The 56,596-nt window shown below is 74.1% G+C and carries 55 protein-coding genes and 1 pseudogene (2 of these 56 cut by a window edge); 25 read left to right on the forward strand and 31 right to left on the reverse strand.

Features of this window, described 5'->3' with window-relative positions:
• From J2S42_RS37745 to J2S42_RS37765, 5 genes are all read right to left on the reverse strand, one after another.
• On the reverse strand, positions 1–750 hold the 5' portion of the coding sequence (locus tag J2S42_RS37745) for a MerR family transcriptional regulator (protein WP_307247203.1). It extends 3 nt beyond the left edge of the window; 750 of the gene's 753 nt are visible here — the first part of the coding sequence; it begins with the start codon at positions 748–750; the stop codon falls past the left edge of the window.
• Positions 747–1,982 (reverse strand): MFS transporter, encoded by a 1,236-nt coding sequence (locus J2S42_RS37750; RefSeq protein WP_307247205.1) that lies wholly within the window; start codon positions 1,980–1,982, stop codon positions 747–749. Before J2S42_RS37750 ends, J2S42_RS37745 begins: the two co-directional genes overlap by 4 nt.
• A gap of 58 nt (positions 1,983–2,040) precedes the next feature.
• Positions 2,041–2,526: an SRPBCC family protein gene (locus J2S42_RS37755; RefSeq protein WP_307247207.1), complete on the reverse strand. Its 486-nt coding sequence runs from the start codon at positions 2,524–2,526 to the stop codon at positions 2,041–2,043.
• Positions 2,527–2,529: 3 nt separating this feature from the next.
• Positions 2,530–2,871 (reverse strand): ArsR/SmtB family transcription factor, encoded by a 342-nt coding sequence (locus tag J2S42_RS37760; protein WP_307247209.1) that lies wholly within the window; start codon positions 2,869–2,871, stop codon positions 2,530–2,532.
• Between the two features lie 577 nt (positions 2,872–3,448).
• On the reverse strand, positions 3,449–4,117 hold the full coding sequence (locus tag J2S42_RS37765) for a copper homeostasis protein CutC (protein ID WP_307247211.1): 669 nt from the start codon (positions 4,115–4,117) through the stop codon (positions 3,449–3,451).
• Between the two features lie 94 nt (positions 4,118–4,211).
• Here J2S42_RS37765 and J2S42_RS37770 point away from each other — a divergent pair, with 94 nt between their 5' ends.
• Both J2S42_RS37770 and J2S42_RS37775 read left to right on the forward strand, forming a co-directional pair.
• Complete coding sequence (locus J2S42_RS37770) at positions 4,212–5,312, forward strand: serine hydrolase domain-containing protein (protein ID WP_307247213.1); 1,101 nt, start codon at positions 4,212–4,214, stop codon at positions 5,310–5,312.
• A 74-nt stretch (positions 5,313–5,386) separates the two neighbouring features.
• Positions 5,387–5,998 carry a DUF4232 domain-containing protein gene (locus J2S42_RS37775; RefSeq protein WP_307247214.1) on the forward strand — a complete coding sequence of 204 codons (612 nt, stop codon included), beginning with the start codon at positions 5,387–5,389 and terminating at the stop codon, positions 5,996–5,998.
• A 6-nt stretch (positions 5,999–6,004) separates the two neighbouring features.
• Here the strand turns inward: J2S42_RS37775 and J2S42_RS42200 are convergent, their stop codons facing one another.
• On the reverse strand, positions 6,005–6,250 hold the full coding sequence (locus J2S42_RS42200; RefSeq protein ID WP_307247216.1) for a hypothetical protein: 246 nt from the start codon (positions 6,248–6,250) through the stop codon (positions 6,005–6,007).
• Between the two features lie 9 nt (positions 6,251–6,259).
• Between J2S42_RS42200 and J2S42_RS42205 the strand changes: the two genes are divergently transcribed.
• From J2S42_RS42205 to J2S42_RS37800, 4 genes are all read left to right on the forward strand, one after another.
• On the forward strand, positions 6,260–6,505 hold the full coding sequence (locus tag J2S42_RS42205; RefSeq protein WP_307247218.1) for a hypothetical protein: 246 nt from the start codon (positions 6,260–6,262) through the stop codon (positions 6,503–6,505).
• A 395-nt stretch (positions 6,506–6,900) separates the two neighbouring features.
• Positions 6,901–8,214: a hypothetical protein gene (locus J2S42_RS37790; protein ID WP_307247219.1), complete on the forward strand. Its 1,314-nt coding sequence runs from the start codon at positions 6,901–6,903 to the stop codon at positions 8,212–8,214.
• 93 nt (positions 8,215–8,307) lie between these two features.
• A complete protein-coding gene (murD, locus tag J2S42_RS37795) occupies positions 8,308–9,669 on the forward strand; it encodes a UDP-N-acetylmuramoyl-L-alanine--D-glutamate ligase (protein ID WP_307249257.1) in 1,362 nt (453 codons plus the stop codon).
• Between the two features lie 108 nt (positions 9,670–9,777).
• Entirely contained in the window at positions 9,778–10,128 is a 351-nt protein-coding gene (locus J2S42_RS37800) for a hypothetical protein (RefSeq protein ID WP_307247222.1), read from the forward strand.
• A 104-nt stretch (positions 10,129–10,232) separates the two neighbouring features.
• Here the strand turns inward: J2S42_RS37800 and J2S42_RS37805 are convergent, their stop codons facing one another.
• Both J2S42_RS37805 and ybiA read right to left on the reverse strand, forming a co-directional pair.
• Positions 10,233–11,228 (reverse strand): hypothetical protein, encoded by a 996-nt coding sequence (locus J2S42_RS37805; protein WP_307247224.1) that lies wholly within the window; start codon positions 11,226–11,228, stop codon positions 10,233–10,235.
• A gap of 35 nt (positions 11,229–11,263) precedes the next feature.
• Positions 11,264–11,836, reverse strand: coding sequence for a riboflavin biosynthesis intermediates N-glycosidase (gene ybiA / locus J2S42_RS37810; RefSeq protein ID WP_307247226.1), 573 nt, complete (start codon positions 11,834–11,836; stop codon positions 11,264–11,266).
• 143 nt (positions 11,837–11,979) lie between these two features.
• Between ybiA and J2S42_RS37815 the strand changes: the two genes are divergently transcribed.
• On the forward strand, positions 11,980–12,783 hold the full coding sequence (locus tag J2S42_RS37815) for a hypothetical protein (RefSeq protein ID WP_307247227.1): 804 nt from the start codon (positions 11,980–11,982) through the stop codon (positions 12,781–12,783).
• 63 nt (positions 12,784–12,846) lie between these two features.
• On the opposite strand, the gene J2S42_RS37820 is transcribed toward J2S42_RS37815, so the two are convergent.
• The 3 genes from J2S42_RS37820 to fdxA form a co-directional block, all read right to left on the reverse strand.
• Complete coding sequence (locus tag J2S42_RS37820) at positions 12,847–13,608, reverse strand: SDR family oxidoreductase (RefSeq protein WP_307247229.1); 762 nt, start codon at positions 13,606–13,608, stop codon at positions 12,847–12,849.
• 170 nt (positions 13,609–13,778) lie between these two features.
• Complete coding sequence (locus tag J2S42_RS37825) at positions 13,779–14,183, reverse strand: hypothetical protein (RefSeq protein WP_307247231.1); 405 nt, start codon at positions 14,181–14,183, stop codon at positions 13,779–13,781.
• Complete coding sequence (fdxA, locus tag J2S42_RS37830; protein WP_307247233.1) at positions 14,180–14,521, reverse strand: ferredoxin; 342 nt, start codon at positions 14,519–14,521, stop codon at positions 14,180–14,182. Before fdxA ends, J2S42_RS37825 begins: the two co-directional genes overlap by 4 nt.
• A gap of 63 nt (positions 14,522–14,584) precedes the next feature.
• Here fdxA and J2S42_RS37835 point away from each other — a divergent pair, with 63 nt between their 5' ends.
• From J2S42_RS37835 to J2S42_RS37850, 4 genes are all read left to right on the forward strand, one after another.
• On the forward strand, positions 14,585–15,226 hold the full coding sequence (locus J2S42_RS37835; protein WP_307247235.1) for a helix-turn-helix transcriptional regulator: 642 nt from the start codon (positions 14,585–14,587) through the stop codon (positions 15,224–15,226).
• 178 nt (positions 15,227–15,404) lie between these two features.
• On the forward strand, positions 15,405–16,832 hold the full coding sequence (locus J2S42_RS37840; RefSeq protein WP_307247237.1) for a hypothetical protein: 1,428 nt from the start codon (positions 15,405–15,407) through the stop codon (positions 16,830–16,832).
• Complete coding sequence (locus tag J2S42_RS37845) at positions 16,829–17,551, forward strand: hypothetical protein (protein ID WP_307247239.1); 723 nt, start codon at positions 16,829–16,831, stop codon at positions 17,549–17,551. The genes J2S42_RS37840 and J2S42_RS37845 overlap by 4 nt, the downstream gene beginning before the upstream one ends.
• Positions 17,551–22,374, forward strand: coding sequence for a hypothetical protein (locus J2S42_RS37850; protein WP_307247240.1), 4,824 nt, complete (start codon positions 17,551–17,553; stop codon positions 22,372–22,374). The genes J2S42_RS37845 and J2S42_RS37850 overlap by 1 nt, the downstream gene beginning before the upstream one ends.
• Before the next feature lie 26 nt (positions 22,375–22,400).
• On the opposite strand, the gene J2S42_RS37855 is transcribed toward J2S42_RS37850, so the two are convergent.
• Entirely contained in the window at positions 22,401–22,526 is a 126-nt protein-coding gene (locus J2S42_RS37855; protein ID WP_307247242.1) for a hypothetical protein, read from the reverse strand.
• A gap of 29 nt (positions 22,527–22,555) precedes the next feature.
• Here J2S42_RS37855 and J2S42_RS37860 point away from each other — a divergent pair, with 29 nt between their 5' ends.
• From J2S42_RS37860 to J2S42_RS37870, 3 genes are all read left to right on the forward strand, one after another.
• Complete coding sequence (locus J2S42_RS37860) at positions 22,556–23,344, forward strand: alpha/beta fold hydrolase (protein WP_307247244.1); 789 nt, start codon at positions 22,556–22,558, stop codon at positions 23,342–23,344.
• A gap of 2 nt (positions 23,345–23,346) precedes the next feature.
• Positions 23,347–23,847, forward strand: coding sequence for an NUDIX hydrolase (locus J2S42_RS37865; protein ID WP_307247246.1), 501 nt, complete (start codon positions 23,347–23,349; stop codon positions 23,845–23,847).
• 78 nt (positions 23,848–23,925) lie between these two features.
• Positions 23,926–25,065 (forward strand): RCC1 domain-containing protein, encoded by a 1,140-nt coding sequence (locus J2S42_RS37870; protein WP_370879343.1) that lies wholly within the window; start codon positions 23,926–23,928, stop codon positions 25,063–25,065.
• Positions 25,066–25,425: 360 nt separating this feature from the next.
• Here the strand turns inward: J2S42_RS37870 and J2S42_RS37875 are convergent, their stop codons facing one another.
• Positions 25,426–25,911, reverse strand: coding sequence for a GNAT family N-acetyltransferase (locus tag J2S42_RS37875; RefSeq protein WP_307247248.1), 486 nt, complete (start codon positions 25,909–25,911; stop codon positions 25,426–25,428).
• 17 nt (positions 25,912–25,928) lie between these two features.
• On the opposite strand from J2S42_RS37875, the gene J2S42_RS37880 reads away from it, so the two are divergent.
• Positions 25,929–26,399 (forward strand): hypothetical protein, encoded by a 471-nt coding sequence (locus J2S42_RS37880; protein ID WP_307247250.1) that lies wholly within the window; start codon positions 25,929–25,931, stop codon positions 26,397–26,399.
• Between the two features lie 67 nt (positions 26,400–26,466).
• On the opposite strand, the gene J2S42_RS37885 is transcribed toward J2S42_RS37880, so the two are convergent.
• From J2S42_RS37885 to J2S42_RS37930, 10 genes are all read right to left on the reverse strand, one after another.
• Positions 26,467–26,607 (reverse strand): hypothetical protein, encoded by a 141-nt coding sequence (locus J2S42_RS37885; protein WP_307247252.1) that lies wholly within the window; start codon positions 26,605–26,607, stop codon positions 26,467–26,469.
• Between the two features lie 87 nt (positions 26,608–26,694).
• A complete protein-coding gene (locus J2S42_RS37890) occupies positions 26,695–27,906 on the reverse strand; it encodes an ABC transporter permease (RefSeq protein WP_307247254.1) in 1,212 nt (403 codons plus the stop codon).
• Positions 27,899–28,573, reverse strand: coding sequence for an ABC transporter ATP-binding protein (locus J2S42_RS37895; RefSeq protein WP_307247256.1), 675 nt, complete (start codon positions 28,571–28,573; stop codon positions 27,899–27,901). The genes J2S42_RS37890 and J2S42_RS37895 overlap by 8 nt, the downstream gene beginning before the upstream one ends.
• Positions 28,570–29,940 carry a peptidoglycan-binding domain-containing protein gene (locus J2S42_RS37900; protein WP_307247258.1) on the reverse strand — a complete coding sequence of 457 codons (1,371 nt, stop codon included), beginning with the start codon at positions 29,938–29,940 and terminating at the stop codon, positions 28,570–28,572. The genes J2S42_RS37895 and J2S42_RS37900 overlap by 4 nt, the downstream gene beginning before the upstream one ends.
• Positions 29,937–30,092 (reverse strand): hypothetical protein, encoded by a 156-nt coding sequence (locus tag J2S42_RS37905; protein WP_307247260.1) that lies wholly within the window; start codon positions 30,090–30,092, stop codon positions 29,937–29,939. Before J2S42_RS37905 ends, J2S42_RS37900 begins: the two co-directional genes overlap by 4 nt.
• Positions 30,089–30,967, reverse strand: a complete 879-nt coding sequence (locus J2S42_RS37910; protein ID WP_307247262.1) for a hypothetical protein — start codon at positions 30,965–30,967, stop codon at positions 30,089–30,091. Before J2S42_RS37910 ends, J2S42_RS37905 begins: the two co-directional genes overlap by 4 nt.
• Positions 30,968–31,036: 69 nt before the next feature.
• Positions 31,037–31,465, reverse strand: coding sequence for a hypothetical protein (locus J2S42_RS37915; RefSeq protein ID WP_307247264.1), 429 nt, complete (start codon positions 31,463–31,465; stop codon positions 31,037–31,039).
• A gap of 391 nt (positions 31,466–31,856) precedes the next feature.
• Complete coding sequence (locus J2S42_RS37920) at positions 31,857–32,615, reverse strand: hypothetical protein (protein WP_307247266.1); 759 nt, start codon at positions 32,613–32,615, stop codon at positions 31,857–31,859.
• Between the two features lie 169 nt (positions 32,616–32,784).
• Complete coding sequence (gene glpK, locus J2S42_RS37925) at positions 32,785–34,290, reverse strand: glycerol kinase GlpK (RefSeq protein ID WP_307247268.1); 1,506 nt, start codon at positions 34,288–34,290, stop codon at positions 32,785–32,787.
• Positions 34,287–35,039 carry an IclR family transcriptional regulator gene (locus J2S42_RS37930; protein WP_307247270.1) on the reverse strand — a complete coding sequence of 251 codons (753 nt, stop codon included), beginning with the start codon at positions 35,037–35,039 and terminating at the stop codon, positions 34,287–34,289. The genes glpK (J2S42_RS37925) and J2S42_RS37930 overlap by 4 nt, the downstream gene beginning before the upstream one ends.
• Before the next feature lie 128 nt (positions 35,040–35,167).
• Between J2S42_RS37930 and J2S42_RS37935 the strand changes: the two genes are divergently transcribed.
• From J2S42_RS37935 to J2S42_RS37970, 8 genes are all read left to right on the forward strand, one after another.
• On the forward strand, positions 35,168–35,995 hold the full coding sequence (locus tag J2S42_RS37935) for an MIP/aquaporin family protein (RefSeq protein WP_307247272.1): 828 nt from the start codon (positions 35,168–35,170) through the stop codon (positions 35,993–35,995).
• Positions 35,996–36,049: 54 nt separating this feature from the next.
• On the forward strand, positions 36,050–37,567 hold the full coding sequence (glpK, locus tag J2S42_RS37940; protein WP_307247275.1) for a glycerol kinase GlpK: 1,518 nt from the start codon (positions 36,050–36,052) through the stop codon (positions 37,565–37,567).
• A 136-nt stretch (positions 37,568–37,703) separates the two neighbouring features.
• Positions 37,704–39,395, forward strand: coding sequence for a glycerol-3-phosphate dehydrogenase/oxidase (locus J2S42_RS37945; RefSeq protein ID WP_307247277.1), 1,692 nt, complete (start codon positions 37,704–37,706; stop codon positions 39,393–39,395).
• Positions 39,396–39,481: 86 nt separating this feature from the next.
• Entirely contained in the window at positions 39,482–39,874 is a 393-nt protein-coding gene (locus tag J2S42_RS37950) for a spore germination protein GerW family protein (protein ID WP_307247279.1), read from the forward strand.
• A 268-nt stretch (positions 39,875–40,142) separates the two neighbouring features.
• Positions 40,143–42,773 (forward strand): hypothetical protein, encoded by a 2,631-nt coding sequence (locus J2S42_RS37955; RefSeq protein WP_307247282.1) that lies wholly within the window; start codon positions 40,143–40,145, stop codon positions 42,771–42,773.
• A 122-nt stretch (positions 42,774–42,895) separates the two neighbouring features.
• Positions 42,896–43,414: a PadR family transcriptional regulator gene (locus J2S42_RS37960; RefSeq protein ID WP_307247284.1), complete on the forward strand. Its 519-nt coding sequence runs from the start codon at positions 42,896–42,898 to the stop codon at positions 43,412–43,414.
• A complete protein-coding gene (locus J2S42_RS37965; RefSeq protein WP_307247286.1) occupies positions 43,393–44,103 on the forward strand; it encodes an ABC transporter ATP-binding protein in 711 nt (236 codons plus the stop codon). Before J2S42_RS37960 ends, J2S42_RS37965 begins: the two co-directional genes overlap by 22 nt.
• 1 nt (position 44,104) lies before the next feature.
• On the forward strand, positions 44,105–45,898 hold the full coding sequence (locus tag J2S42_RS37970; RefSeq protein ID WP_307247288.1) for an FtsX-like permease family protein: 1,794 nt from the start codon (positions 44,105–44,107) through the stop codon (positions 45,896–45,898).
• 152 nt (positions 45,899–46,050) lie between these two features.
• Here the strand turns inward: J2S42_RS37970 and J2S42_RS37975 are convergent, their stop codons facing one another.
• From J2S42_RS37975 to J2S42_RS37990, 4 genes are read right to left on the reverse strand one after another with little or no spacing between them, the layout of a single operon-like run.
• Entirely contained in the window at positions 46,051–47,640 is a 1,590-nt protein-coding gene (locus J2S42_RS37975; protein WP_370879344.1) for a flotillin family protein, read from the reverse strand.
• 10 nt (positions 47,641–47,650) lie between these two features.
• A complete protein-coding gene (locus J2S42_RS37980; protein WP_307247290.1) occupies positions 47,651–48,169 on the reverse strand; it encodes an NfeD C-terminal domain-containing protein in 519 nt (172 codons plus the stop codon).
• A gap of 60 nt (positions 48,170–48,229) precedes the next feature.
• The gene (locus J2S42_RS37985) at positions 48,230–48,955 is read right to left on the reverse strand and encodes an enoyl-CoA hydratase/isomerase family protein (RefSeq protein ID WP_307247292.1); all 726 of its coding nucleotides are present in this window, start codon (positions 48,953–48,955) and stop codon (positions 48,230–48,232) included.
• Positions 48,956–48,958: 3 nt separating this feature from the next.
• Entirely contained in the window at positions 48,959–49,582 is a 624-nt protein-coding gene (locus tag J2S42_RS37990) for an L-threonylcarbamoyladenylate synthase (protein ID WP_307247293.1), read from the reverse strand.
• 230 nt (positions 49,583–49,812) lie between these two features.
• On the opposite strand from J2S42_RS37990, the gene J2S42_RS37995 reads away from it, so the two are divergent.
• Together J2S42_RS37995 and J2S42_RS38000 are read left to right on the forward strand one after the other, a co-directional pair.
• On the forward strand, positions 49,813–53,103 hold the full coding sequence (locus J2S42_RS37995; RefSeq protein WP_307247296.1) for a hypothetical protein: 3,291 nt from the start codon (positions 49,813–49,815) through the stop codon (positions 53,101–53,103).
• A gap of 21 nt (positions 53,104–53,124) precedes the next feature.
• Positions 53,125–53,391 (forward strand): annotated as a pseudogene (locus J2S42_RS38000) (FAD-dependent oxidoreductase); the annotation flags it as partial.
• A 23-nt stretch (positions 53,392–53,414) separates the two neighbouring features.
• Here J2S42_RS38000 and J2S42_RS38005 read toward each other — a convergent pair.
• The 4 genes from J2S42_RS38005 to J2S42_RS38020 form a co-directional block, all read right to left on the reverse strand.
• Entirely contained in the window at positions 53,415–54,464 is a 1,050-nt protein-coding gene (locus J2S42_RS38005) for a spore photoproduct lyase family protein (protein ID WP_307247298.1), read from the reverse strand.
• Complete coding sequence (locus tag J2S42_RS38010) at positions 54,464–54,877, reverse strand: DUF4259 domain-containing protein (protein WP_307247300.1); 414 nt, start codon at positions 54,875–54,877, stop codon at positions 54,464–54,466. Before J2S42_RS38010 ends, J2S42_RS38005 begins: the two co-directional genes overlap by 1 nt.
• Positions 54,878–54,922: 45 nt before the next feature.
• Complete coding sequence (locus J2S42_RS38015) at positions 54,923–56,023, reverse strand: AAA family ATPase (protein WP_307247302.1); 1,101 nt, start codon at positions 56,021–56,023, stop codon at positions 54,923–54,925.
• A 109-nt stretch (positions 56,024–56,132) separates the two neighbouring features.
• On the reverse strand, positions 56,133–56,596 hold the 3' portion of the coding sequence (locus tag J2S42_RS38020; RefSeq protein WP_307247304.1) for a MarR family winged helix-turn-helix transcriptional regulator. The gene runs 16 nt beyond the window's last position; the window shows 464 of its 480 coding nt (coding positions 17–480); its start codon lies off the right edge, out of view; its stop codon occupies positions 56,133–56,135.

The raw sequence follows: 56,596 nt of genomic DNA on the forward strand, positions 1-56,596 counted from the left end.
TCCAGCGGTACGGTGACCGTCCGGGAAGTCCGCCACCATCCGGTCCAGGAACGCCCGTTGCGCGTCGTTGAACGCGGTGGACTGGTAGTCCGCGAACAGCGAGGCCAGCTGCGGCGCGTCGATCGACGGATAGCCGTCCGCGAAGACCCGCGCGAACATCCGCCGGTACGCGGCCAGCAAGGCGTCCCGCTCGTGCTCCGGCGTCCCCGCGTCGAGCGCCGCGAACCGGGCGGTCAGCGCGTGCAGCTCGGCGAGCAGCTCCGGCCGGTGCAGCGAGGCGTAGAGCGCGCGCAGCTCCCGCCGGCCGTCCTCGTCCAGCAGGTGGTGCAGCAGGATCGACAGGTCCCGGTCCTGCGCGAGCAGCGCCGATGGCAGACCGGTCGGGCCGTACGCGCCGAGCAGCCCGGCCAGCTCCGGCGGCGTGTCCGGGGCGGCGCCGGCCGCGCGCAGCCGGGCGATCACCTCGCGGCGGGCGGTGAGCCGGTCGATCTGCGCGGCCAGCTCCGCGTCCAGCTGCTCCAGCACGGAGTCCGCGTGCGTGGCGGACTCCAGCAGCGCCGGGATCTCGTCGAGCGGCACGCCGATCTCGGTCAGCCGGCGGACGCGCAGCAGCAGGATCAGGTCGCCGACCGCGTACTCCCGGTAGCCGTTCGCCCGCCGGTGCGGCTCGGGCAGCACGCCGACCTGGTGGTAGTGCCGCAGCGTGCGCACGCTGACCCCGGCCAGCCGCGCGATCTCGCCGCTGTTCATCCGACCAGCTCCTCCGGCCGCTCCTGGTCGCGGGTCGCCGGCCGCGCGGGGGCCAGCGTGCGCAGCGACGGTGCCCACAGAGCGTAGGCCGCGGTGACCGCCCACGCGGCGGCCAGCGCGATCGCGGCGGTCCGCGCGCCGGACCACTCGGTCAGGATCGCGGCCGCGCCCATGCCGAGCGCCGGGGCGAGCGTCATGATCGCATTCTGCGTACCCATGATGCGGCCGCGCATGCCGTCCGGGATGCGCTCCACCATGAGCACGCCGAGCAGGCTGCCGAACAGCCCGTTGCCGAACCCGACCACGCCGGCCGCGGCCAGCACCAGCCACGGCGACGCCAGCGACGCCATCCCGCCGAACCCGGCGACCGTGACCAGCGTGCCGGCCACGAACCAGGCCCGGCGCGGCCCTCGGCCACCCGCGGCCGCGTAGCCGCCACCGCCGGCGAGCAGGCCGAGCGCGAGCGCGCTGAGCACGAACCCGAGCAGCTCCGGTCGGCCGGCGAGGGTGAAGTAGACCGGCAGCACGAGCGCCTGGAACGCGCTCAGCGCCAGCACCAGCACCGTGCCCAGCACGGTCGTCACCACCAGGAACGGCGACCGGATCAGCGCGCGCCAGCCGTCCCGCAGCCGGACCTCCGTGGCCGGCCCGGTGGCGGCGAGCGCACCGGCCTCACCGGGGATCAGCAGCGTGACCAACGCCGCCGCGCCGGACAGTGCCGCGGTGATCCAGAGGACGTCCGTACCGTCGAAGGCGGTGACCAGCACGCCCGCCGCGCCCGGGCCGATCAGCGTCACCACCGCGCCGGCCGCCTCGCGCAGCCCGAGCAGCCGCTCCGCGCCCAGCCCGCCGGTGCGCACGATCCCCGGCAGCATCGCCTCCCGCGCGGTCAGGCCCGGCACGTCCCCGAACGACCCGATCACCGCGGACAGCACGAACCAGCCCAGCGACAGGCCCACCGCGGAGTCCAGCAGCGGCAGCGCCGCGATCGACGCGGCCGACACCAGGTCGGTCAGCACCGACGCGGTCCGCCGGTTGATCCGGTCGATCACCACGCCCATCAGCAGCCCGGCGACCGCGGCCGGCAGCGCGGACGCGATCGCCACCGCGCCGGTGGCCAGCACGCTGCCGGTGGTCTGCAGCACGATCAGCGGCAACGCGACCCCGGCGACGGAGTTGCCGAGCAACGACAGCACGTATGAGGCGAGGTACGCCCCGGAGGCCCGATTCACCCCACCATGGCAAACCATGACGTCGCGTCGGGGTCAACCCGCATCCGGGGCTCCGCCGTCAGGCGGCGATCAGGTCGTCGATCTGGTTCAGCGACGAGGTGGCGCCCTCCACCACGCCCATGTCCAGCACCTGCTGCAACGCCTCGGCGGACGCGTAGGTGCTGACGTACGTCGCCCGGGTGCCGCCGTCGTGCGCGGTGAAGGTGTAGACGTTCGCGGAGAGCGGGAGGTCCGGCACCGGGTTGAAGTCCAGGTCGGCGAAGCCGTCCTGGAAGGCGAAGGACCGCGGCTCGTCCACCTCGCCGACCAGCCAGTACCCGGCGTGCTTGTCGCCCTCCGGGCCGGTCATGTAATAGGTCACGCGGCCGCCGGGGGTCAGGTCGTGGTCGACCACCGTCGCCGGGTAGGACGCCGGTCCCCAGATCTTCTCCAGCTGACGAGGGTCCGCGTACACCTGCCAGATCCGCTCGACGGGCGCCGCGAAGTCCGCGGTGATGGTCAGCGTCAGGGCGTCCAGGTCGTGCTTGACGTCGGTCACAGGCATCGTTCAGTCCTTCTGTTCGGGATCGGATGCGATCAACGCGTCGATACGGCCGATGCGGCCACGCCACACTTGCTCCAGCTCGGCCAGCATGGAGGCCACCGACCGCACCGCGGCCACGTCGCCACTGGCCAGCTGCTCGCGACCATTGCGTCGCTTGGTCAGCAGGCCCGCCTTCTCCAGCACGGCGACGTGCTTCTGCACCGCGGCGAAACTCATGTCGTACGCGACCGCGAGCGCGGAGACGGAGTGCTCCCCGGCCAGCACCCGGCGAAGTATGTCCCGCCGCGTGCGGTCAGCGAGCGCGTGGAACATGGCGTCCACCCGGCGCGCGTCCTCTTCGGCCATGAACACAACGTACAACCAATCGGTTGTACGTTGCAAGGCGCTGGTTCCATTCCGTGGACGGATTTCTCTCGGATCGGCATGCGGTGGCCATCGAGTCCCGGCCGTGACGCCGGAGGTGTGGCACTACCTGGCACTGCGGATGGCGGCCCGGCCCGGGGACGCCGGCCCGGCCGGCCGGGGTTCGCGCACCTGGCGAGCCCGCGCGGCGCGGTCGGCGGGACGGTCTCGGCGGTGGCCGGTGCGGACGGGCCTGTGGAGCGGCGAGTCCGTGACCGGGGAGACCGACGACTCGGATCCCGGGCCGGTCGCCGGTGGCGCGGTCTCGCTGCGGCCCTACGACGACTCGCCGGTTCACGTCGAGGGACACGTGCTGTCGGCACCGGGCCCGGTCGGCGTGGCGGGCGGACCGCCGACCGGGCCGTACCCGAAACCGCGCTGCCGGTCCTGCGACCGTCCGATGTGGCACCGACGGTCGACGGCCGGCGCAGCCTCTACCTGTGCGCGACCGTCACCACCCGCACCGCGACGAACCGGAACTGACCGGTGCGGTCGCGCGGCAAGCGGTGCCGGCGCTGGTTCAGCTGAGTGCGGTCCGCCAGGAGGTGACCAGGGCCGGGTCGACGGGGAGGTCCCAGCGGCCCTCGGGGCGGACGGCACCGCCGGTGTGGAAGGCGGTGAGGCCGGCGGCGCGCAGGGCGGGCAGGTGCGGGGGGCGGAGGCCGCCGCCGGCCAGGATGGGGAGGCCGGCGGCGGACTCGGTGGTGAGGACGGGGAGGCCGTCGGCGACGCCGGAGGGGCAGCCGGCGGTGAGGACGCAGTCGAGGCCGGGCAGGTCGCGCAGCGCGGCCCAGGCGGCGGTGCGGTCGGCGGCGTGGTCGATGGCGCGGTGGAACGTCCACGGGGCGCCGTCCAGGACGTCCAGCAGCTCGTGCACGGCGGGCAGGTCGACGTCGCCGGTGGGAGTGAGGAAGCCGAGCACGAACTCGGTCGCGCCGGCCTCGCGGGCCGCCTTGGCGGTGCCGCGCAGCGCGGCCAGGTCGCGCGGGGCGAAGCCGTCCCGGTCGCGGAGCATCACCCGGACCGGGAGGTCGACGGCCGCGCGGACCGCCTCGACCGTGGCCGGGTCCGGCGTCAGGCCGGCCGCGTCCATGTCGCTGACCAGCTCGATCCGGTCGGCGCCGCCGTCGGCGGCGCGGCGGGCGTCGGCGGGGCCGAGCGCGATGACTTCCAGCAGCGGGCGCGACATAGGCGGCATGGTCCCATATGCGTCGCATGTTCCCCGGCGAATCGCCGCTGTGATCTCGCGTACGTCGATGTTCCTCGCCATATTCTGACTCACCATGACGGACATCGAGGGTACGGTCGCGCCCGGCTACGAGCGGGTGGCCGAGGCGTTCGCGGCGACCATGGCGCGGGAGGCGGGTGCGTCGGTCGCGGTCTTCCGGCACGGTGTGCAGGTCGTCGATCTATGGGGCGGTACCGCGGGCGCCGGCCGGCCCTGGCGGCGGGACACGCTGCAGGTCGTCTTCTCCGCCACGAAGGCGGTTCCGGCCACGGTCGCGCTGGTGCTGGCCGAGCGGGGCGTGCTCGACCTGGACGCGCCGGTCGCGACGTACTGGCCGGAGTTCGCGCGGCACGGCAAGGACGGCATCCCGGTTCGCTGGCTGCTCACCCATCAGGCCGCGGTGCCCGCGCTGCCCCGCATGCCGCTGGCCGACATCTACGCCTGGCACCCGGTGATCGCGCGGCTGGAGGACGCCGTGCCGGAGTGGGAGCCGGGCACCGCGATCGGCTACCACGCGCTGACGTTCGGCTGGCTGATCGGTGAGGTGGTCCGGCGCGCGGACGGCCGTACCCCCGGGGTGTTCTTCCGGGAGGAGATCGCGGCGCCGCTGCATCTCGACCTGCACGTCGGGCTGCCGGAGTCCGAGCTGGACCGGGTCGCGGACCTGATCACGCCGCCGGGGGAGCGGGCCGCGCTCGCCGCGATGGACCCGGCCGCGCTGCAGACCCGCACACTGGTGATCAGCGAGGAGCCGCTGGACCTGTCCGTGCCGGCCGCGCTGACCTGCGAGATCCCCGCCGTGAACGGGGTCTGCACGGCCGGTGGGCTGGCCGGGTTGTACGCCGCGCTGATCGGTGCGCGCATCCTCGCGCCGCAGACGCTGGCGACGGCCACGACGGTGGCCGCGGCCGGGCCGGATGTGATCATGGGCGTGCCGAGCCGGAGCGGACTCGGCTTCGGTCTGCCGTCGCCCGACCTGCCGTGGTACTCACCGTCCGCGTTCGGCTGGCCGGGGCACGGCGGCGCGATCGGGTACGCCGACCCGCAGACCGGCGTCGCGTTCGGATACGTGCCGAACCGCCTGCACGCCGACTATGCGGAACCGGACACTCGCGCGGCGAACCTGATCCGGGCGGTGAACGCGTCGATCAGGTAAAACCCGCGCGAAACCGGCATAGTCCCGCGCCGCGCCGGGAACGACCCCGGTCAGTCGACGAGAGGGGTCCTGACATGAGGCGTCCTGACAGGAGGCGTCCGTTCCGGGTCGTCGCGGCGGCCGCGTTGCTGTGCACCGTCGCGGCCTGCGGCGGCGATCCCGGCGAGGAGACCGAGGCCGCGAGCGGGGCCGCGTCCGGCACCGCGACGCGGAGCGCGGCGCCCGCGCCGGCGGGGTCCGCGGCCGGTGGCGAGGCGTGCACCGGCGAGGACGTCACGGCGGCGGCGACCGTGCAGGACGCCGGCGTGGCGCTGCTGGCGATCACGAACGCGTCCGACCGGCCGTGCACGCTCGACGGCTGGCCCACGCTCGGCCTGCGGGCCGCGGACGACAGCGCGCTGAAGGTGCCGGTCGAGGAGGTGCAGCAGCCGGGACCGGCCACGCCCACGGCGCTGGACCCGGGCGAGACCGCGTTCGCCGGGTTCAAGTGGACGATCTGCGACCTGGGCGCGGCCGGCTGCGCGGTGGCGACCACGCTCACCGTCATGCCGCCCGGCGGCGGCACGCCGGTCAACGCCACCCTCACCGGCGTCGAGGGCGGCGACCAGGCGGTCGAGCGGCTGCCGGTCAGCGGCCTCCGGGTGGGCACGATCCAGCCGTCCACGCAGGGCGTCGTCGCCTGGTGAGAACGCTCAGCGGAGCCGGGCGGTGAGCACCACCGGGCCGTCCGGCGACGGCTGATCGTTCTCGGACTGCAGCGTCACCACGAACTCCGGGGAGGCGGCCGGTTCGACCGCGCTCCACAGGAAGACCGGGATACCGGTCCGCCGCTCGTGGAACGACCCCGGCGGCACCACCGTGCCGTCCGGGCCGCGCAGCCAGGCCGTGTAGTAGCTGCCCGCCGCGGCCGCCGGCAGCCCGTCCGGCTCCAGCACCACGCCGGTCCGGTGCCGGTCGGCACCAGCCGTACCGTGCCGGCCGCGCCGTTCGCCCCGGTCGCGGCGAACTCGGTGCCGCCCTCCAGGAACGGGTTCGGCGGCGTCAGCACCCGGTCCACGACCGGCACTCCCGCGGTCAGCGCCGCGGTGGCGGCCAGGGCCGCCAGCGGCAGCGCCCACCGGCGCCGGGAACCGTCCGGCCTCTCCGCGGGTACGGCGGGCGCGGATCCGGCACGCGGCGGCACCGGCCAGTAGCCGGTGGTGCCCGCGACCGGTGGTTCCGGGGGCGCGGCCGGGCAGTCCGCGAGCTCCGCGTCGTCCGGCCCGCCGCCGAACCGCCGACCGGGCAGCTCCCGGTCCCTGCCCGGGCCGGGAGCGTGGTCGCGTGGTTACTCCGCGTCGGTCACATCGGCCACCATGCGGGCCGGCGGCGACCCCGGGCATGCGCGCACATCCATCGACCGGGTGACGTCGTGCCTGATCGATGGCCCTTTACCCGTACCCCAGAATGGGAAGAACCGGTTCTTGATTTTCACCGTATTGGGTGTGGCGCCGGGCTGCACGGGGAGCCCGGGGCGGTGAAGGCGATACGGAGGCGGCGGACCATGGCGGGGTGGAGTCGAGGACGGCCGGGAGCCGTCTTCCGGATCGTGACGGTGGGCGTGGCGGTGCTGGCCGGGGCCGCGACGGCACTGGCCGGCACCCGTCTGCTGTTCGCGGACGAGCGCACGACCGCAGCGAACTCCGTGGACGTCCCGGAGATCGTGCTGACCGGCGCGGCCGCCGCGATCGCGTCCAACCGGCTCGTACCGGCCGGGCCGCAGTCGCTGTTCGACAACCGGGACGGCGAGCCGCTCGCGCCCGGCGACGAGGTCAACGTGTCGCTGCTGGACGTGGCCGAGGGCAGCACCGCGGTGGTGCTCGCGGTCTCCGCGCTGGACGCGGCCGGCGCCGGCGCGGTCACGGTCACGTCGTCCGAGGGGACGATCCCGGCGCTGCGGCTGGCCGGCGCGGGCGGGCAGACCAGCACCACGCTGATCGTGCCGGTGGCCGGCGACGGCGCGCTGCGGGTCCGCGACGAGGCCGGTGGGCGGCTGGTGGTCCAGCTGGTCGGCACGCTGACGCCGTCGTCGTCCGCGGCCGCGGGCCGGGTCGTGCCGGTCCCGTCCCGGGAGATCTTCCGCCTGGTCAAGGAGCCGGAGGGAGACGAGAAGGAACTCGACCTGGACCGCGTGCCGGAGCTGGCCGGGCAGTCGATCTCCGCGGTGATGTTGCAGGTCGCGGCGGACGTCGGCACCGACGGCGGGTTCGTGCGCGTGGGTGACGCGGACCGGCAGGAGCTGTTCTGGTCCGCGACCAGGGGCGCGGACCGTACCCGCGGCGGTTTGATGCTGGTCCCGGTCGACGGCGACAAGATCACGATCCACTACGAGGCGGGTACGGAGCTCCGGGCCGATCTGGTCGGCTACGTGACCGGCGAGCGGGCGCCGACGTCCGCGGAGGGCCTGCTGGTCATGGTCCCGCTGCCGGGGGAGCCGTCCCCGGTGCCGAGCCTGCCGCCGTCCGCGCTGGTCCCGTCGCCGTCCGGTGCGGCCGGTGGCCCGGGTGAGGTGGTCCCGACGCCGGTGGCCGGCCTGCCGTCGGCGCCCCCCGGCAAGGCCGACATCGGCGCGGGCCGGTCGCGAACCGTGACCGTGGTGCCGGCGGCCGGGCTGGCCGGAGTGCCGCTGGACCGGATCGGCGGCGCGTTCCTGCGGGTCACCGCGAAGGGCGACGGCACCGGCGACGTGGCGGTGCGCGGCGGCGGCACCGACACCGGCAACCCGACGATGCTGGCCGCCCAGGGCATCTCGCGCAGCATCCTGACATTGGTCGCGGTCTCCGACGGCACCGTCACCGCCCGCACCGAGGCCGGCGCCGAACTCACGCTCACGCCCGAGGTCCTGCTCCTCACCGCGGACTGAACGCCCGGCCTGGCCGGGCGGGACGTTCGGGCCATGGCCTATGTTGCTGGTACCGCCGCCGGTGGGGTGGTGGCTGCGACGCTGGGGAGAGACGTGGAGCTGCGGGAGCTGGCCGGACGCCGGGTGGCGGTCTGGGGTACGGGCCGTGAGGGCATCGCGGCGGTCGAGGCGATCGCACCGGCCGGGCCGCAGCGGCTGATCACCGTGCAGGACACCGCGAACTTCCTGGCCACGAACTGGGCCGGCGCGCTCGCGGACGCGGCACCGCTGTTCACCGGTGAGGACGCGCACCGCGAGCTGGCCGGCATCGACGTGATCGTGCGGTCGCCCGGCATCCCGGACGTACACCCGTGGATCGTCGGGCACCGTGCCCGGGGCGGCGTGGTGACCAGCGGGACCGCGCTGTGGATGTCCGCGCACCGGCAGCGAACCGTCGGCGTGACCGGCAGCAAGGGCAAGAGCACCACGTCCAGCCTGGTCCACGCGCTGCTGGCCGGTGCGGGCCGGCCGAACGAGCTGGGCGGCAACATCGGCATCGCGGCGCTGGCCATGCCACCGGCGGAGCTGTACGTGATGGAGCTCAGCGCGTACCAGTGCGCGGATCTCGATGATTCTCCGCGGGTCGCGGTGGTGACCTCGCTCTTCCCGGAGCACCTCGACTGGTTCGGCGGCGAGGAGGCGTACTTCCGGGGCAAGCTCAACATTGCGATGCACGGCGCGGAGGCCGTGGTCTACAACGGGCACGACCCGCGGCTGGCCGCGGAGTTCGCGCGCCGCGCCGGGCTGCCGCTGGTCGCGGCCGGGCTGCCGGACGGCTTCCACGTCGCGCCCGGGCCGGACGGCACCCGCTGGTTCTTCCGCGCTGACCGGGCGCTGTTCCCGCGCGCCGACCTGGGCCTGCTCGGCCGGCACAACGAGGGAAACCTGTGCGTGGCGCTGGCCGCGATCGAGGCGATCGGCGTCGACTGCGTGGCGTCCCGGGACGCGCTGGCCACGGCGCTGCGCGGCTTCGCGGGACTGGAGCACCGGCTGCAGCCGATCGCGGACCCGTCCGGGCTGACGTTCGTCGACGACTCGCTCTCCACCATCCCGCAGTCCACGATCCACGCGATCGAGAACTTCGCGGACCGGCCGCTGTCCGTGATCGTGGGCGGCGACGACCGCGGTGTGGACTACTCGCCGCTGCGCGACTACCTGCGGGAGAACAAGATCAATGCGACGCTGATCGGCATCCCGGACAGCGGCCCGATGATCCTCTCGCTGGTCGCGGACCTGCCCGGCATCACGGCCGTCCCCGCCGCCGACATGCACGAGGCGGTACGGATCGGCCGGGAGCGGACCGCGGCCGGCGGTGTGGTGCTGATGTCCCCGGCCGCGGCCAGCTACGGGCGGTACGACAACTACGCGCACCGCTCCCGGGTCTTCCGCGAGGCGATCGAGGCGACGCGGCCGTAGCGCACACGATCGTGTACGCGGGGTGAATGAGGTCCCGCTCACGATTCGATCTCCGCGGAACGGGCACTGAAGTGGTCAGAGCAGACAACTCACGTGGAGGTTAACGCGATGACCAGCAGCCTTGTCCACGACACTCCCGGCACCACGAACGGGACGGGCGACACGAGCCGCGTCAGTCAGGCCGTCGCCGCCACCCCCGAGGCGGCCCGCAAGACCGGCGCCGCGATCCGCCGCAACCCGAAGCCGGTCGCGGCCGTCGTGATCGTGCTGGCCGGCGCGGCCGCGGCCGTGATCCGCATGCGGGCGATGCGCAAGCCGCAGACGCGCACCCAGCGCATGCGCGCGGCCGTGACCACGCTGCCGTCCCGGATGCGCCGCACGCCGACGATGACCAGCCGGATGGCGGGCAAGCTCGGCCGCGGCAAGCCGTCGATGACGCAGCGACTCGGCCTGCGGTAGTCGTTGCGCGTATTGCGGCACCCGGCCCTGGCAGGCCGGGTGCCGTGCGCTTTCCGGCCGCCGCTGTGGAGGCCGTGCGGTGACGTCCGGCGGGCCGGGGATCCTCAGGCGCGCGTGGACATGCCGGGCGGGGTGACCGGGTCGAGCAGCCGCTCCGCGCCGGTGACCAGGCGCCGCATGGAGAGGATCGCGGAGCGGATCTCCTGTAGGTAACGGTCGGTCGCGGTCGCGGTCGGTGGCTGCGGCGGCACGGCCCGCGCCGGGTCGAAGCCGACGGTCTCGATCTCACAGCGGTACGGCAGGCCGAGCGTGCGGATCGCGTCGCAGTGCTGGAACGGCACGTAGATCGGGGACGTGACCACCAGGATCCGGTCACCGGGACGCACGGCGAAGCGGCGGGCCCAGAACTCGTACGTGTCCGGCGTGTGTGCCCGGCGTTTCTCCGGCTCACTCGACGGCGCGGCGAGGACGTGCACGGCCGGCGGTGCCGCCGGGAAGGTGCGGACCGCCCAGGAGTCGTGGCCGACCGGGCCGTCCGCGCACTCGACCACCGGATCCGCCGTACGGCCGAAGCTCGCCCGGACCGCCACCTCCATCGCGTCGACCTCGTGCACCGCACCGGCCAGGCCCGGCTCGGCGCGCTCGGCCGCGGACAGCGGCCGGAAGCTGCCGAGCGCGGCCACCTGAGGGGCGTGCACGCCGGAGCGCAGCAGGCCGGCCGTGTGCGCGACCCGCTGCAGGCAGGCCCGCCCGAGGCCGCCGAGGACGAGCACGTGGTCGTACCGCCGGTGGCGCGGCGGGCGGCCGTCGGCCAGGCCCAGCGCGGTGGCCGCGTCCCGTACCGTGGTGGTGGTCCCGGGGGTGAAGTCCGGCGGCCGGACCTGGTCACGCTCGACCCCGCCGGCCCGCCGGAAGTCCCAGTGCGCCGCGGAGAAGTCGTCGAGCCAGCCGAGCAGCCGCTCCACCCCGGCCGTCGGCAGCGCACCGCCGAACGCGGCGACCAGATCCCGCATCGGCGGCGCCGTCACCCACGACCGCACCTGGTCAGCGATCAGCTCCGGTTCCCCGGACGGTAACGGCACGGTCGCGTAACGGGCCACGGTCCTCCTTCGTCGGCAGACCCCGACGACCCTAATCAACGGGTACGACGACCGGCGCCTCGGACACGGCGATCTTCCGCCGCGGACATCCGTTCCGCGTCCGTGCCGTGCGGTATCCGTCTCCGGATGTCGTCGTCGGCGGTGCGTAGCTGGGTGCGGGTGCGCATCAGGATCCGGCCGAGCCGGTTCTTGCCGGTGCCGGTTCGGCCCCGTCCCCAGTAGTGGTCGGTGCCGGTGTCCTCGACGATCTCGGCGTCGCCGGTGTCGAGCAGGACGGCGCGGATGCCGGGGTGGGCGGTGAACTTGGCCGTGACGGCGCGGCGCATCACGTCGTCCTTGACCCGGTCCCAGTCGCGGCGCAGCGGGCGGGAGCGGTCGCGGCCGAGTTCGGCGGCGCGCAACGGGGTGGCCGCCCGGCGGATCAGGTCGGCGTGGCGGGTGCCGGCGTACTTCTGGGCCTGGAAGTAGTGCTCGGACGTCGGCCATCGGTGACCGTCGAGGTCGAAGCCGTGCGGGGAGAAGTTGGAGAAGCAGCCGTACGGCACGTCGTCGGCGCCGTAGAAGTAGATCGTCACCGTGGCCTCGCGGGTATGGGGGGCGATCCACACGGTGGCACACACGGACGAAGCGGCAACCGATTTTGCCCGGGTGCCCGCCCTGCCGATCGCCGAGGTTTGACAGCCGGGGTCACGATGCCGGGACGCTCGCCCGCGGGCCGTGGTCATCGTCGGTGACGAACGAGGAGTTGGTGGTGTTCCGGTTCAGGAAGAAGGATGCGGACGACCGCACGCGGATCGATCGCGCACTCCGCCGGCCGCGGGAGCCGGACTACGTGCGGGCCGCACTGAAATGGCGGCTCCTCGACGATCCGTGGCGGTCGTGGCTGCGGCGCTCGGACGCCGGGGTGGACCTGTTCAACCGGTGGCACGAAGCCGGCGAGCACGTCGCGCTGCTCGGCGAGGCCGCCTATCGGGAACAGCTCGTGCGAACGCTGTCCCGCGCGGTCCCGCGGGACTGTGCCGCGGCCCGGTTCGGCTGCACCCGGCGAATGGACCGGGCCTGCCGGAATCCGGAGATCTGCGCGCAGGACCCGCTTCCCGGCACCGGTGCGGCGGTCCATCGGGAAGGTCCGGTGCCCGGCGGATGTGACCACTATGTCGGCTGGTGGGGCGACTCGTACGGGTTGCGGGTCGCGTTCAGCGCCGGTGACCGGCATCGCGCGGTGCAGTGGGACCGGAAACTCTGGATCGACGGTGCCCCGATCGCGGCGGAGCAGAGCCTGGACGAGTACGGGGCCTGGCTCGACGAGCGGTTCTTCGTGATCCTGGCGGAGGGGCCGGACGATCATCCGGACCAGGCGTACATCTGGGATTCACCGGTCTCGGCCATCCGGTCGCTGGTCGTGCACGACGCCGACCGGGCGGCGACGCTGGTTCTCGTGCCCACGGCCGGGGAGCGGTGGACGAACCCGACGGTGGTGCGGGACGGGGACGTGCTGCTGGTCCACCCGGACCGGGACGGCGGCGCCGCGGACCGTACCCTGCCGGTCTACTGATCGTGCCGGTACCCGTGCGGGCGCTTCCGGGGTGGCCGCGGACACCCCGGAAGCACCGGTGGTTCAGCCCAGGCGGGTGGGCACGACCGTGATGTCGGCCAGGTTGACCCGGGCCGGTACCGCCACCGAGTAGGCGATCGCGTCCGCAACGTCCTCCGCCGTGATCGTCTCCAGCGCGGCCCGCATGTCGTCCAGGCCGGTCCGGGTGGCCTCGTGCGCCATGTCGGCACCCAGTTCGGTGACCGCGAACGCGGGCGCGACGTTCCGTACCCGGACGCCGCGGGGGCCGAGCGCGGCGCGCAGGTTGCGGGTCAGCTGGGCGACCGCGGCCTTCGTCGCGCCGTACACGGGATAGTCCGCGAAGATCACGTCCGCGGCGATCGACCCGACGTTGACCAGATCCGCGCGCCGGCCGTCACCGGCCGCGGCCAGCAGGTCGTCGGCGAAGACCCGGCCCGTCGTGATCAGTCCACGCAGGTTCACGTCGATCATGCGATCCCACTCGGTCGAGTCCGCCTCCTCGAACGGCGCGCCGAGCATGATCCCGGCATTCGCCACCACCAGGTCGGGGCGGCCGAGCCCGGCGCGGATCGTGTCGGCCGCGGCCGCCATCGCGTCCCGGTCGGAGACGTCCACCGGCACGGCCAGCGCGCGGACCCCGCTGGTCTCGCCCAGCTCACCCGCCAGCTTCTCCAGCCGCTCGGCGCGCCGCCCGATCAGGGCGACGTCCGCACCGCCCTCCGCCAGGCGCTGGGCGAGAGCCGCGCCGATCCCCGCGCTGGCCCCGGTGATGACCGCAATCCGTCCCGTCAGCATCTCACTCATGTCACCGAATCTATGAAGGCTTCCGGCCGCCAGGGAGGCTGCGCTGCACCCACCCACCGAGGGCCGCACGAACGTGACGTGGCCACACCGGAAGCGGGCACATGGGTGGTGATCGGCGTTTTCGTCAGGTAAGCATTTCGTCAGGTAAGCATTCGTCAGGTAAGCATTCGTCAGGGAAGCAGCAGTGTGCCGGCGGTGATCAGGGTGGGGACTTTGAGGATCTCCAGGGCTATGTAGATCAGGTGGGCGCGTGAGCGGGGGGCGGGCTCGCCGGCCAGGACGCGGTCGGAGCGGCGGGTCAGCGTGGGGCGGACGGCGCTGATCTGGACGGTCAGGATCACAACAGCGCCGGCGAGCGCGGTCAGGGCGGCCGGGGTGGTGCCGGTGATCACGGCGGTGAGCAGCGCGGCGGTGGCGAGGGTGACCTCGGCGATGTTGAGGGCGCGGAAGACGAGGCGGCCGATGCCGAGGCCGATCGGGAGGGTGACGCCGGGGGCACGGAATTTGAGGGGCGCCTCGATGAACGAGATCGCGATGACCATGCCGAGCCAGACGAAGACGGCGGCGGCGCTCATGAGCGGGGCGGCAGCGCGGCCACGAACGGCGTGTCGGACGGGACCGGGCCGATCTTGGCGGCGCCGCCGGGGGAACCGATCGGGGTGTCGCGGCCGGGGAGCGTGTCGGTGAAGAACGCGGCGTTCTCGGTGGCGTAGGCGGTCATCGAGCCGGGCAGGTCGTCCTCGTAGAAGATCGCCTCGGTGGGGCAGACCGGCTCGCAGGCGCCGCAGTCCACGCACTCGTCGGGCTGGATGTAGAGCGTGCGGCCGCCCTCGTAGATGCAGTCCACCGGGCACTCCTCGACGCACGCCTTGTCCATGACGTCGACGCACGGTTCCGCGATCACGTAAGCCATGCGGCCGAGTTTATACAAAAGTCGCTTGTGAAAAATCCGCCGGGCCCGTGTGAGAATGACGCCATGAGTGAGCCCGCGGTGCGGCGCCGGGAGGTGCTGGAGCTGCTGCGTGCGACGGCCGGGCCGGTCAGCATCGGTACGGTCGCGGAACGGCTCGGCGTCCATCCGAACACGGCGCGGTTCCACCTGGAGACGCTGGTGCGGGCCGGGCATGCGGACCGGGTCAGCGGCGTGCCGGCCGGCCCGGGGCGGCCGCCGCTGCTGTTCACGGCGCGACGGCAGATGGACCGGGGCGGGCCGCGCAACTACCGGGTGCTCGCGGAGCTGCTGGCGGACGATCTCGCGCGGGCCGATGATCCGATCGCGGCGGCGCAGGACGCGGGGCGCCGGTGGGGCAGCCGGGTGGCGGACGACGTGCGGGTGGCGGACGGGACCGAACCGGCGATCGTCTGGCTGCACGACATGCTGGACGACCTCGGGTTCGCGCCGGAGGAGCCGTCGGTGGCCGGGCGGGGCGGCGAGATCGGGCTGCGGCACTGCCCGTTCCTGGAGCTGGTCGACACGCACGGCGGCATGATCTGCGCGCTGCACGAAGGGCTGCTGGAGAGCGCGATGGACGGGCTGACCGCGCCGGTCGCGGTGGACGGGCTGACGCCGTTCGCCACGCCGGACCGCTGCCTGGTCACGCTGCGCCTGGAGGACTGACCGAGACCCACTACGCGGGGTGACCGCCGCAGAAGGCTGTCGGACCCCTCGGCTAACCTTGTCCACCGGCGCGGAAGGTGACGGGGGTGAAAGGTGACGGGGGTGAGCGGTGTCGGTGCAGGTCGAGACGGGTGCGGGGGATCCCGGGGCGCTGCGGTCGCCGTCGGCGGAGGCGTCGATGCGGGCTCGGTGGCGGGCGCTGGTGCTCACCGATCCGGTGGCCCGGCTGGTGCGCAACGCAGCCTTCGCGAACGTCGACGACCGGCGCTTCGACCTGCGGCAGCTGGCGCTCGCGGCGGTGGACATCGCGGTCGCGTCGATGGGGTTCGCCCGCCAGATCACGCTGGGTGAGCTGCTCGACTCGATCGCGGAGCTGGCCGTGCGGATGGCGCCCGGCGCCCCGCGGGACGCCTGCGCCGAGGCGGCCCGTTGGGTGATCAAGGGTCTGCTGAACGATGCGGAGGGGCAGCGCGCGTTCGTCTACGCGTTCACCGACGACGACGGGCGGCGCGAGGAGTTCGCGTTCAAGCTGCTCCAGCTGCAGGACAGCCCGGACGGCGCGATCGTGCAGGCGTCGCCGCAGGCCGTCATGCTCTATCTCAGCGGCCTCGACCTGGACGTGGACGACGCGGAGGCCGCGTTCTCCGTGGTGCTGCAACGGCAGCTGCGCGACCGGCGGTTCGAGGCGGCCGGGCGGACGGCGGCCCAGGCCGAGCGCGTGTCGGTGGCGATGGCCGCGTCGTTGACGGAGCTGATGGAGGCGACCCGGCGGGACGTGCGCGCCGTCGACTGGGCGGTCGACGTGCCGCGCCGGCTGGAGCGTGCCCGCGAGCACGTCGAGTCGCGGGTGGCCGAGGACGCCGAGGTGCTCAACCACGTCGCCGCCGGGATCGACACCGAGACCGACGCGGCCGTCCGGCAGGCGTCCGGCGAGCTGGTCGAGACGCTGCGCCGGATCCGGCAGGTGCACCTCGACCTGGCGTCCCGCGTGGGTACGGCGCACACCGTCTTCATCCAGGCGCAGCTGAGCCAGGTGTTCGCGCGTCCGGTGCACCTGCGGCTGCTGGACCCGGAGAAGGAGCTGTTCCACCCCGTGCTGCGGCTGCCGGACCGGGACGCGCTGCCGGTGATCGAGGCGTTCGGCGACCGGGTGCTGGGCCTGCGCGTGCCGCGGCTGCTGCACCTGGACAGCCTGGTGGACACGCTGCTGGCGCCGCCGCGCGCGCCGGAGCCGGACGACTTCGACCCGGAGCGGCCGGGTGAGACCGCCGGGGTGGACCTCCAGTCGTACCCTCCGATGGTCATCGAGGCGGCGTCCCGGGTGCTGCGCGCGGCCAGCGACGCACCGCGGCCGCTGTCGTCGCTGCTGTCCGACGTGGACCTGGCCGAGGGCGACGCGCAGGATGCGATAGAGTTGATCTTGCTGTCCGCTTTGTGGGCGTATGCGCCGGACGGCGTCTCCGAGGAGCCGGAGGACGACGACGGCCTGGCCGCGCTGGTCGCGTCGCTGGCCGTGGAGCGCGGCGACGACGTGCTCGACACGCCGGTGGCCTGGGGCGACGACCTGCTGGTCCGGTTCCTGCGGGAAGAGGAGGAGTCGCGGTGACGGTGCCGCTGGAGGACGTGCGCGCGGCCGCGGAGCTGGTCGCGTTCGGGCTGCGGGCGGGCGCCCGGCCCACCGACGCGAACCCGTACGGCGTGCTGCTGGAACGGTTCCGCAGCAACACCGGCTTCCGGGACACGGTCGAGGCGGTCGCGGGCGGGCTCGGCCTGACCGTGCTCGGCGCGCCCAGCCGCGGCGGCATCGTGCTCACCACCCAGCCGAACAGCGTCTTCGCGGTCCGGATGAGCGACCTGCGCAGCACCGCGATGAACCCGGACGACAAGCTCGTGGCCGGCCTGATCGTGCTGGGCATCGCGGCGTACGCGTTCCCCCGCCAGCTCGACCTGGACAGCACGGACGTCAAGATCGTGGAGGTGGCCGCGCTGGACGCGTTCGTCCGGGACGCGATCGAGGCGGTGTCCGCGCTGCCCGGCGAGGAGGACACGGTCGACGGGCAGGCGCGGATCGCGGCGAACGTCTACGCGCGGATGCCGTCGTTCAAGCCGAAGGACCGGCAGCCCGGCCCGGCGCGCGGCTGCACCCAGTTCGCGATCGCGGAGGTGCTCGGCTGGCTGGTCGAGCGCGGCGCCGCGCGCGTGATGCCGCAGATGGGCCCCGCGTCGTACCAGCTCACCGACCGCTTCCGGCTCCTGGTCGCGGACGTGGCCGGCGGCGAGGCCCTGGCCGCGCTGCGCGCCCACCGGCAGCGGGTCGTGGCCTGATGGCGGCCCCCGCGCGGCTGTGGCAGATGCGCCGCATCTTCCTGGACCGGATCGGCTCGCCCGCGGCCCGGTTCCGCGACGTCACGCTCGAACTGACCGGCCGGGACGGCACCCCGCTGGACACGATCCTGTGGATGCGCAACGGCGGCGGCAAGTCCACGCTGATCGCGCTGGTCTGCGCGCTGGTCCGGCCGGACCGGCGGGACTTCCTGGCCACCGCCACCACCGGCCGGCATCTTGAGGACTGCATCCTCGGCGCGGACACCGCGCACGTGGTGGTCGAGTGGGTCGACCCGGCCGGCCGCCGCCTGATCACCGGCGCGGTCTACGAGTGGGCCGACCGGGTGCAGCCCGCCGACCCGAACGCGGCGCACGACCGGCTGCGCCAGTGCTGGTACGCGTTCAGCCCGCTCGAGTCGGCGACGCAGATCGAGACGCTGCCGTTCACCCGGGCGGACGGCCGGCCGACGGACTTCAAGGAGTTCGTCAAGGCGCTCGAGGCGCTGCCGCTCGACCTGGACCCGGTGGTGGTCACCAAGCAGGAGCGGTGGGCCGGTGCGCTGACCGACCGCGGCCTCGACCCCGGCCTGTTCACCGCGATCCTGAAGATCAACGCGACCGAGGGCGGCATCGAGCACCACTTCAAGTTCAAGACCGCGGACGAGTTCGTGCAGTACCTGCTCTCGCTGGTCACCGACCCCGGCTCGGCCGGCAAGATCTCCGAGATCCTGCGCACGACGCGCGACCGCCTGGCCCGTCAGCCCCGGCTGCGCGCCGAGGTCGACTTCTGCGACGAGGCGACCGGGCTGCTGGAGCGACTGGCCACCGCGCGCGACGAGGTGGCCGGTGCGGACCGCACGGTCGCGCTGCGCAAGGACGCCGCGGCCGGCCTGGCCGCCTCGCTGCGCGCGGCCGCGGAGGTCGCCCGCGCCCGGGCCGAGGCGGAGTCGTCCTCGGTGTCCGGGCACCGATCCGACGAGCGGGCCGCGCTGGACCGCGTCGCCGCGCTGGACGCGGAGATCCGCGAGTACGTGTGGTGGGCCGCGCACCTGCGGCACGCGGAGGCGGCCGGCGCGCATCAGGAAGCCCTGGAGGAGGTACGCCGGTCCGCGCTGGAACACGCGGCCTGGCAGATAGTGCCGCTGCTGGCCGAGCACCTGACCGCGAGCCGCCGGCTGGCCAGCGCGGTGCAGCGCCAGGAGGAGGCGGAGGCGGGCGCGGAACCGGCCCGCGCCGCCCGCGCGGAGGCGGCGGCGCTGCTGGTGGCGGTGCTCCGCGCGGTGGCGGGCACGCTGGACACCGAGGCGGCCGGGCACGCGGCGACGGCGGCGGAGTCGTCCGCCGCGCACGCGTCCGCGCGTGCGGCCGCGGGCGAGTTGCAGGCCCGGATCGGCGGCCTGGACGCGCGGCGGCGCACGATCGACGAGCAGATCGCGGCGTTCACCACGGCGATCGAGACGGCGATCGCGGACGGCCACCTGGACTCGATCCTCGACGAGGTCGTGGGGAGCGCGGCGGCGGTGCCGCGCCGTGCGACCGGCGGCACGTCGTCCGGCGTGGACGCGGACGCGGCCGCGACCGGAGAGATCCGCGCGAACGGCCACGGTGGCCAGTCCGGCCCCGCGGACCACGCCGGCCCGGCCGGCGCTGAAGGCGGGGCTGGTTCCGGTGGCGCCGCCGGATCTGGCGGCGGGGCTGGTTCCGGTGGCACGGCTGGCTCCGGAGGCGCCGGCTCGGGCGTCGCCGATTTCGATGGTGCCGCCGGTTCCGGTGGTGCCGCGGGCTTCCGTGGTGCGGCGGCCGGCGGCCGCGGCGTGGAGGGTGGCGGCGCGGGAGCTGCGGACGGGCCGGCCGTGCCGGGGCAGCGCAGCGGCGGCAGCGCGGCGTGGCGAGCCGGGGCGGTGCGGGCGGAGGCGATCTCCGATCAGGAGATCGAGGAGGCGTACCGAGCTGCCCGGGACGCGGACGCGGCCGTGGTGCGGGAGCTGGATGACGTGCTGCCGGCGGCGGTGGAGGCGCTCGGCGTACGGCGGCGGGACCTTGATCTGGAAGTGACGCGGCTGGCCGAGGCGCGGGACGCGGCGCTGGACCGGCGGGCCGGGCTGGTCGCGGAGCGGGAGCCACTGGTCGCGGAGATCGACGCGCTGGCGACCGAGCACCGGCTGCTGATGCTGGCCGAGGCGGACACGATCGACCCGGTCGCGGAGCACCGGCGGCTCGCGGACCTGCTCACCGAGGAGATCCTGACCGCGGACCGGCGGCGGATCGACCTCGCGGTCGCGGACGTGGAGGACCACCGGGCCACCCGGGCGCTGGAGTCCGCGCGCGGGCTGCTGCCACCGGCGCTGGATCTGGCGATGGCCGCGGACGTGCTGGCGGAGAAGCGGATCCCGGCGATCGTCGGCTGGCACTACCTGGCCGACTCGGTGCCGCCGAGCCGGTGGGCACCCGCCATCGCGGCCGCACCGGACCTGGCCGGTGGCCTGCTCGTACCCGCGGCTGAAGATCTCGAACGGGCGCGGGCCGCGCTCGCGGCGGCGGCGCTGCGGCCGACCAGCGCGGTCCGGGTGTCGACCACGGCCGCGTTGCAGCAGGTCGTGGACGCGTTGCCGGAGCCGGGTGACGGCTTCGTGATCGCACCGGCGCAGGCGCTGTTCGACCGGACCGCCGGCGCGGCCGAGGCGGAGCGGCGACGCGCCGGGCAGCGGTCGCGCAGCGAGCAGATCCAGGAGCTGACGGACGGCCGGGACCGGGACAAGACGCTCAAGGACCGGCTGCTGATCCTGGTCGACCGGTGCCCGCCCGGCCACCGCGAACACCTGGACGAGTCGATCGCGCGCCTGGACGAGGAGGTCCGGGCCGCCGACCAGCGCGGCGCCGCGCTCGCCCGGGACCGGGCCGCGCTCGACGCCGAGCACGCGGAGTTGCAGGAACGCCGCCAGGCGCTGGCGGCGGAACGGCGCACGCTGGCGATCCGGATGGGTGTGCTGGCCGACATAGTGCACCGGGTACCGGCGATGGCCGGCCTGCGCGCGGAACGCGCGGCGCTGCCGGGCGCGCGGGCCGAGGCGGAGGCCGCGCTGGCGGCCGCGCAGGGCGAGGAACAGCGGTACGCGGCCGCGGCCGGTGCGGCCACCCGGGCGGCGGACGAGAAACGGTCGCGGGCCGCGGAGTACCGGGCGCGGGCCGACGAGCTGCGCCGGGTCGCCGGTGCCGCCGCGGTACCGGACGGCGAGCTGCCGTCGCTGGCGGACGCGCAGGCCGGGTACCAGGCGGCGGACGAGGCGTACCTGCGGCAGGCGTCGGAGTCGGCGCTGGAGGCCACGATCGCCGAGATCAACAACCGGCTGGCCGCGCTGGACGACCAGATCGACTCGTTCGGCCGGGCCGAGCGCGCCGCGGCGGAACTGCTGGCGGACACGCCGGAGGCGGCCGACCCGGTGTCGGTGCGGCGGTCGACCGCGATCGCGAAGGACGCGCACGACGAGGCGCTGATCGCGTCCGGTACCGCGCGGGCCGACGTACAGGCGGCCGAGCGGGTGCTGGTGGCCGCGACCGCGCGCCGGGCCGCGGGCGTCGGCGTCACGCCGCCGGACACCGCGGCGGAGGCGGACATGCGGGCCCGCGAGGTGCGGGCGGAACTCGACCGGCGGCAGGCCGAGGCGGACGCGCACGCGGCGTCGGCGGCCACGGCGGAGAGCCGGGCGCAGGCATCCGCGCGCCGGGCCGAGGATCTCGACCGGGCCGCCACCGACCTGGTGGACGAGGACACGGCGTACCCGGCCGGGGTGGCGCCGTTCACCGGTGAGGTCTTCGACGCGGACCGCGAGGTGCGCGCGGCGCGGCGTGCGCTGCACGAGGCGGAGTCGGCGCTGGCGACCGCGCGCGGCGCGCTGACCACCGGCGGGCACCGGCTCGGGCGGTGGGCGTCGCAGGAACGGTTCGCGGTGGTCAGCCCGGAGGTGCGGGACCGGTTCCGGACCGAGAACGCGGTGGACGAGCTGGCGCCGCACGCGGAGGCGCTGGCCGCGCGGCTCACCGAGTACCGCGAGGGGCTGCTCGGCGAGCTGTCCGCGATCGACAAGGACAAGCACCTGGTCGTGACCGCGCTCTGCGCGGAGGTGCGGGAGGCGCTGAAGACGTTGCAGCGGGCGCAGAACCACGCGCAGCTGCCGGGCGGGCTCGGTGAGCAGCTGAGCAACCGGCGGTTCCTCGACGTCGGGCCGCGGGCCAGCGTGGACACCGGGGACGCGGTGCTGCGGTCCCGGGTGGAACGGCTGGTGGACAAGCTGGTCGAGCGCAAGGAGCCGATCCCGGACGGGATGACGCTGGCGTGGGAGGCGACGTCGGCCGCGGTCGGCAAGGGGAACTTCGTCGCGCGCGTGCTGAAGCCGTCGACCGCGCTGGGCGAGGAACGGCAGCCGGTCGAGCTGATGAGCAAGTGGTCCGGCGGCGAGAAGGTCACGATCAGCCTGCTGCTGTTCTGCATGCTGGCCCGGTTGCGGGCGGCGAACCGCGGGTCGGACGTGCCGGGGCTGGGCGTGCTGCCGATGGACAACCCGCTGGGTACGGCGAACTACGTGGCGTTCCTGGACCTGCAGCGACGGGTGGCGGCGGCGAACGGGATCCAGCTGATCTTCCTGTCCGGGCTGGGGGACATGCGCGCGGTGGGACGGTTCCCGAACGTGGTCCGCATGCGCAACACCCAGAACCAGGGCCGGTCGTACGCGCAGGTGGTGGACCGGGACCTGAACGAGGACGCGCTGACCGCGACGATCACCACCGCCCGGCTCACGCTGCCGCGCCAGGAGCGGCTGTTGTAACGCGTCCGCCGCCGCTGCCGGAAAGATCAGGCCGGCGGGTGCGCGCCGTCCGGGCCGGCCCACACCCCGGCCGTGCGTGGCGGCCCCGGCTGACTCATGGTGTGGCCGTCGTCCCGCGAGTCGGACGCGCCGGAGATGTGCGTCTTCGCCACGGGAGCGGCGACATGGTTGGCTGCGTCGTATGCGGATCGCGGTCGAGGGTGGGGAACTGTACGGGGAGACCGCCGGTGCGGGGCGGGACCTGGTGTTGCTGCACGGGGGTGGGCTGGACGCGTCCATGTGGGACGGGCAGTTCGAGGCGCTGGCGGTGGATCATCGGGTGACGCGGTACGACGCGCGGTCGCACGGACGGTCCACGGCGGCGCGCGGGGACTATCACGCCTACGATGATCTCGCGGCCGTGTTGCGGTGGGTCGGGGCGGAGCGGCCGGTGCTGGTCGGGCTGTCGCTCGGCGGGCGGACCGCGATCGACTTCGCGCTGGCGTACCCGGATGTGCCGTTGACCCTGGTTCTGGTCTCGACCGGGGTCAGTGGGATGACCTTCACCGACCCGTTCACGCTCGAGTGCCAGCGTGCCCAGGCGGAGGCGGCGGCGCGGGCGGACGCGGAAGCGTTCGTCGAGGCGCTGCTCCGGGCGTGGGTGGACGGTCCGCACCGGGCGCCGCGGGACGTGCCGGTCGCGATGCGGGAGAGGTGTGCGGCGATGGTCCGGGACGGGCTCGTGCGGCTGTCGGTGACGGCGACCGGGCGGATGGTCGAGGTCGGGGCGGCCGATCGGCTGGCCGAGCTGCCGAGACCGCTGCTGACCATGGTCGGCGCGCTGGACACGACGGATATCCGGCGCGTGTCGGACGAGCTCGCGGCGCACGGCGCGGAACAGGTCGTGATCGACGGGGCGGCGCACACGGTCAACATGGATCGGCCCGATGCGTTCCTGGCGGCGCTGCGTACGTTCCTCGCTAAGGTTTGATCATGGGTGTCTCCGACTACATCGCCGGCCTGCGCAAGCAGATCGGGCATGACCTGCTGATGTTGCCCAGTGCGTCCGCGGTCGTGGTGAACGGCGCGGGGGAGTTGCTCCTGCAGCGGCGCAGTGACGACGGGCGGTGGTCGATCCCGTCCGGGGTGATCGATCCGGGGGAGCAGCCGGCCGAGGCGGCGGTGCGGGAGGTGTTCGAGGAGACCGGCGTGCGGGTGACGGTGGAGCGGCTGGCCGGGGTGGCGTTGCATCCGACCGGCTACCCGAACGGGGACCGGTGCGAGTACCTCAACGTGTGGTTCCTCTGCCGTCCGGAGCCGGGACAGGAGGGGGCGGCGCGGGTCGCGGACGACGAGTCGCTCGAGGTCGGGTGGTACGCGCCGGGTGCGCTGCCGCCGCTGAACGACTACGAGCGGCTGCGGATCGAGACCACGCTGGATGGCGGGGAGACCGCCTGGTTCGCCCGGAGCGGCGCGGACGTGCCGATGCGTTGATATTGTCGGGCGTCGATGCAATACTCCTGGAAGCGCTCCCATCGCTTTCGCGACCCACCGATTCCGGGAGTTCAGCATATGAGGCAATACCGATTCAGTTCACTGTGGACGATCGTCGTCGCGGTGGCGGTCGCCGTCCTGGGCATGGCGGCACCGGCCAGTGCCGCGGCACCGGCCACCGTCACCACCGTCACCACCGGGTGGGGGCACACCTGCGCGGTCGGCGGCGACGCGTCGCTGTGGTGCTGGGGCAGCAACTCCAGCGGCCAGGTCGGCGACGGCACCACGACCGCGCGGAGCCAGCCGGTCGCGATCGCCGGCTCGTGGACCACGGCCGACGGCGGCACCGGGCACACCTGCGCGGTCCGCACCGACGGCTCGCTGTGGTGCTGGGGCAACAACTTCCGCGGCCAGCTCGGCGACGGCACCACCACGAACCGGACCGCACCGGTACGCGTCGGCACCGGCACCACCTGGGCCGGCGTCAGCGCCGGCGACAACCACACGTGCGCCACCCGTACCGACGGCTCGCTCTGGTGCTGGGGTTTCGACCGGCACAGCCAGCTGGGCCAGGGCGCGTCCGTCTACACCTCGACCGTGCCGCTGCGGGTCGGCACCGCGACCACCTGGGCCGCCGTGACCACCGGGTTCGCGCACACCTGCGCGACCCGCACCGACCGGACGCTGTGGTGCTGGGGTGACAGCTCCAGCGGTCAGCTCGGCGTCGGCAGTCTCGGCTACCGCACCAGCCCCGCGCAGGTCGGCACCGCGGCCAACTGGGCCGGCGTGACCGCCGGATACACGTTCACCTGCGCGACCCGTACCGACGGCAGCCTGTGGTGCTGGGGCGAGAACGGCTACGGTCAGCTCGGCGCGGACGTGCCCTACCAGACCGCGCCGCTCCAGGTCACCGGCAGCACCTGGGCCTCGGTCACGGTCGGCTTCGACACCACCTGCGCGTCCCGCACCGACGGCAGCCTGTGGTGCTGGGGCCACAACGGCCAGGGCCAGCTCGCCGACGGCACCACCACGCACCGCAAGACCCCGGCCCGCGTCGGCACGGCCACCACCTGGACCGGCCCGCTCGCGGTCGGCTACCACGGCTGCGGCGTCCGCACCGACGGCACGCTGTGGTGCTGGGGCAACAACGGCAGCGGTCAGCTCGGCGACGGCACCACGCTCCGCCGCACCACCCCGGTTCAGGTCATCTTCCCCTGACCGCACCACCGGCGAGGCCGGACTCCGGTGGCGGGACGTGCCCGCACCGGAGTCCGGCCACCGGTCCGTTCGGATCATCGTCCGGCTTCCGGAGTGGGCCGTCGGAGCGGGCCGCACCTCGCCGGACGGCAAGGCTCCGCTGGCGCTCCGGTTGCCGGCCGGCGTCGGAGCCGGTTGCGCGCGGTGCCGGGAGAACCCCACGCGATCACCGCCGTCCCGCCGGCCCGCGGCGCGGCGTCGGTGGCCGGGTTCGTTCCTGCCACGGCGACTCGCAGGAAGGAGCGCCGGCGACGACCGGTGCGCGCGGGACGGGACCACGCCGGAAGCGGGAAGAGCGCTTTTCGCGGGTGCGGCCCGAGGTCAGAACTCCTGGTACATGAGGTGAAGGCCGACGCGGCCGAGGGTGGGGTGGGTGAAGGCGCGGGGGACGGTGGCGAGGACGTCGAAGCCCTGGTTGCGGTAGAGGTGGACGGCGGCGTGGTTGGACTCGACGACCGCGTTGAACTGCATGGCGGCGTAGCCGTGGGTGCGGGCCCAGGTGAGCGCGAACGTGCACAGCGCGGTGCCGATGCCGCGGCCACGCGCGTCCGGGGCGACCATGAAGCTCGCGGTGGAGACGTGGGCGCCGGGGCCGGGCCGGTTCGGGCCCATCTTCGCGGTGCCGAGCACCCGGCCGTGCTCGGCCGCGACCACGGTCAGGCCGGGCGGCGACTCGATCCACATGGCCCGGGCCTGCGGCTCGGTCATGTGCGGGTCGTACGGGAAGGTCTCCTGGGCGGTCACCACGTCGCGGATGATCCGCCAGACGCCGGGCCAGTCGTTGTCGTCGAAGTCACGTACGGTCACCGCGGTACGGTATCCCGGTGGCCGGCGAGATGCTCACCGCGATCACCTCGCTCGGCGGGGTGCTGCTCGGTGGAGGACTGTCCTATCTGGTGCAGCACACCACACTGCGGATGACCGCGCGGGCCGAGCAGCGCCGGCTGGAGTCCGAGCGGGCGGAGAACCGTCGCGCCGAGCGGCTGTCGCACCTGGAGCGGTTCGTCGCGGTGGCGGCGGAGGCGGAACGGGTCGCGTTCGAACGGCCGGACGACTGGTCCACCGGCGAGCCGTGGCCGGTCGCGGCGCAGGAGGTCATGCACCGTCTCTGGGTGGCCGAGCGCATGCTCCAGGTGCTGTATCCGGCGGAGGTGTACGCGGCGGCGCGCGCGTACTTCGAGCGGATCAACCGCGCGGTGTGGGACGGCGTGCCGTCGCTGGACGACCTGTACGGCGAGCTCGACGAGCTGCGCGGTGCCTTTCTGACGACGTCGCGCTCCGCACTGGACCGCTAGGGCCTTGCCGTCCGGCCGCGGTCGCCGGGCTCCTCACCCGGGCGTGTGCGGGTGAGGAGCCGATGTTCTACTCGCCGCCGCTGGACGCGTGGGTGGTGACGCGGTTGCTGGACGCGGTGCCGCGGGACTCGGCCGGGAAGCCGGTCCGGACGGCGGGCTCCCGCAACGGGGGAAAACGGGAGCCCACCGCGATCAGAGGACCGTCCACCAGGTAGGGATCGTCGTGAGGCGGGTGCGCCGCGCGACGGCCGCACCGGGCTGGGGCCATGCCGATCCGGCCCGGCCGCCGGGTGAGTCAGCGGCGGAGGGCTTCGACCGGTTCGATGCGGGCCGCGCGCAGCGCCGGGTAGAGGCCGGCGAGCAGGCCGATCAGCGCACCGGCGGCGGGGGTGATCGCGACGGTCCACGGGGCGAGCACGGCGGTCCAGTCGCGGGCGAGCGCGGTCAGGACCACCACGGCGACGCCGATGCTGCCGCCGACCAGGCCGCCGAGCAGACCGAGCGCGGTGGACTCGGCGAGGAACTGGCCGGCGATGTGGACCGGGCGGGCGCCGAGCGCGCGGCGCAGGCCGATCTCGCCGGTGCGTTCCAGGACCGCGACCAGCGTGGTGTTCGCGATGCCGACCGCGCCGATCACCAGGCAGACCGTGGCCAGCAGCAGGAACAGCGTGTCCAGGTCGGAGGAGATGCCGCCGCGCAGCGACTGCGGGTCGGGCGGGGCCAGCACGGTGAAGCGTTCCGGCGCGTCCGGGCGGAGCGCGACCGGGAGCTGGCCGGCGACCACGGCGGCGGCACCGGGCCGGGTCTCGACGATCATCTCGGCGCGCGGGTCGGTCGGCGGGCCGTAGGCCTTCATCGCCGTACCGGCCGGGATGATCACGGACAGCAGCAGGTCGGCGCGGCGTTGCAGGTCGTCGATCACGCCGAGCACGGTGTACGGCACGTCGTCGACGAACACGGCCGGGTGCCCGTCCAGCCGGGTGACGCCGAGCCGGGCCGCGGCGGCCGCGCCGAGCACCGCGACTCGTTCGCCGCGCCGGTCGTGGAACGCGTCGAACAGCCGCCCGAGCCGCAGCGCCGGGCGCATCGCGGTGAGCGCGGACGGTTCCGCGGCCACCAGGCCGAGGCCCTGACCGGCCCGGCCCGGCGTGCCGGGCACGGCCGCGATCGCCGGGGTGCGCAGCGGTACGGTCCAGTGCAGACCGGCCGCGCTGACCCCGGCGATCGCGGCCGCGCGCGCCGTCGCGTCGTCCGGGAACGAGAACGCGGTGTCCAGCGGGTCGGCGCCGCCGGCGTCCTTGACCGTCACCTCGGTCACGGCCAGCTCGGTGAACCGGCGGTCGATCTGCCCGCCGGCGGTCGCGGTCAGGCCGAGCACGGCCACGAACGCGGCTATGCCGAGCACGGTGCCGAGCGCGGTCAGCGTGGACCGGCCGGGCCGCTGCAGCATGCCGGCCAGCGCCTCGCCGAACAGGTCCGGCACCGCGAGCCGGGAGCGGTCAGTCATCGCTCAGCACCCCGTCGCGGATCGTCACGGTCCGGGCGCCGCGTGCGGCCACGGCCGGATCATGGGTGATCACCACCAGCGTGATCCCGGCGGCGTGCAGCGCGTCCAGCAGGTCGAGCACGGTGCCGGCGGTCGCGGAGTCCAGGTTGCCGGTCGGCTCGTCGCACAGCAGCAGGCTCGGCTCGTGCACCAGTGCGCGGGCGATCGCCACCCGCTGCCGTTCACCGCCGGAGAGCGTGATCGGCAGCGCGTCCCGCCGGTGGGCGAGCCCGACCCGGTCGAGCGCGTCCCGGGCCGCCGCCAGCCGGCGCCGCCGGGGCACGGCCGCGTAGAGCTGGGCCAGCGCCACGTTCTCGGTCGCGGTCCGGTACGGCAGCAGGTGGAACGACTGGAACACGAACCCGATCCGCCGCCCGCGCAGCGCGGTGCGGGCCGACTCACGCAGCGCGCCGACGTCGATGCCGTCCAGTTCGTAGCCGCCCTCGGTCGGCCGGTCCAGCAGCCCGGCCACGTTGAGCAGCGACGACTTGCCGGAGCCGGACGGGCCGACCACGGTCAGGTACTCGCCGGGCGCGACGGTCAGGTCTGCCGGGTGCAGCGCGGTCACCGGCGGCGGGCCCGGATAGGTGAGGCCGACGCCGCGGAACCGGATCACCGGCGCGGTCACGGCGCGGACACCACGACCCGGTCGCCCGCGGCCAGCTCGCCGCCGGCCGGGGACACGGCTACGAACCCGTCGCCGGACGCGCCGGCCCGCACCTCGACCCGGGTGACCGTGCCGGCCGCGTCCACCGTGGAGACCGTGGTGCGCCCGTCCGCACCGGCGGACACCGCGGACAACGGCACGACCAGCACCTCCCCGTCGGTCTGCGCAGCCGTGATCGTCACCCGCACGTCCTGCCCGGCCCACTGCGCGGGCAGCGGCTTGCGCGGCGTGATCAGCACCGGGTGGTACGGCCCGCCGCCCTGGTCGCCCGCGCCGCCCGCCTCGCCACCGGCCGGCGGCGGATCGGTGGTGAGCTCGCCGACGCTGGTCACGGTCGCGTCCGCGTTTTGGCCGAGCGAGTCCGCGCGCAGCGCCGCGGCCTGGTCGGCGCGGATCAGGCCGGCCTGCTCGGGCCGCAGGCGCACGCCGACGCGCAGCGCGCCGGACGACAGCACGAGCAGCGGCGCCTCGACCGGGTCGCCGACGCGCGCGGTGAACGTGGCGACGCGGGCGGGCAGCTCGGGCACGAACGCGACCTCGTCCAGCGGCACCATCGGGCCGGTGGTGGCGATCAGGTCGGCCTCGGCGGCCTCGGCGTCCGCGAGCCGGCCCTCCAGCCGGGCGAGTTGCTCGCTCAGCGGTGCCTCGCCGGTCGCGGCCGGCGGGCCGTCCTTGATCCGGCGGCGCATCGCGGCCACCTCGGCGCGCGCGGCGTCGACCGCGGCGGCGGCCTCGGCGAGCGCGGGCCGGTCGGTGCGCCCGCCCGGCCCCCCGGTGTCCGGCACGTCGTACCCGGCCTGCTGGTAGAGCCGGCGGACCGCGTCCTCGGTGGCGTCGCCGAACGTGCCCTCCGCGTCACCGCCCCGGTAGTGCCGCAGGTCGCGGAGCGCCCTCTGTAGCTGCGTGACGTCCGCCCCGGTGTCGCCGGGCTTGAGGTCACGGTACGCCGGGACCGCGCCCTTCAGCACGATCAGCGGCCGGCCGGAGACGGCCAGCAGCACCTGCCCGGCGGTGACCTCGGCACCGGCCTTGACCCGCGCGGCGGTGAGCACGAGCGTGCCCGCACCCTCGGCCGCGGTCGGCGTGATCTCCAGCCGGGCGCTCGCCTCGACCGTGCCGCGCGCCACCACGGTGCTGGTCAGCACGCGTTTCTCGACCACCGCGGTGAGCTGCGTCCCCGGCGGCGGTGAACTGTCCGCCAGCAGCTGCTGCGGCGACTTGACCAGCGTCGACGCGAGCAGCCCGGTGGTGGACAGCACCGCGCAGGCGGCGGCGAGCACCAGCGTGATCCGCCGCCGCCGGACGATCGGCGTCGGCTCGTCGCTCATGTGGCCGCGGGGGTCGGTGTCGACACCGCCGGCGGGTTTCGCTGGATCTCCTCCGGGCTGGTGTCGCCGCTCGACGGGCAGCCGGCCAGCAGCAGTGCGGCCAGCGCCGCGAACGGCAGGATCATCAGGGTACGGTTTCGGCGCGTGATCACTGTCCGGATACCACCTTCGCAGCGTTTCTGAGCAGGGTGTCGTAGTGCTTCCGCAGCTCGCTGAGCTGCTGTGCGTTGTCCTCGATGGTGCGGCGCTGATAGGCCGACTCGACCGCGAACCAGGTACCGACCACGTTCGCCTCCTGTTTGCAGGCGACGTCGGCCTTCGCGGTCTCCAGCTCGGCCGCGCTCACCGTCTCGCTCTGCCAGCGCGCGTCGTCGCCGGCGTCCATCGGCACGCCGTAGTGGAAGCCGCGGTCGCGCATGCAGGCGCTCCACCGGCCGAACGCGGCCTGCACCCGGGAATCCCGCTCGGCACGATCGTGGTCCGCGTTCGCCATCTGCTCCGGGTTGATCATCGGAGCCTCCGGTCCGCCCTGGCTCAGCCGGCGCATCGCCTCACCGGCGCAACCACCCGCCGGCACGGCCTGCCCGGCGATCTGGGTCTCGCCCTTGCCGGCCCAGAGCGCGGCTTCCTCCGGCGTCGGCTCCCGCTCCTGCCGGGCCTGCCACTCACCGTCCGGCCGGGGTGCCGGGTGGTAGCCGTAGGCGGTGGCATGGTCCGGGTCGAACAGCCCGTAACGGCGGGCGTGGATGACGGTCCCGTCCGGCGGGACACCTTCGATCACCGGCCAGTCCAGGCCGAAGCGCTGCATGCACTGCCGGCCCAGCATGTTGATCGCCCGGTCCGGCACCTGCCAGGACGTGACGAACACCAGGTACGGATCGAGCGGCAGCACCAGCTCGCTCGCGTGGCGAACGGCCGGGATGGACGCCACCGCCGGCTCACCCCGGTCGTCGGCCGCCCGCCCCTCGCACCCGAGCGATGCCAGCGCGGCCACCCCGGCGAGGACCAGCCCGATGGTACGGCGCATGGGAATCCTCCTTCCCCAGGTGCCGGCCGGGCGACCCGCGCCGCCCGGCCGGACTCGGTGCTGCGGTGATCAGCAGGACGTGGCGCTGGAGTGCGAGCTCAGCCGGTCGTTGGCCCAGCCGAGCGTGGTGTAGGCGTAACCGACACTGCCGCTGGACTGCCCGTACGGCAGGTGGGTCACGGACGCGCCGCCGCACCACGAGTGCTCGTAGGCGTAGATGCGCACGGTCCGGCCGTTCGCCGTGGAGCTGGCCTGGTCGCCGACGTGGACGTTGCTGTTGACGAAGTACAGCGGGCCGTAGTTGCCCTCCTGGCTGAGGGCCCGGTCGTAGATGCGACCGCTGAAGCCGCTGTCCTGCCACACGGCGAACTCGCCGGTGTGCCAGACACCGTCCCGGTCCGCCAGGGCGGGCGCGGCGAGGCCGGCCGTGACCATGGCGGCGCCGAACGCCACGATGCCCGCGCGTTTCACCGCGCGTACGATGGACTTGGTTTCCACAGATCCTCCTAGAGATCGGGAACCTGCGGCTGCGGTGCTGAACCCACCGCAGCCGCGCCTGATAACGGGATGCGGGGATCACGTAATCCCCCCGTGTTGCGTCTCTGACCGTACCATTGGTCGATGTTTTCGAGGGCCCGTCCAGTGTCGTCAAAGCGTCAACCCTATTTGTGATCGACAATCTTTGAACGGCTCTGACCTGGATTGATGTGCATCCATGGTGGATATGCGCGAGTTGCTGACACTATTGGGTGAACAAACTTATTAATTGTTCAGATGCAATGGTTGGGTAGGCGGGCCAGTGCTTTTTCCGGAAAGCTGACGGATATGTCCGGCAGGGCGACCGGGGTGGCAATGTTGATCGATCACAAAGGGAGCCCGCCCGCGGTCCTTACGGATGATCGAGAAGCCGGGCGGTGATCAGGTCGTCCGGTGAGCCGTGCGGCGCGTGGCCGATGGCGTACGCCGCGGCGGCGTCGTAGTGGCGGACGAGCGCCGGTGGCGGCTGCGGCCCGGCCGCGACCAGCGACCGCAGCAGCGCACGGGCCGTCCGGGTGTGGACGGCGAGATCCCGCTCCGCCACGACGTGCACGGACGTGCACGGACGTGCCGGTCGGCAGGTGCCACAGCGTGAACGCGGTGGTGCGGGTACGGGTGCAGTGGAGATCGACCCGGATCTCGTGGTCCGCCGGCGGACCGTGCTCGCCGTCGGCCAGCGGCAGGACCTCGACCACGGCGGCGGCACCGGTGTGGCGGCGGTGGAGGCCGGTCTCACGGCGCAGGGTGCCGTAGGTGTACGGCGTCGTGATGACGCTGATCCGGCCGTGCCGGCCCGGCACCGGCGCGTCGGTCCGGGGCGCGTCGTGGCAGCGGCGGACCAGGTCAGGTACATCGTGGTCAGCACGTCCGCCCAGGTCTCGTCGTCGGCGTGGACGCGCAGGACGGCCGCGCGGTGGTCGAGCGGGCCGGTGAGGTGGGCGTGGGCACGGGCGACGCGGACCGCGGCGGCGAGGGTTTCCACTTCCGCGGCGAGATCGCCGAAGATGGTTCCGCCGGGCTCCTCGAGGGACAGCGCGGCGAGCTGGAGCGCGTCGGTCACGCGGCGGCGTGCGTCGGTGGCCGCGTCAAGCGCGGCGGTGAGCGTGACCAATCGGGCCGTGACGCGACGGGCGTGGGCCGGATCGCTTCAGAACGCGGGCGTGCAGGCCTGCTGCAGCAACGTCTCCCGCACGTGGCGGAGGTGCGCGAGGCCGGGTGCGGCCGCGCGCAGCGTCGTGTCGAGCGCGATCAGGTCGTCCACGGCGAGCGCGTCTACCGGCTCAGGTGGGTGGCTGGATCCAGTCGAAGGTGTGCGCGACCGCGCGCTGCCAGTTGGCGTACTCGGTGGTGCGCAGCGCCGGGTCCATGTCGGGGAGCCACTGGCCGGCGCGGTGCCACAGGTCGCGGAGCGCGGCGAGGTCGGGCCAGTAACCGACCGCGAGGCCGGCGGCGTAGGCGGCGCCGAGCGAGACGGTCTCCGCGACCATCGGGCGGACCACCGGCACGTCCAGCACGTCCGCGACGAACTGCATCAGCAGGTTGTCGGCGGTCATGCCGCCGTCGACCTTGAGCGTGCTGAGCGCCAGGCCGGAGTCGGCGTTCATCGCGTCGACCACCTCACGGGTCTGCCAGCCGGTCGCCTCCAGCACCGCGCGGGCCAGGTGGCCCTTGGTGATGTAGCTGGTCAGGCCCACGATGACGCCGCGCGCGGAGCTGCGCCAGTGCGGCGCGTAGAGGCCGGAGAACGCGGGCACGATGTAGCAGCCGCCGTTGTCGCGCACGGTCCGGGCCAGCGTCTCGATCTCCGGCGCGGTGGTGATCAGGCCGAGCTGGTCGCGGAACCACTGCACCAGCGAGCCGGTGACCGCGATCGAGCCCTCCAGCGCGTACGCGGGTGGCGCACCGTCGATCTGGTAGGCGACCGTGCTGAGCAACCCGTGCGTGGACGCGACCGGTTCCAGGCCGGTGTGCAGCAGCAGGAAGCTGCCGGTGCCGTAGGTGCACTTCGCCTCGCCGGGCGTGAAGCAGGTCTGGCCGAACAGCGCGGCCTGCTGGTCGCCGAGCGCGGCCGCGATCGGCACCCCGGCGAACACCTCGGTGGCGGTGCCGAGCACTCCGGCCGACGGCCGGATCTCCGGCAGCATGCGGCGCGGGATGCCGAAGAAGGACAGCAGCTCGTCGTCCCAGGACAACGAGCGAAGATCCATCAGGAGGGTACGGGACGCGTTCGTCACGTCCGTGCAGAAGACGGCGCCGCCGGTCAGGTTCCAGATCAGCCAGGTCTCCATGGTGCCGAACAGCACGTCGCCGTTGACCGCGCGCTCCCGCAGGCCCGGCGTGTGGTCGAGCAGCCAGCGGATCCGCGGCGCGGAGAAGTAGGTGGCCAGCGGCAGCCCGCTGCGTTTCGGCACGCTCTCCGCGCCCGGCGTCGCGGCGAGCGCGTTGACCAGCTCGTCCGTACGGGTGTCCTGCCAGACGATCGCGCGCGCGACCGGGCGGCCGGTGTGCCGGTCCCAGAGCACCGTGGTCTCGCGCTGGTTCGTGATGCCGAGCGCGGCGACCTGGTCCAGCGTGATCCCGGCGGAGGCGAGCGCGGACGCGGCCGTCCGCCGCACGTGCTGCCAGATCTCCATCGCGTCGTGCTCGACCCAGCCGGGGCGCGGGTAGTGCTGGTGGTGTTCCTGCTGGGCGACCGCGTGCAGCCGGCCGCGGCGGTCGAAGACGATGCAGCGGGTGGAGGTGGTGCCCTGGTCGATCGCGACCACATAGCGCTCGGACGTTCTCATCGCGACCCCAGGTCCCGGGACACGGCACGGGCCGCGTCCCGTACGTAGCCGATGAGCCGGGCGTCGGGCCGCAGCGACGCGGAGCACAGCCGGTCGACGGCGCCGGAGATGCCGATCGCGCCGACGACCAGACCGCCGTGCGCCCGGATCGGCGCGGCCAGCGAGGCCTCGCCGGGCGCGAGCTCACCGGCCTCGGCGGCGAACCCGGAGTCGCGCACCGTGACCAGCTCGCGGGCGAGGTCGCGGCGGTCGGTGAGCGTACGCCGGGTGAACGGCTCCAGGGTGCGCAAAGAAGCAAAAGCCGTCGAGTCGTACGCCAGCAGCACCTTTCCCAGCGCAGTGGCATGCAGCGGCAGCAACGACCCCACATCGAGCGTCTGGAGCGAGTCGTCCGGGCGGAACACGTGGTGCACGACCAGCACCCGCCCGTCCAGGACGGTGCCGATCCGGACCGCCTCGCCGCTGCGCGCGGCCAGCGGGTCCGCCCAGTTGATCGAGCGGGAGCGCAGCTCGTTGACGTCCAGGTAGGACGTGCCGAGGTGCAGCAGCGCGGCGCCGAGCCGGTATTTCCCGGTCTCGTCCTGCTCGACGAAGCCGACCCGCTGGAGCGTGCGGATGATCCCGTGGGTGGTGCTCTTGGCCAGGTCCAGCGACCGGGCGATCTCCACGATGCCGAGGCGGCCGTGGCTGTGCGCGAGCAGGCGCAGCATCGCGGCCGCCCGCTCGATCGACTGCACCGGACCTGGCATGCACCCAGACTGCATCGAAATCCGCCGTTCGACAATGCCGAACCGGGTTCGTTGACGATCAATGTTGACCGTCCATAGCGTCAGGGCTGGTAACGACAGTGCAATCACTCCGTAACCATGGAGGCAAGATGGCACAGCGATTCAGAATCCCCGGTGGTCTGACCGGCGAGCTGGCCGCGGAGTTCGCCGGGACGTTGATCCTCATTCTGTTCGGGTGCGGCGTCGTCGCACAGGTCGTCGCGGGCGGGATCGGCGACCACGACAGCATCGCCTGGGCGTGGGGCCTGGGCGTCACGCTCGGCGTCTACGTGGCCGGCCGAATCAGCGGCGCGCACCTCAACCCGGCGGTCACGGTCGCGCTCGCGGTCTTCAAGGGCTTCGCGTGGCGAAAGGTGGCACCGTACGCGCTGGCCCAGCTGCTCGGCGCGTTCGTCGCGGCGCTGATCGTGCGCTGGAACTATACGGAGGTGCTCAACGCGTTCGACCCGGGCCTGACGATCAAGTCGCAGGGCGTGTTCTCCACGCTGCCGGGCAACGGCGCGCTGCCGGTCGGCGAGTGGGGCGCGTTCCGGGACCAGATCATCGGCACCGCGATCCTGCTGTTCCTGATCCTGGCCGTGACGGACGTGCTGAACACGCCGCCGGGCGCGAACCTGGCACCGTTCGTGGTCGGCCTGATCGTGGTCGCGATCGGCATGGCCTGGGGCACCGACGCGGGCTACGCGATCAACCCGGCCCGTGACCTCGGCCCGCGGCTGGCGTCGTTCCTGACCGGCTACGAGGACGCGTTCCGGGATCAGAACGGGTATCCGTACTTCTGGATACCGATCGTCGGGCCGCTGCTCGGCGGCGTGCTCGGTGCCGGGCTCTACCAGGCGCTGATCGGCCGGTTCCTGCCGGCGCAACCGGAGCCGGTGGCCGAGCCGGACGTCCCGAGGCAGCGCACGGCCGTGTGAAGATCACATTCGTCTGCGGGGGTACGCCTCCGCGCGTGAGAAGAAGGGGCACCCATGGCTGACTTCGTCGGCGCGATAGACCAGGGCACGACCAGCACCCGGTTCATGATCTTCGACCACGGCGGCAACGAGGTCGGCCGGCACCAGCTGGAACACGAGCAGATCCTGCCGCAGGCCGGGTGGGTCGAGCACAACCCGATCGAGATCTGGGAGCGCACGGTCGCGGTCGCCCGGACCGCGATGGGCAAGCTCAACCTCGGCGCGACCGACCTGGCCGCGCTCGGCATCACCAACCAGCGCGAGACCACCGTGGTCTGGGACCGGCGCACCGGCCGGCCGTACTACAACGCGATCGTCTGGCAGGACACCCGCACCGACCGGATCGCGTCCGCGCTGGACCGGGACGGCCGCGGCGACGTGATCCGGCAGAAGGCGGGCCTGCCACCGGCCACCTACTTCTCCGGCGGCAAGATCCAGTGGATCCTGGAGAACGTCGACGGGGTGCGCGAGGCGGCCGAGCGCGGCGACGCGATCTTCGGCAACACCGACTCCTGGCTGCTGTGGAACCTCACCGGCGGGGTGGACGGCGGTAAGCACGTCACGGACGTCACGAACGCGTCCCGGACCATGCTGATGAACCTCGAGACGCTGCAGTGGGACGACGAGCTGCTGTCGTTCTTCGGCATTCCGCGGGCGATGCTGCCGGAGATCAGGCCGTCGTCCGACGCGTCCGGATACGGCGTCTGCCGGGTCGCCGGGCCGCTCGGCGGCGAGGTACCGATCACCGGCGACCTCGGCGACCAGCAGGCGGCCACGGTCGGGCAGGTGTGCTTCAGCGTCGGCGAGGCCAAGAACACCTACGGTACGGGCAACTTCATGCTGCTCAACACCGGCACGGAACTGGTCCGGTCGAGCAACGGGCTGCTCACCACGGTCGCGTACCAGCTCGGCGACGCCGCGCCGGTCTACGCGCTGGAGGGCTCGATCGCGGTGACCGGCTCGGCCGTGCAGTGGCTGCGCGACCAGCTGCGGATCATCGGCAACGCGGCGGAGAGCGAGTCGCTCGCGGCGCAGGTCGAGGACTCCGGCGGCGTCTACTTCGTGCCCGCGTTCTCCGGGCTGTTCGCGCCGTACTGGCGGTCGGACGCGCGCGGTGCGATCGTCGGCCTGTCCCGCTACAACACGAACGCGCACATCGCCCGCGCCACGCTGGAGTCCATCTGCTACCAGAGCCGGGACGTGGTCGAGGCGATGCGCGAGGACTCCGGCGTCACGCTGGACGTGCTCAAGGTGGACGGCGGCGTCACCGCGAACAACCTCTGCATGCAGCTCCAGGCGGACGTGCTCGGCGTGCCGGTCAGCCGGCCGGTGGTCGCGGAGACCACGGCGCTCGGTGCGGCCTACGCGGCCGGGCTCGCGGTCGGCTTCTGGAAGGACACCAACGAGCTGCGCGCGAACTGGAACGAGTCGCAGCGCTGGACGCCGAACTGGGACGCGGACCGGCGCGAGGCCGGCTACGGCCGGTGGAAGAAGGCCGTGGAACGGACGCTCGGCTGGGTAGACGTGGACTGAGCGCCGTCGATCCCGGGGCGGCTCCGATCGTGATCCGCCCCGGGACCGGCACGGGGCGCGTGGCACTCGAAGTGCCGCGTGGGGCGGACGGCGACGTACCCTGGCAAGATTTTGATCTTGATTGGTGGTAACCGGCATGTCGGATCTGTCACCCACCGGCCGCGCGGCCGCACTCGACGCGATGGCCGACCGCGAGCTGGACGTCGTGGTGATCGGCGGCGGCGTGGTCGGCGCCGGGAGCGCGCTCGACGCGGTCACCCGCGGACTGAGCGTCGGCCTGGTCGAGGCGCGCGACTGGGCCAGCGGCACGTCCAGCCGGTCCAGCAAACTGATCCACGGCGGGCTGCGGTACCTCGAGATGCTCGACTTCGGGCTGGTCCGGGAGGCGCTGCGGGAACGCGGCCTGATCCTGTCCGTGCTGGCCCCGCACCTGGCGCGGCCGGTGCGGTTCCTCTACCCGCTGCGGCACCGCGCCTGGGAACGCGCCTACGCGGGCGCCGGGGTGCTGCTCTACGACGTGCTGGCGCGGCGCGGCGGGCTGCCGCCGCACCGGCACCTGACCCGGCGGCAGGCGCTGCGCGCGTGCGCGGCGCTGAAGAAGGACGCGCTGGTCGGCGCGCTGCAGTACTCCGACGCGCAGATCGACGATGCGCGGCACACGCTGTTCCTGGTCCGGACCGCGGCCGCGTACGGCGCGCACGTCGCGTCCCGCACCCGGGTGGTCGGCTTCCTGCGCGAGGGTGCGCGGGTGACCGGCGTGCGCGTGCACGACCTGGAGTACGACCGGACGTTCGACGTCCGCGCCCGGCAGGTGATCAACGCGACCGGCGTGTGGACCGACGAGACGCAGAGCCTGGTGGGCGAGCGCGGCCAGTTCCACGTGCGCGCGTCCAAGGGAATCCACCTGGTGGTGCCGCGGGACCGGATCCAGTCCAGCACCGGGCTGATCCTGCGCACCGCGACCTCGGTGCTGTTCGTGATCCCGTGGGGCCGGCACTGGATCATCGGTACTACGGACAGCGACTGGAAGCTCGGCAAGGCGCACCCGGCCGCGTCCCGTAAGGACATCGACTACCTGCTGTCAGAGGTCAACCGGGTACTGGTCACGCCGCTGACCCGAGCCGACGTGGAGGGCGTCTACGCCGGGCTGCGGCCGCTGCTGCACGGCGAGTCGGAGTCCACGTCGCAGCTGTCCCGCGAGCACACGGTCGCGTCGCCGCAGCCCGGGCTGGTCGTGGTGGCCGGCGGGAAGTACACGACGTACCGGGTGATGGCCGCGGACGCGGTGAACGCGGCCGCGCACAACCTCGGCGGCGCGATACCCCGGTCGGTGACCGCGCGGGTGCCGCTGGCCGGTGCCGAGGGCTATGCGGCACTGTGGAACCAGCGACACCGGCTGGCCGCCGCGTCCGGCCTGCACGTCGCGCGGATCGAACACCTGCTCGGCCGGTACGGGTCGCTGATCCACGAGGTGCTGGCGCTGATCGCTTCCGCCCCCGATCTCCGGCGGCCGCTCGACGGCGCCGACGACTACCTGCGCGCGGAGGTCGTCTACGCCGTCACGTTCGAGGGCGCGCGGCACATCGAGGACGTGCTCACCCGCCGCACCCGGATCAGCATCGAGACGTTCGACCGTGGCCTCGCGGCGCTGCCGGAGGTGGCCGACCTGATGGCCGCGCCCCTGGGCTGGACCGGCGAGCAGAAACGCCGCGAGATCTCGCACTACGAGGCGCGCGTCGCGGCCGAGCGCGCCTCCCAGGAGGAACCGGACGACGAGACCGCGGACGCGACCCGGCTCGGCGTGCCGGAGGTCGTGCCTCTGGCCTGAGGTTTTCCTGCTTCTTCGATGCGATGTGCCGTACAGTGCGTACCGCGCTTGGGCGCCGGCCCTTCCCACGATGCGCGGAGGCATGCATGGCACCGGACATCTACGAGATCATGTCGTCGGCGCGGGACGCGATGACGGTCCGCCGCGCCTTCGGCGAGCCGATCGAGCGTGACGGCGTCACGCTGGTGCCGGTCGCGTTGATCGGCGGCGGCTTCGGCGCCGGCACCGGCCGCGCCGACAGTTCCCCCGACGGTACGGCGGCGCATCGCGAGGGCGACGGTGGCGGGTGGGGGATGGGCGCGGTCCCGGTCGGGGCCTACAGCATCCGCGACGGGCGGGTCCGCTTCCACCCGGCGGTCAACGTCAACCTCGTGATCCTCGCCGCCACCACGCTCGCCGCCACCTGGCTCACCACCCGCGCCCTCACCACCCGCGCGCTCACCACCCGCGCGCTCACCGGCCGCCGCCGCGGCCGCTGAGGGACAGGCGGTCCACCGGTGTTCGCCGGGCCGCCGCCACGGCCGGAAGCGGCCCGGGACAGTGACCAGCGGCCGGGCGGCGGGCCGAGGTCTCCGGGCCGGCCTCCGGCGACCGTCCGTACGCCGAGTTCAGCCGAACCGTCCCTTGTGTCCAGGGCGCGAAACGTGGTCCGGTGGATCACAATGTGGTGAGCGGACGGACGGGAGGACGAGTGGCGGCTCAGGAAGACGTCCACGGTGGAATGTTCCGTCAGGGAGCAGGTCTCTAGTGGCGGAGCCCAGTCGTCTCGTCCGTGTCGTCGGGGCCGCCGACCGGCCGCTCGGTTACGTGATCGCGGACGGGCTCGTGCTGACCGCGGAGCACCATCCGGGCCGGCTGGACGACGCGGTCGAGGTGGAGGGCTACCCGGACCATGTGCGGTCCACGCCGGGGCGGTTGATCTGGTCGGACCCGGTGATGGAGGTGGCGCTGGTCGAGGTGCCGGGCGCGGCCGGGGAGACCCGGCTGCCACCGGCCCGGTTCGGGCGGATCCTGTCCTCCGGCACCGAGCTGGAGGTCACCGCGCTGGCCCTGGTCAGCCCGGACCCGGCCGTGCCCGAGCCGCGCACTCCGCCCGAGCCGCGCACTCCGCCCGAGCCGCGCCCGCGCGCGGCCGGTGACAACGTCCGGCCGATCGGGACCGCCCGGCCCCGGGGCCATGAGCCGCGGCCGGCCTGGGCCGGGCCGACCCGGCAGGCGCGGATCGTGACCGGCCCGCCGGATCCGATCTCCGCGTTGCGCGCCCTCGAGGCGCTGCGGCCGCCGGACGGCGAGCCGGAGCCGCCGGTCGAGCACCCGGAGGAGGACGAGAGCGACGTGCCGGTCGCCATCCCCGGCCGGGTCCGCGTCTCCGACAACCTTTACCAGCTGGAGCTCGACGCAGACCCGCTGCCGCCGAACCTGGCCGGTGCACCGGTCCTGGCCGGTGGGCTGCTGCTCGGCGTGATCACCGACGACGCGTACCGGCCGGGGCGGCGCTCGCTCACGCTCACCCCGGTCTGGCGGCTGCTGCGCGACCGGACGTTCTCCCGTCCGGTCGGCCGGTTCACGAAGCGGCCCGTGGTGTCCGAGCCGGTCGAGCTGGCGCACGCGCTGATCGATCCGTACGCCGGCCCGGACCGGGTGGTGGCCCGCGCGGCCGAGGGGCCGTACCCGCCGCTGCTCACGGCCGAGGCCGCGGTCGTGCCGTTCCGCGGCAGGGTGCGGGAGATCCGCGAGCTGACCGCGTGGTGCAACGCCGAGGACCGCACCGTCCACCTGTTGATGCACGCGCCGTCCGGCGAGGGCAAGACGCGGCTCGCGGCGGAGCTGCTCACCCGGTTGCGCGCGCAGGGCTGGCTCGGCGGCGTCGCCGGTGACCTGCGGCGGCTGATCTCCGGACTGGACGCGGTGGACGGCCCGACCGCGCCCACACTGATCATCGTGGACGACGCGGAGTCCCGGCCGCCCGCGCTGCTGGCCGAGGTGCTGGACCGGCTGGCGATGGGCCGCCGCGCCCGGATCCGCGCGCTGCTGCTGGCCAGGACCGCCGGATCATGGATGCTCGGGCTCAGCGACCGCATCCGGCTGGCCGGCATCCGTACGCTCGCGCTCGGCCCGCTCTACCCCGATCCGGCGATGCGCGCGGCCGAGCAGCGCCGGGCCGCCCGTGCGTTCGCCGAGGTCTTCGACCGGGGCATGCCGGGCCGCCCGTACACGGCCGTGGTCGAGCAGTCGCCGCGGCCGATGACCGAGGCGCTGCCCGCGTTCGGGCACGCGCTGACGTTGCAGGCCGCGGCGCTGCTCTGGGCGATCGGCCGCCCGCTGCCGGACGCCGGCCGCTACTACCACGACCCGCTCGCCGCGCTGCTGCGGCACGAGGACCGCTACCTGAACCGGGTCGCGGACAAGCACCGGATCACACCGAACCGGGCCGCCCGCGCGCGGCTCGTCGCGGTCGCCACGCTGTTCGGCGCGTCCTCCCCGGACGAGGCCCGCACGCTGCTGGGCAGCCACAACGGCACCGGCGACGTGGACGCGTGGCTGTCCGAGCTCTACCCGGCCGAGCGCGGCGCGCACTGGCGGCCGGTCCGGCCCGCGCTGATCGCGGAGGAACTGGTGGTCCGTGCGCTGCTGCCGGCCGGTGCCGCGGTGCGCGCCGCCGACCTCGCGCTGTTCGTGCCGCGGGCGACACACCATCAGCGGGTACGGATGCTGGCGCTGCTGACCAGCGCGGCCGCCCGGCACCCCGCGCTCGCCGGCGTGCTGCGCGACCTGGTCCGCCGCCACCCGGACGCGCTCGCGCCCGCGGTGCCGGACGTGCGCGTGCGGGTGCCGGACCCGAGCCCGCTGCTGCGCGCGTTCGCCGACGTCGGCCCGACCGTGGCCGCACCCGTGCCGCCCGAGCCCGCCGTGCTGACGCCGCCGATCCCGGACCGCCTCTATGCGTACGTGGCGTCCGCGACCAGCCGCGGCCTGACCTGGTGGCGGGTGCTGTGCGAGGTGGACGCTCCCTGGCTGCGGCTCAAGGCCACCACGGAGGCCCCGGACGGCGGCGTACCCCTGGTGATCGCGTCCATCGCGTGGCTCGGCGGCGCGACCGGCCGGCACACGGTGCGCCCGGCGCCGCACCCGGACGAGTGGCACCGCATCGAGATGCCCGCGCCGACCGAGGCCGTGCTCGGCTCCGTCGCCGTGGTCGGCGACCGCAACTTCCCCACGCCCGCGATGCTGCTGGTCTCGCCGGAGCCGCTGACCATCCCACCGATCCCGGTCGGCCGCGCCACCGAGTCGGCCGGCGCCCAACTCGGCCGCGCTCTCGGCGCGCTGCCCCTGGCCCGCCCACCGTCCGCCGACCCGCCGGACCCGTTCTACCGCTAGGGCGTGTTTGGTGGACCGCGCCGCAGGCCGTCGGGATCCACCAAACACGCCCTAGGGTCCCGGCCGTGACGCCGCCCGGCCCGGGTTGACAGCATCAATGGCTAACCGTTATCTATTACGGCATGCAGGACGTCCTTCTGGCGATGCTGGCCAAGGAACCCGTGCACGGGTACGAGTTGCGTGCCCGGCTGCGGGACGCACTCGGGCCGCTCGGCGAGTCGATGAACGGCGGCCAGGTCTACGTCACGCTCGCCCGGCTGGCCCGGGCCGGGCTGGTCGTCGCCGAGCACGACGAGGGCCTGCCGGACCGCCCCGACCGCCGCGTCCACCACCTGACACCGGCCGGGCAGCAGCGCGTCTCCGACTGGCTGAGCGAGGTGACCTGGCCCCGGCCGGACATCACCGAGTTCCACCTCAAATTGGTCGCCGCGGCGGCGGCCCGGCTGGCCGACCCGGTCGACCTGGTCGACGCGCAGCGGCGCGAGGTGCTGCGCCGCATCCGGGAGGCGCAGCGGGCCGCGCTCGACCGCGCGGTCGACCCGGTGGCGGCGCTGCTGCTGGAGGGCGTGGTGCTGCGACTGCGGGCGGACCTGGAGTGGCTGGCGGCGTGCGAGCGCACGTGGACCGGACGGAGATCATGATGGCGTTGCGGGCCCGTGGCCTGACCAAGCGGTACGGCTGGAACGACTCGCTGGTCCGCGCGGTCGACGAGATCGACCTCGACGTGCCGGCGGGCCAGTCCGTAGCGATCATGGGTCCCAGCGGCTGCGGCAAGTCCACGCTGCTGCACCTGCTCGGCGGCCTGCAACGCCCGACCGCGGGCGAGCTGTGGGTGGCCGGGCAGCGCATCGACCGGCTGAGCGAACGCGCGCTGGCCAAGCTGCGCCGCCACCACATCGGCCTGGTCTTCCAGTCCTTCCACCTGATGGACGAACTCACCGCGGTGGAGAACGTGGAGATGGCCGCGCTGCTGGCGGGCACCGCGCCCGGCCCTGCGCGCCGCCGCGCACTGCACCTGCTCGACCGGTTCGGGCTGGCCGACCGGGCCGGGCACCTGCCGGCCGAGCTGTCCGGCGGTCAGCGGCAGCGCGTCGCGATCGCGCGGGCACTCAGCAACTCGCCGCGGATCGTGCTCGCCGACGAGCCGACCGGCAACCTGGACAGCGCGGCCACGCTGGACGTACTGCGGATCTTCGACGAGCTGCGTGCGGCCGGTCAGACGCTCGTCGTGGTCACCCACGACGCCCGGATCGCCGCGGTCGCGGACCGGGTGATCGGCATGCGGGACGGCGCGTTCGCCGACGACACCGTGCTGACCGGGGCGCGCTGACGTGGCCGGGCGACTGCTGCTCATTCTCCGGCTGCTCGGCCGGGACCTGACCCGGCGCCGGACCGAGACCGCGCTGCTGCTGGCCGCGATCACGGCCGCGACCGCGACGCTGACGCTCGGGCTGACGCTGAACGAGCTGGCCTCCCGGCCGTACGAGCGGACCCGGGCGGCGACCGGCGGGCCGGATTTGGTGATCGAGCCGGCCATGACCGGGCCGGACGCGCTGGCCGCACTGGCCACGATCGCCGCGCGGCCGGACGTGACCGGGCACTCCGGGCCGTACCCGCTGCTGTTCCTGGATCTTGATTTCGCGGGTCTTCGCTCGCGCGTGGTCGTGCAGGGGCGGGACCCGGCGCCGGTCGCGATCGACCAGCCGGCCGTGACCGACGGCGGCTGGGTGCGGCCCGGCGGTGCGGTCGTCGAGCTGGCGTTCGCGGACGCGTTCGGCATGCGGGTCGGCGACGTCGTGACCGTCGGCGGCCGTCCGCTGCGCGTCGACGGCCTCGCGGTGTCGGCCGCCCGGTCGCCGTTCCCGAACGCGAACTGGCACCGGCCGCAGTCGATCGACGTCTGGAAGGGCGGCGCGATCTGGGTCCACCGGGACGACGTCCCCGCGCTCGCCGGCTCGCAGCCGGTCTCCTACAACCTGAACGTGACCGTCGCCGGCCCGGCGCAGGCCCGGGCGTTCACCCGCCTGGAGTCGGGGGAGAAGAACCCGATGTTCCGCGGCTGGCACGTCCGCCGCTCGGCGGACTTCGTCAACTCGGCCGGGCGGCGGTACGGCCCGACGTTCGAGGCACTGCTGATCGGCAGCTGGCTGCTGACCGGCCTGGCCGTCACCGGCGTCGCCGGGATCGTCGGCGGGCGGGTCATCGCGCAGCGGCGCCGGGTCGGGCTGCTCAAGGCGGTCGGCGCCGGGCCGGGCCTGATCGCGGCCGTCCAGCTCACCGAACATCTGCTGATCGGGCTCGGCGCGGCCGGTGCCGGGCTGGCCGCCGGCTGGCTGGCCGCGCCCGTGCTGTTCCGGCCCAGCGCCGGGCTGATCGGCACGGTCGGCACCGCGCCGCCGCCCGCCTGGCTGGTCTGGTCCGTGCTGGCGCTGGCGCTGACGATCGCGGTGGTGGCCACGCTGGGGTCGGTGCTGCGCGCGGCCACCACCGACACCGTGCACGCGCTCGCCGACGCCACGGTGCCGCCGCGCCGCAACGGCGTCCTGATCGGACTGTCCCGCCGGCTGCCGGCCACGCTGCTGATCGCCGTACGCCTCGGCACCCGCCGCCCCCGCCGGTCCCGGCTCGCCATGATCAACACGATGATCACCATGACCGCGGCCGCCGGCGTGCTCACCATGCTGGCCCAGCCACCGGACTTCGACGACCTCGGCGGCATGACGATCCCCGACACCGGTGGCGGACGGCTCCGATCGGCGCTGTTCCTGATCGTCACGGTGGTGTGCGTGCTCGCGCTGCTGAACACGGTGGTCAGCACGCGGACCGCGGTGCTCGACGCGGAACGGCCGCTCGCGGTGGCCCGCGCGCTCGGCGCCACCCCGGCCCAGGCCGGCGCCGCCGTGGCGATCTCCCAGCTCCTCCCGGCTCTGCCCGGCGTCGCGCTGGGCCTGCCGCTCGGTATCGGCATCGCTCGCTTCACCAACGACACGTACGGCGCGGAGCCGTACGCCCCGGCGTGGTGGATGCTCTCCGCCGCGTGCGCGGTGCTGCTCGTGGTGACCGCGTTGACGGCGATCCCCGCGCTGACCATGGCCCGGCGGCCGGTGGCCGGCACGCTGCGGTGACGCCCGCCGCCGGTGCGCGCCGCCGCCAGGCCGGCCACCGGCGTTCGCCGGGTTGCGGTGCCGGTGGCCCGGGCGCCGTTCACGTCGTTCCGGCGACGTGAACGACGCCCGGCTCACGGTCGTGCACCCGGTGAATGCCGGCGGACACCGCACTATGCCGGATCGTCGCTGCGGCCGGCCGGAGACTGAGCGGCCGGTTCGCGACTGACGCTCGGTGCCGCCTGAACCGCCGATGCCGCCTGAACCGCCGATGCCGCCGGCACCGCTGATGCCGCCGGCACCGCTGATGCCGCCGGCACCGCTGATGCCGCCGGGACCGCCGGTGCGGGGCGGTCGCCGTTGCCGTCCGGGCCGCGGAAGCGGGCGCCGAGCAGGCCGGCCAGGTCCACGCCGGTCAGGTCCGCGCCCAGTTGCAGGCCCTGCGCCACGTTGCTGGCCACCGCGCGGGTCAGCGACGACGCGCCGTCCGTGGAGATCACGGTCAGCTTGTCGATCTCGCCGATCGGCCGGCTGGCCGCCTCCACCACGTTCGGCAGCACCTGGGCCAGCAGGTCCAGCGTGGCCGCGTCACCGTACAGGTCGAACGAGATCGCCTTCAGCCGCATCGACTCCGCGTCGGCTCGGCCGAGTGCGAGCCGGGCCGCGCCCTCGGCCTGGCCCTCCAGTTCGACCGCGCGGGCCAGCGCGGTGCGCCGGGCCAGTTCGCCCTCGCCGACCAGCCGGGACCGTTCCGATTCCGCCTGCGCCTCCGCGATCGCGCCCTGCCGGCGCGCGTCCGCGGCCAGCACGTCCGCGTTGCGGTGCGCCTCGGCCTCCTGCTCGACCCGGTAGCGGGCCGCATCGGCCGGTTTGCGGACCTCGACGTCCAGCTCGCGCTCCTTCAGTTCGGCCTCGCGCTCGGCCACCTTGCGGCGTTCGGCCAGCACGGCCTGGCTCTGTTCCGCCTCGGCGAGCGGGCCGGCCGCGGCCGAGCGCGCCGCGGCCGCGTCGACCTCCGCGCGGATCTCCGCCTTGCGCAGCGCCAGGTTCCGTTCCGCGACCGCGACCGACTCCTCCGCCAGCAGCCGGGCCTGCTCGGACGCCTGCCGGGCCTGCGCCTCCGCGATCGCCGCGTCCTTGAGCACGCGGGCCGCCTCCGGCCGGCCGAGGTCCTGCAGGTACGTGCCCTCGGTCAGGATGTCCTGCACCTGGAACGTGTCCAGGACCAGGCCCTGGTTGGTCATCGAGTGCTCGGCCTCCTCCGCGACCGCGTTCGCGAACGCGACCCGGTCGCCGATGATCTCCTCGATGGTGAGCCGGCCGACGATCGCGCGCAGCGAGCCGGCCAGCACCTCGCGGGTGAACTGGTCGATCTCCTTCTGCTGGTGCAGGAACCGCTGCGCGGCCGCGCGGATCGCGTCCTCGGTGCCGCCGACCTTGACGATCGCGACGCCGTGCAGGTTCGCGCGGATGCCCAGCTTGCTGACCGCACCCTGGATGTCCACGCTGATCCGGCGGCTGGACAGGTCCAGCGACTGCTTGCGCTGCACGACCGGGAGCACGAAGACGGACGCGCCCATCACGACCTTCTGCCCGGACAGGTCGGTGGAGCGGATGCCCTCCGCGTCGGTCACCGAGCGGCCCTTGCGCCCGGTGATGATGAAGGCCTCGTTCGGGCCGGCGACCTTGATCCGGGAGAGTACGAACATCACGACGAGGAACACCACCAGCACACCGCCGGCGGTCGCGATCAGGATCGGCATGGGACCCTCCTCAGGGCGTGAGCTTCTCGACGACGACGCTGGTGTCCGACGGCGCCTCGACCACGAAGATCTCGGTGCCGAGCGGGATGGCGGTGTCCGCGCGGGCGTGCAGCTTCATCGGCAGGCCACCGGCCCGCACACGCACCTCGCCGTACCCTCGGACGGGAATCGGGGTGACGACGACGCCGATCGCGCCGACCAGGTCGGCCCGGGTCAGCGTGCCGTCGGTGGGGATGTTGCGGGCCCAGCGGGACAGCCGCACCGCGAGGTACGCGGTCGGTACCGCCGCCGCCAGGCCGACACCCGCCGCGGCCAGCACCGCACCGGCCGAGCGCGCGCCCAGGAGCTGCACCGCGATCGCACCACCGAAGCCGAATGCGCCGAGGAAACCGGCGATCGACTCCACCGAGGCCGGCCCGCCTAGATCGACGTGCACCGCGCGCAGCGCGCCCGCGCCCAGCAGTGCCAGCGTCAGGACCGCCGCGCCGAGGCCGCCGACGAGCAGGAAGACCAACGTGGGCGCGTCCATCTCGGACCTCCCTCGGGGTGGTTATCCGCGAGGGTAGACAGCCCGCACAAAGCAGCGTGATCAGAAGCGGGGTGGGCGCTTCTCGTGGAACGCGGTCACGCCCTCCACCCGGTCCGGGCTGGCGATGCCGGTGCGGTGCCAGTGGTCGATCACGGCCGGGTCGTCGGACTCCACGAACGCCTTCGCGGCGGCCAGCGACATCGGCGAGCGGGACGCGATCGTGGCGGTGAACTCGGCCAGCCGGCCCGGCGTGGCGATCTCGTTCACCAGGCCGAGTGCGGCAGCCTGCGGTGCGCCGACCGGGTCGCCGGAGAAGAGCAGGTACTTCGCGGTCGCCGCGCCCACCACGGAGACCAGCCGGCGGGTGCTCGCATGTGGATAGACGATGCCGAGCTTGCCGGGTGGCACGCCGAACACCGCGTCCGCGTCCGCGAACCGGAGGTCACAGGCGACCGCGAGCTGGCAGCCGCCGCCGATCGCGTAACCCTCCACGTACGCGATGGTCGGTCGTGGGAACGTCACCAGCGCGGCCTCGGCGCGCGTGACGATCGAGTCCTCGCCGCCCGGGTACGCCTCCGCGATGTTCGCCAGGTCCGCGCCGGCGCAGAAGGTGCCGCCCGCGCCGCGCAGCACGAGGACCCGGACCGCGGGGTCGGCGGCCAGGGCCGACAGCACGGACGGCAGCGCGCGCCACATGTCCGCGGTCATCACGTTCCGCTTGCGCGGGTTCGTGATCGTGACCGTGGCGACCGCGCCGTCGACCCGCGCGTCCAGATGACCGGTCACCGCTCAGGCCTCGAACCGGGACGGATCGCCCGCGCCCACGCGCAGCACCTCGGGCACCTCCTCGGACAGGTCGATCACCGTGGTCGGTACGACGCCGCACTCGCCCGAGTCCAGCACCGCGCCCAGCTGGTGGTCCAGCCGTTCCTTGATCTCCCAGCCCTGCACCGGCGCCTCGTCCTCACCGGGCAGCAGCAGCGTGGTGGACAGCAGCGGCTCACCCAGCTCGGCCAGCAGCGCCTGGGTGACCGCGTGTGCCGGCACCCGCACGCCCACGGTCTTCTTCCGCGGGTGCAGCAGCCGCTTCGGCACCTCGCGGGTGGCGGGCAGAACGAACGTGTAACTGCCCGGGATCGCCGCCTTCACCGACCGGAAAACCGCGTTGCTGATGTGCACGAACTGCCCCACCTGCGCGAAGTCGCGGCACACCAGCGTGAAGTGATGCTTGTCGTCCAGCCCGCGGATCGCCCGGATCCGGTCCAGCCCGTCCCGGTTGCCGACCAGGCACCCGAGCGCGAAGCACGAGTCCGTCGGGTAGGCGATCAGCCCGCCCTCCCGCAGGATCGACACGACCTGCGCGATGGCCCTGGGCTGCGGATTGTCCGGATGCACGTCGAAATACCTCGCCACCCGCGCAGCCTACCCCGCACCCGATTCCAGACCTTTCAAACCCTTGCTCTCCCGCTCCCGGCGGGGTTGCGTCCCGCACGCTCCCGCGGGCACCGGCCGGCCGCGGGCGGCCTCCCTGTCAGTGCCGTGGGTGGTCACCACGAACGAAGACCCACGCAGCTCTCGGGAGCAGGTCCACCGGGTCACCCTGGCGGAAATTCGCGCTCGCCGGGAGAGGTGCCCCGGGCACAATGGGCGCCGTGCTGACCGGAACACGCAAGCTGCTGGAATCGCTGGAGACGCTGCCGTACCGGGCGCGGATGACGACGCTCGCCCGGTGGGCGCGCACCGCGCCGGATCGCGCCGAGGTCTGCGCCGACCTGCGCGGCCGGGGCGTCTACGAGCGCCGGCTCGCGCTGATCGCCGCGATGGTGGTGCGGGACGCGGCGGGGATCACGGCCGTGGCGAGCGACCCGGTGCCGGCGCTGCGGGCGGAGGCACTGGCCGCGGCCGCGCACACCGGTCTGCCGGCCCACGCGCACGCGGACCGCCCGGAGGTGGAACGGCGGCGGATCTACCGCGCGCTGCGCCAGCGGCACGCGCCGGACGTCGCGGACGCGCTGATGCCCGAGGTCCGGGCCCGGTTCGGCGACGACGAGGCGGCCGCGCTGCTGCCCGGCTGCGGCAGCGAGACCGTACGCGCGCTCCTGCCGGAGCTGGAGCACGGGTTCGGGCTGAGCCGGCTGGTCCGCCGGCACGCCGGTGTGGTGCTGGACCGGGCCCGCGAACGGCTGGCCGGGGCCGGCCTCGAGGAACGCGACCGGGTGTGGGGCGACGTCGTGCACGCGGTGCTGCGCTGCGACCCGGCGCAGGCGCTGGACCTGCTGGAACGGTACGGCCCGGAGGAGTCGCTGCCCGGCCCGCTCAGCGCGTACAGCCCGCTCGCGACGTACGACGTGCGCCGGGTCGCCCGGCTGCTCACCGCGCCGGCCCGGACCGGCTGGCTGGAACGCACCGCGCTGCCGCCCGGACTGCTGCGCCGCCTGGCCGCGCTGCCCACGGACGAGCTGGCCCCGGTCGGCGTCCGCTTCCGGCACCACGGCGCCGCGCTGGCCGCGTTCCTCGACGCGCTCCCGCCGCACCGGCGCGGCGAACTGTACGACCTGATCATGGCGGACGCCGACACGTCCATGCTCCTGCCGGCGACCGGCGTGATGGAGGCGCTGCCGGCCGCGACCCGAATCCGGGAGGCGGCGCGGGTGCTGCGCCTGCCCCGGATCCGCGAGCACGAGACCCAGGTCCGCACCTGGAGTTCGTACCTGGCCTGGCCGGACGCGAAGGCGGCGCTGGAGAGCGCGCTGACCGCAGGCGACGCGGACGAGCGGGCACGCGGATACGCGCTGCTGATCGGCGCGGCCCGCCGTTCCCGCGACCCGCGGGCCGTGGCCGAGACGGTCACCCGGCTGGGCCGGCTGCGCAACGAGCAGGACCCGGTGCGCGCGTCCGCGGTCACCGCGCTGGTGACGATCGCGCCGCTGCTCACCACCGAGACCGCGGCCGGCCTGACCCGGCTGACCAGGGACGCGGCCGAGGCCCGGGACGCGTCCGCCGCGACCACGTCCGCGCTCAGCCGCCTGGCCGCCGACGTGCTGCGCCACCACGTGGACGCCGCGGAGTTGCGTGAGTGGGCGCTGCTCACGATCGACCTGGTGAGCAGCGGCTCGGCCGTACCGGTGCTGCGGCGTTTCGGTTCCGTGCTGCGGCGCGGGCAGGAGCGCGTGGTCTTCGCCCGGTTGCGCCGCTGGGTCGAGGACGGGATCGCACGCGCGAACTACGGGCCGCTGTTCGCGGTCACGCACGCGCTCGGCCGGCGTGCCCGGACCGTACCCGAGCTGCAGGAACTTCTCCGGGAGGCGACCGGCGGGCACACGCTGCCGTCAGTCGCGCGGACCGCGATCGACCTGTGGCTGGACGACCCGCGGCACCGGGCCGCCCGGGTCGCTGAGGTGCTGGACCGGGACGTGTCCACGGCCAGCCTGGACATCGTCTGGTCCACGATGTGCACGGTCCGCACGGACCTGCTCGACCGGGTGCTGGACCGTCCGGTCACCGGCCGGTTCGTGCAGCAGGGGCCGCGGTGGGTGCCGGGCCGGCCGGCCCGCCCGGAACGGTGGCTGCCCCGGCAGCAGGCCCGTTTCGTTGAGCTGCAGGCGATGATCGCCGCGGATCCGGGTCAGGGCGTGTGGCCGCGCGCGTGGGCGATCCGGACCGCGGCGGAGATCCCGGACGCGGGCCGTGAGCTGGTGCTGCGCTACCTCGACCACCCGGAGGTGCCGATCGCGGAGGCGGCGCTCGGCGCGCTCGCCCGGACGGACCGGCCGGACCGGGCGCTGCCGATCCTGCTGCGGTACGCGGACGGCGACCGGGCGCGGGTCGCGCTCTACGCGGCCGGGCGCGCGGCCCGGTACGTACCCCCGTCGGTGCTGGTCGAGGTGGTGGGCCCGGTGCTGTCCGGGCCGGCGAAGGTGACCAGCCGCAAGGAGGCGGCCCGGCTGCTGGCCCGGTCCGGGCCACCGGCCGTGATGGCGACGCTGCGGGACGCCTACGCGCGGCCGGACCAGCACCGCGACGTGCGCGCCGCGATCGTCTCCGCGGCCCGGCAGCAGCTCGGCACGGAGGACAGCTGGGCGATCCTGCGCACCGCGGCCGGCGGCGGCCGGGAGGACCGGCGGGCGGTGCTGGCCGCGCAGCCGTACCTGATCGCGGCCCGGCACCGGCGCCGCTACGCCGAGTTCATCGTGGACGCGGCGCACGCGGACGACCGGGAGGTGCGGCGGGTCGCGTTCGGGCAGTTCCGGAGCTGGGCGCCGTGGCTGACCGGTGTCGACGACATGATCGTGGCCCGGCTGACCGACCTCGGGGAGTCGCTCACCCACACGGAGATCGCCGGCCTGCTGCGCGCCGGCGGGCCGGACGTGCTCGCCCGCGCGATGACCACGCTGGCCGGCCTGGACACCGCGCCGGGAGGCGCGGCGGCCGGTGGAGCCGGGCCCGGCGGCGAACCCCGGGAGACGGCGGACCGGCCGGCGCGGCGCCGCATCGAGGTGCTGGTCCGCGGCATCTACCTGCGGGCCCGCACGCTGCCGTCGAGCGCGGACCGGTCCGCGCTGACCGGCCCGGCGCGGTGGCTGGCCGGGCAGCCGGGCTTCACCGGTCTCGCCGCCGGCCTGCTCGTCGACCTGGGCCGGCTGGACAACCTGGACGAGATCGTGGAGCTGTGCGCGTCCCGGCCGGTGCTGGCCGCGTGGCTCGCCGATCGGGCGGCCACCCGGCTGCAGAGCCTGCGTGAGTGGTCCGACCCCGGGGCGATCGCCCGGCTGACCGCGCGCGGCGACACGGCCGGTGGGCTGTTCGCGGTCGCGCTGGTCTCGCACGGCGCCGGGGTCGGCTGGACGGAACCGTGGCGCGGCCTGCTGGCGGCGCTGCGCACGCACCCGGACCCGGATGTGCGCGAGACGGCGCTCGACATCGACATGAGCTGACGTCTGCGCCACGATGGCCGGATGACCGCTCGCTTCGACGTGGTGGTGGTCGGCGCCGGGCCGGCCGGTGCCGCCGCCGCGCTCGCCGCCCGCCGGGCCGGCGCGGACGTGCTGCTCGTGGACCGCGCGGACTTCCCGCGCGACAAGCCGTGCGGGGACGGCATCACGGCGCACGCGCTGGACGTGCTGCGCGACCTGGGCGTGCCGGACCCGGCCGCCGGGTTCGCGCCGGTGCCGGCGCTGCGGCTGCGCTCGCCGCAGGGGCCGCACCGCGCTGCGCATCGCCCGCCACGTGCGCTGAGCGGGGCGGGTCAGAACGCGTACCGCACCCGGCAGTACGGCGTGCGCTCGGCGATCAGATCGACCAGCGCCGCCACGTACCGGCCCTTGTGCCCGGTGCGGTAGCGGACGTTCCAGAAGCCGTTCTCCGAGCGCTTGCCCTGCTGGAGGTCCGGGCGCCAGATCAGCTCCTCCGCCTTCGGGTGCCAGCCCAGGTTGACCTCGTGCAGGTCCCGGTTGTGGGTCAGGAAGATGACCTCCGCGGCCAGCTGTGCCTTCGCGGCCGGGCCGATGCCGGCGTCGAGCCGGTCGAGCAGTTCGGCCCAGTCCGCCAGCCAGCCGTCCCGGACCACCACCGGGGAGAGGTTGACGTGCACCTCGTATCCCGCGGCGACGTAGTCGTCGATCGCGGCGATCCGGTCCGCGACCGGGGAGGTCCGGATGTCCAGGATCTTCGCGTCCCGCGGGGGCATCAGCGAGAACCGGATCCGGGTGCGGCCGCGCGGGTCCCAGCCGAGCAGGTCGCGGTTGACGTACTTGGTGGCGAACGACGCCTTCGCGTTCGGCAGCGACCGGAACAGCGTGACCAGGTCGCGGACGTTGTCGCTGATCAGCGCGTCCACGCTGCAGTCGGAGTTCTCGCCGATGTCGTAGACCCAGGCGTGCGGATCACACTCGTTCGGCTCCGGTTTCGCACCCTGCCGGCCGGCGTGCCGCCGGACGTACCCGCTGATCTTGTCGATGTTGGTGAAGACCGTGATCGGGTTGCTGTATCCCTTGTGCCGCGGCACGTAGCAGTAGGCGCAGGCCATCGCGCAGCCGTTCGCGGTGGACGGCGCGATGAAGTCGGCGGAGCGGCCGTTCGGGCGGGCGGTCAGCGATTTCTTCACGCCCAGCACCAGCGCCTCGCGCTTGATCCGCACCCACCGGTTGACGTTCGTCTCGTCGCCGTACAGTTCCGGGATCCGGTGGTGGCTCTCCACCCCGACCCGCACCGCGTCCGGGAAGCGGGCCAGGATCTCGGCGCCGCGCGGGGAGGCAGCGGCGGCCGGTTCGACGTAGATCCGGCGGATGTCGAGCATCAGCCCGCCTCGAGCGGTTCGCGGATCTCACGCAGCGACGCGAGCGCCTCCGCGTACAGCTGCGGTGAATCGCTCCACAGCGCGCGCCACTCGGAGTCGTCCGCGACGATCCGGTCCAGCGCGCGCAGTGCCAGCGCGGGCGTGCCGGCCGCGACCGGGATGCCGTCCGCCTCCTCCGGCAGGCCGGCCGAGGAGCGCAGCGCCTGCCCGCCCGGCATCGACGCGGCGACCACCAGCGCGGCCACGATCGCCTCGGCCGCGAGGTCGTAGTCGAGGTAGCCGGTGGTGGTGGCGGCCGCCAGCGCGTCGCGGATCACCACGGCCCGGTCCGCGGGCGTGGCGGCGCGCAGCAGCGCGTCCTGCCAGTCGAGCGCGGTGTCGTTGTCCAGCGGTCCGGGACCCCAGGCACCCATCGCGTCACCCCTCGTCGCGCCGACAAAGCCTCAAACAGGATCTTATTAGCGTTTCGGCCACTGCCAGGCAGGTGCCTCGAATCGGCCCAGACCAGCTACCCGGGTCTCGCCCTCCTCCTTGATCAGCTCGATCCGGTGCGCGTCGTCGCCGAGCGCGCGGGCGAGCGCGGCCGCGTGCGTGACCACCACGATCTGGCAGCGGGTGGCGGCGGTGCCGATCAGGCCGGCGAGCGGCGCGAGCAGGTCCGGGTGGAGGCTGGTCTCCGGCTCGTTGAGCACCAGCAGCTCCGGCGGGCGCGGCGTCAGCAGCGCGGCGGCGAGCAGCAGGTAGCGCAGCGTGCCGTCGGAGAACTCCGCGGCGCCGAGTGGGCGGCGCAGGCCGGGCTGGGTGAGCGTGAGCCGCAGGAGGCCGTCCGGGTCGTCGTCGACACCGAGGCGGCTGCCCGGGAACGCGGCGTCGATCGCGTTGTCCAGCTCGCCCTCGACGCCGATCTCCCGGATCGTCTGCAGCGCGGCGGCCAGGTCGGCGCCGTCGTGGCCGAGGATCGGCGTGCGGGTGCCGATCACGGTCCGGCGCGCGGGCGCGTCCGCGTCCGTGCGCAGGTGGTCGTAGAAGCGCCAGCGCCGGATCCGTTCCCGCATGCCGATCAGCGGGCCGTCCGCGTACTCGCTGAGCATGCTGTCGTACGGCGCGACCGCCTCCAGGACCGGTTCCAGGCGCCGGTCGTTCCGGATCGAGATCAGCGGGCCGGCGCGGTCGGCCAGCACCGCGGACGGGCGCAGCAGCGGACCGGACCAGAGCACCTCGCGCTTGATCTCCGGATCGTTGTTGAAGAGCGAGCCGGTGCTCGGCACCGGCAAGCCTAGATCGATGGCGTAGCCGCCGTCGTCACCCGAGAATCCCAGGCGGATCGAGACCGGGCTGTTCTTGCGCGGCGGTCCGGCCCAGCGGGTGGACGTCAGCCCGCCCTCGCGCGCGACCGCGGCGACCGCGCCGTTGCGTGCGGCCTCGGCCAGCAGGCGCAGCGCGCGGTAGAGACTGGATTTTCCGCTGCCGTTCGCGCCGGTGACGACGGTGAGCGGCGCGAGCTCCACGGTCAGGTCGCGTATCGAGCGGTAGCCCTCGACCGAGAGTGTGCGGATCATGCCCATGATTCAAGCATGGGCGCGATCTAGGGCGCTCCGCCCTAGATCGATCCCCCCATTCGATGTGGTGCACATCGGGCTGCCACCCGGTGTTCGGTGCTGTGTCGGGTCAGGCCGCCACGACCGGCCGGCGGGCCAGCAGGTGGAGCGCGTTCAGGAACTGCTCGCGCTTCTCCTCGTCGAGCGACGCCAGCGTCGCCTCCTCGGCCGCCTCCAGGCCGGCGGAGAGCTCGGTCAGCACGGCACGGCCGGCGTCCGTGATCACCAGGCGGCGGACCCGGCGGTCGGCGGCGGACAGATGCCGCTGGAGCATGCCGGCCCGCTCCAGATCGTCGATACGGTCGGTGACCACCGTGCGGTGGATGCCGAGCCGGTTCGCCAGCGAGATCTGGGTGCCGTAGTCACCCGCGGAGACCGCGGCCAGGATCTCGTAGCCGTGCTGCCCGCCGGGCGCGGTGGCCAGGACCGCGTCGGCCCGGGCCAGGTAGTCCCGCAGCACGGTCCGCAGTGCCCAGCCGAGACCGGCTGATGACGGCGGCGGCACGTGCCGTGCCGGGGCGGGTCGTGGGGTGA

This window comes from Catenuloplanes indicus (genome assembly GCF_030813715.1).
In the GTDB taxonomy this organism is placed as follows: domain Bacteria; phylum Actinomycetota; class Actinomycetes; order Mycobacteriales; family Micromonosporaceae; genus Catenuloplanes; species Catenuloplanes indicus.

What these genes read in the sequence shown, in the direction of transcription:
- J2S42_RS37755 (WP_307247207.1), bottom strand. Translation starts at nt 2,526, where the DNA reads ATGCCTGTGACCGACGTCAAGCACGACCTGGACGCCCTGACGCTGACC.
- J2S42_RS37760 (WP_307247209.1), bottom strand. Translation starts at nt 2,871, where the DNA reads ATGGCCGAAGAGGACGCGCGCCGGGTGGACGCCATGTTCCACGCGCTC.
- J2S42_RS37765 (WP_307247211.1), bottom strand. Translation starts at nt 4,117, where the DNA reads ATGTCGCGCCCGCTGCTGGAAGTCATCGCGCTCGGCCCCGCCGACGCC.
- J2S42_RS37770 (WP_307247213.1), top strand. Translation starts at nt 4,212, where the DNA reads ATGACGGACATCGAGGGTACGGTCGCGCCCGGCTACGAGCGGGTGGCC.
- J2S42_RS37775 (WP_307247214.1), top strand. Translation starts at nt 5,387, where the DNA reads ATGAGGCGTCCTGACAGGAGGCGTCCGTTCCGGGTCGTCGCGGCGGCC.
- J2S42_RS37800 (WP_307247222.1), top strand. Translation starts at nt 9,778, where the DNA reads ATGACCAGCAGCCTTGTCCACGACACTCCCGGCACCACGAACGGGACG.
- J2S42_RS37820 (WP_307247229.1), bottom strand. Translation starts at nt 13,608, where the DNA reads ATGAGTGAGATGCTGACGGGACGGATTGCGGTCATCACCGGGGCCAGC.
- J2S42_RS37825 (WP_307247231.1), bottom strand. Translation starts at nt 14,183, where the DNA reads ATGAGCGCCGCCGCCGTCTTCGTCTGGCTCGGCATGGTCATCGCGATC.
- fdxA (WP_307247233.1), bottom strand. Translation starts at nt 14,521, where the DNA reads ATGGCTTACGTGATCGCGGAACCGTGCGTCGACGTCATGGACAAGGCG.
- J2S42_RS37835 (WP_307247235.1), top strand. Translation starts at nt 14,585, where the DNA reads ATGAGTGAGCCCGCGGTGCGGCGCCGGGAGGTGCTGGAGCTGCTGCGT.
- J2S42_RS37840 (WP_307247237.1), top strand. Translation starts at nt 15,405, where the DNA reads ATGCGGGCTCGGTGGCGGGCGCTGGTGCTCACCGATCCGGTGGCCCGG.
- J2S42_RS37850 (WP_307247240.1), top strand. Translation starts at nt 17,551, where the DNA reads ATGGCGGCCCCCGCGCGGCTGTGGCAGATGCGCCGCATCTTCCTGGAC.
- J2S42_RS37860 (WP_307247244.1), top strand. Translation starts at nt 22,556, where the DNA reads ATGCGGATCGCGGTCGAGGGTGGGGAACTGTACGGGGAGACCGCCGGT.
- J2S42_RS37865 (WP_307247246.1), top strand. Translation starts at nt 23,347, where the DNA reads ATGGGTGTCTCCGACTACATCGCCGGCCTGCGCAAGCAGATCGGGCAT.
- J2S42_RS37870 (WP_370879343.1), top strand. Translation starts at nt 23,926, where the DNA reads ATGAGGCAATACCGATTCAGTTCACTGTGGACGATCGTCGTCGCGGTG.
- J2S42_RS37890 (WP_307247254.1), bottom strand. Translation starts at nt 27,906, where the DNA reads ATGACTGACCGCTCCCGGCTCGCGGTGCCGGACCTGTTCGGCGAGGCG.
- J2S42_RS37900 (WP_307247258.1), bottom strand. Translation starts at nt 29,940, where the DNA reads ATGAGCGACGAGCCGACGCCGATCGTCCGGCGGCGGCGGATCACGCTG.
- J2S42_RS37910 (WP_307247262.1), bottom strand. Translation starts at nt 30,967, where the DNA reads ATGCGCCGTACCATCGGGCTGGTCCTCGCCGGGGTGGCCGCGCTGGCA.
- glpK (WP_307247268.1), bottom strand. Translation starts at nt 34,290, where the DNA reads ATGAGAACGTCCGAGCGCTATGTGGTCGCGATCGACCAGGGCACCACC.
- J2S42_RS37930 (WP_307247270.1), bottom strand. Translation starts at nt 35,039, where the DNA reads ATGCCAGGTCCGGTGCAGTCGATCGAGCGGGCGGCCGCGATGCTGCGC.
- J2S42_RS37935 (WP_307247272.1), top strand. Translation starts at nt 35,168, where the DNA reads ATGGCACAGCGATTCAGAATCCCCGGTGGTCTGACCGGCGAGCTGGCC.
- glpK (WP_307247275.1), top strand. Translation starts at nt 36,050, where the DNA reads ATGGCTGACTTCGTCGGCGCGATAGACCAGGGCACGACCAGCACCCGG.
- J2S42_RS37945 (WP_307247277.1), top strand. Translation starts at nt 37,704, where the DNA reads ATGTCGGATCTGTCACCCACCGGCCGCGCGGCCGCACTCGACGCGATG.
- J2S42_RS37950 (WP_307247279.1), top strand. Translation starts at nt 39,482, where the DNA reads ATGGCACCGGACATCTACGAGATCATGTCGTCGGCGCGGGACGCGATG.
- J2S42_RS37960 (WP_307247284.1), top strand. Translation starts at nt 42,896, where the DNA reads ATGCAGGACGTCCTTCTGGCGATGCTGGCCAAGGAACCCGTGCACGGG.
- J2S42_RS37975 (WP_370879344.1), bottom strand. Translation starts at nt 47,640, where the DNA reads ATGCCGATCCTGATCGCGACCGCCGGCGGTGTGCTGGTGGTGTTCCTC.
- J2S42_RS37980 (WP_307247290.1), bottom strand. Translation starts at nt 48,169, where the DNA reads ATGGACGCGCCCACGTTGGTCTTCCTGCTCGTCGGCGGCCTCGGCGCG.
- J2S42_RS37995 (WP_307247296.1), top strand. Translation starts at nt 49,813, where the DNA reads ATGGGCGCCGTGCTGACCGGAACACGCAAGCTGCTGGAATCGCTGGAG.
- J2S42_RS38005 (WP_307247298.1), bottom strand. Translation starts at nt 54,464, where the DNA reads ATGCTCGACATCCGCCGGATCTACGTCGAACCGGCCGCCGCTGCCTCC.
- J2S42_RS38010 (WP_307247300.1), bottom strand. Translation starts at nt 54,877, where the DNA reads ATGGGTGCCTGGGGTCCCGGACCGCTGGACAACGACACCGCGCTCGAC.
- J2S42_RS38015 (WP_307247302.1), bottom strand. Translation starts at nt 56,023, where the DNA reads ATGATCCGCACACTCTCGGTCGAGGGCTACCGCTCGATACGCGACCTG.